Genomic DNA, 57,333 nt, shown 5'->3' on the forward strand with positions numbered 1-57,333 from the left:
CTCGGGGGAAATGGCGCTGGCGCAGGCGGAGGTCGTGGCCGCGGGGTGGCGAGGGGCGGGGCGGTACGCGCCCAGCCCCTCGGGAGACCTGCACCTGGGGAATCTTCGGACCGCTGTACTGGCGTGGTTGTTCGCCAAGCACGAAGGGCGCGAGTTCCGGATGCGGATCGACGATATTGATGCTCAGCGCTCGTCGGAAGAAAGTGCAGAACAGCAACTACTGGATCTTGCCACTATGGGGATTGGGTACGAGGGGAGGCTGTGGCGTCAACAAGAGTGCTGGTCAGAGTATGAAAAAGCGCTACAGGCTCTGCGAGAGAAGGGGCTCGTGTACGAGTGCTACTGCTCGCGGAAGGACATCGCCGAGGCGGTCCGCGCGCCGCACGCCGCGCCGGGCGCGTACCCGGGAACGTGCCGTGAACTGGGAGAATCGGAGCGGGCGGCCAAGCGCGCGGAGTTGGCTGCACGGGGGCGAGTGCCGGCGTTGCGGCTGCGCGCAGGCGTGGACGAGTGGGAAGTGCGCGAGCGGTTCGCCGTGGGAGCGGACGGCGGAAGCGCGAGCGATGGAAGCGCCGGCGGGGTGTACCGCGGGGCGGTGGACGACATGGTGCTGCGGCGCGGCGGGAACGTACCGAAGGCGTCGGCGGGTGGCGGCGATGCTGGAGCGTCGGCTGGCGGAAATGCGGTCGCAGACGCGATGGACGGAGAGGCCAGCGCGAGGGCGCAGGGCGAGCCGGTGAACCGGAACTACGCCTACAACCTGGCCGTCGTCGTCGACGATGCGCTGGCCGGGGTGGGGCAGGTTGTGCGCGGGGATGACCTGCTGAGTTCCGCTCCGAGGCAGGCGTACCTGGCACACCTGCTGGGGGTTCCGCCGGTGGAGTACGTCCACGTTCCTCTGGTGTTGGGGCCCGACGGGAAGCGCTTGGCGAAGCGGGACGGGGCCGTCACGCTGCGGGACTTCCCCGACGGGGCGGAAGGGATGATGCGGTGGATCGCGGAATCGCTCGGCGAAGCAGTGGACATCTCGGCGGCTGAAGCCGCGGGAGCAGCCGGGGCGGCGGCGGAATCGGGTGCGGCGGAGGCCGTCGGGGCGACCGGCACGGCGGCGGAAACGGGTGCGGTAGAAACGGCAGGCGCTGAGACAGCTGAGACAGGGGTGGCGAAGGCGGCCGGCGCGACAGGCATAGATGCGACAGCCGGGGGCATCACGCCCACCGCGCTGCTGCGAACCTTCCGGCCCGAGCTGCTGCCCCGCGAGCCCGTCACCTGGCAGCCCACGGAAACTTCAGCGAACTAGCAGCGCGCGTTAGCGCACCGCGCGCCGGTGGAACTTCGGCGGGATCTTCTTCTGCGCGGCCTTCCGCGCGATCTCGGCGTTCTTGCTCACCAGCAGGCGCGCCTGGCGCAGACGCTCGCGGGCGAAAGTCCGCCGCTCGCCGGACTCCCACGTCTCGTCCACCAGCTTCTTCGCCAACGCCACCGAATCCGGTGAGCGTTCAATGATCTGCCGCGCCAGCTCCTCCGCCGCAACCAGTGGATCCTCCACGGCTCGAGCCAGGCCTAGCTCTGCGGCGCGCTCCCCGGAGAAGATCTCCCCGGTCATGGCCAGCCTTTTCACCTCGTCAATCGGCAGCAACTGCTTCAGGGACATGATCCCCGACATGTCCGGCACTAGGCCCCATTTGGCCTCCAACACTGACCAGTGGGCGTCATTGCTCGTAAACCTAAAGTCCGCACCCAGAGCGATCTGCACGCCACCGCCAAAGCAATAGCCTTCCACCGCGGCAATCACCGGGAAAGGTAGGCGACGCCACGTCCACGGCGCCTCTTGGAATGTGTTCGTGCCGCGCAGGGGGTGCGGGATGAAATGCGAAAGCATGCGCGGCGGGCTTTTCAGCGTATCTGCGAAGTCGAGGCCGGCGGAGAAGTTGCCCTCCGTGCCGGAGAGGATGACCACGCGGACGGAGCGGTCGCGGCGGAGCGTGTGTGCCGTGGAGATCAGCTGCTGGAGCAGGTCGATCGTGAGCGAGTTCAGCTTGCGGGGGCGGTTCAAACGGACGTGGACGAGGCCGGGGATGGACTCGGAATATTCCGTGGTGACGAGCTGGTCGGTGCCGGGGGTGCTGGTATCAGTCATGCCTTTCAACCTAAGGCACGGCGGGCAGCGCGGGGGTGAGATTGGGGAAAAGCAAAACCGGCGCCGAGATCGTTTCCAGATCACCGAGCGCCGGTTTCTCATTATGTGAGATTTGGCGGAGGATGTGGGATTTGAACCCACGAGGGATGTGACTCCCGCACGCGTTCCAGGCGTGTGACATAGGCCGCTAGTCGAATCCTCCATGTCGAACGGCAAAACACACGGAAAAGCCGTGGCTTCGACGTACTCATGAAAGGGTACACAACGCTGCCTTTAGATTCCAAATCCGGTGCTAGGGGTTGGAAAGTGGGCGTCGATAAATAAGAAGGAACGAGCCTTTGGAACAACGAGCGCGCGTGGGCTAGTATGGGCAACGGATTCCGCGCGGCGTGTATCTTGTGAACTCCCCCAGGGCAGGAATGCAGCAAGGGTCAACGAGCTCTGACGGGTGCGCGGGGTCCCCTTTTTTATGCCCAAACGTGGGGGCCGGGGCGGGGCTGCGCGGGGCTATAGCCAGTTCTTGCGCTTAAACCACCACCACATCAGCAGGATCACCGCAAGATTCAACAGTAGGCAGTAGTAATAGCCGTACTCCCAGTGCAGCTCTGGCATGTTGTCGAAGTTCATGCCGTACACGCCCGCGATCATCGTCGGCGGCGCGGCCATACCTATGATTGACGAGATCGTGCGCATGTCTTGGTTCTGACGCAGCGAAATGATCGCCGAGCTGGCCTGAATAAGGGAACTCAGGCGCTCGTCGAAAGAGTCGATCTTGTCCTTGGCCAGCATCGCGTGATCCAAGACATCGCGGAAAAACGCCCTGACGTGCTTGGTCGTTAGGTCCTTGTGATTATCGATCAGCGCGCGCAGCGCCGGGATTAGCGGGCCGATGGCGTGGCGCATCTCCAGGATCTCGCGCTTCAGGGTGTAGATATTCTCGATGTTCGTCTCGGCGCGGAGGGTGAAAACCTCCTCTTCCAGACTGTCCACACGGTCTTCCAGCGCTTCGGAAATACGGGTGTACTCGTCGACCAGGTAGTCCGTGATGGCCCACGCGATGGCCATCGGACCTGCGCTGCGCAGCTCGGGTGCCTGGTGCAGGCGGGCTTCCGGGTCGGGCAGCTCCGTATCGTGGGCAATCACGATGATGAACTTCTGGCTGATGACCATCTGTACCTCACCGGTTTGGATGAGGTCGCGCCGGTCTATGAGGTCCTTGTTGCCCGCGTACTGCACGGAGCGGACAACCTTGAACAGCTGATTTTCGTAGCGCTCCAGCTTGGCACGCTGGTGGGCGGTCACGGCATCCTCGACGATGAGCTCGTCGACGTCGTAGCACTTCGCCACCTTCAGCATCTGATCTTCCGAAGGCTCTTCCAAGGTGACCAGTACGAAGTTGCTCTTGCTTGGGGCGGCTAGCTCCTTGATCTCCTTCAGCGCGGTGGCGTAGTTCGCTTGGCCGGGGGATTGCTTGCCCTCGATATAAAGGCGGCACTCCCGGATGGCGCGTTCGACGGGAACCCGGACTCGGTTGGGTTCGGTTTTTGCCATAGTGGATCCTTTCCAACTATTTCAACTACATCCGGCGAGATCTGACGCACGGTGACTCAATGCAAACTCTATGCACCATAGCCCGCCAGTGTGCGACAAGCTGCGTGGGTGCGCTCTGGCGGGGGCGGTGTCCGGCGTGTCCGTTAGACTGGCAAAGGTAAGCCACACCGAGGGTGAACCCCAGCACGCCACAAGCGGGAGAGAATTTACATGAAGATCGAAAACGTAAACGCAGAGCTCCTCCTCAGCATGAAGGAGGACGTCCGCCAGGCCTACGAAGAGCTGCACTCCAAGGGCCTCAACCTGGACCTTACGCGCGGTAAGCCTTCGGCCGAGCAGCTGGATTTCTCGGTGGATCTGCTGAGCCTTCCGGGCGAGAACTTCACCTCGCCCTCCGGAGTGGATGTGCGCAACTACGGCGGTGGTGTCGGCCTGACGGAGATCCGCCAGCTGTGGGCGGACGTTCTGGGCCTGCCGGTGGATAACGTCATCGCCGGCGATGCCTCCAGCCTGAACATCATGTTCGACCTGATCAACTGGGCCTACACGTTTGGCACCAACGATTCCGAGCGTCCCTGGTCGGCGGAGGAGAAGCTGAAGTGGATCTGCCCCGTGCCGGGCTACGACCGCCACCACTCCATCACCGAGTTGTTCGGTTTCGAGATGCTGACCGTCGACATGACCGACGAAGGTCCGGATATGGATCAGGTGCGCGAGCTGGCGAAGGACCCGGCCGTGAAGGGCATGTGGGCTGTGCCGATGTTCGCTAACCCGACGGGCGTGACCTTCTCTCAGCAGACCGCCGAGGCCCTGGCTGCTATGGAAACCGGTGCGCCGGACTTCCGCATCGTGTGGGATAACGCCTACGCGGTCCACACCCTGACCGACGAGTTCCCGGAGATCATCAACATCCTGGACGTCGCCGAGAAGGCGGGCAACCCGAACCGTTTCTGGGCCATGTCCTCCACCTCCAAGATCACTTTCGCGGGCGCTGGCCTGGCCTTCTTCGCCTCCTCCACGGAGAACCTGGAGTGGTACAAGAAGATCGCCAACGTGCGTGGTATTGGACCGAACAAGGTCAACCAGCTTGCTCACCTGCAGTACCTGAAGGATGCCGAGGGCGTGCGCAACCTCATGCGTAAGCACGCGGGTTCCCTGGGGCCGAAGTTCACCCGCGTGGTGGAGATCCTGCAGCGCCGCCTGGGCGACCTCAACGTTGCCGAGTGGACCGTCCCGGAGGGCGGCTACTTCATCTCCGTGAACCTGCTGGACGGCACCGCTGGCCGCGTGGTGGAGCTGGCGAAGAAGGCCGGCGTGGCTCTGACCGCTGCGGGCTCGACCTACCCGCTGAAGCAGGATCCGAACGACCGCAACCTGCGCCTGGCTCCTTCCATGCCGACGATCGAGCAGCTGGAGGTCGCCATGGACGGCTTCGCCACCTGCGTTCTCTACGCCGCGATCGAGATGGTCGAGCACGACGCGGGCCAGCGCTAACCCAGCGCTAACCAGCACCTTCAAACAGCAAGCAGGAGGCCACCATCAACACCGACGAAACACTGGTCTGGGTTCAGGGGCTACTCCCTGGCGAGCCGACCGTCGCACGCCGCAAGGTCGCCGATTCCTTCCCCGAGTTCGCTGTCGCCGAGGTGTTTCTTGGTGACGCCCCCTCGTCCCAGAACGGCACACCCCAGGAGGGCGACGACGCTTCCCAGGAGGGCGACGGCGAGCCCGTGCTGGCCGAGACGGTTGCCATGACCATCGACGCCGGGCGCATGGAATCCGGCCTGCAGACGGAAGACGGCTCCGACCTGCGCGTGGAGCTGCTAACCGTCGTCAGCGGACACGACGATACCGCCGCCGACCTGTTGGCCCACGCCGCGACGATGATCTCCCAGGACCCTGGCCACTGGCCGCCGCAGCCCGGCACAATGCTGCCGGATGTTGTGCAGCAGATGGATGCCGATGCCGAGCGGAAGATCACCGCCCGCAACGGCCTGCTGGTGGTTCCCTACGTGTGGGACGAGGGCGTGCCGCACGTCCACGAGGTCACTTCCGAGGGCGCGGGCCGCCACTCGAAGGAAGGCGAGACCGACGTGGAGTTCACCCACCCGGGTCGGCTGACCATCGTCGCGCAGCTGGTGATGCTGACGGACGAGGAGCTTGCGCTCGCGCAGACGGCCGGTGTGGCCGCGGTGCAGGAGCGGCTGGTGCGTGAGGGCGTCAATATCAACGACATATGGCGCTAGGCGACCGCAACGGGTCGTCTTAGGCGGAATGTAGGGTAGGTTCGTGGCACTTTATAGGAAATATCGTCCGGCGACGTTTGCCGAGGTCGTGGGGCAATCCCACGTGACCGAGCCGTTGTCGGTGGCGCTGGATAGCGGGCGGATCAACCACGCATACCTGTTTTCCGGGCCGCGCGGCTGCGGTAAGACGTCGTCGGCGCGCATCCTGGCCCGCTCACTGAACTGTGTGGAAGGGCCGACGTCCACGCCCTGCGGAAAGTGCGAATCCTGCGTGTCGCTAGCGCCCGGCGGGCCGGGGAACCTGGATGTGACGGAGCTGGACGCAGCCACGCACAACGGCGTGGACGACATGCGCGAGCTGCGCGAACGCGCCTTCTACGCGCCTGCGGAATCGCGCTACCGGGTGTTCATTATCGACGAGGCGCACATGATCTCCACGGCGGGCTTCAACGCCCTGCTGAAGATCGTGGAGGAGCCGCCGGAGCACCTGATCTTCATCTTCGCCACGACGGAGCCGGAGAAGCTGCTGCAGACGATCCGTTCCCGAACCCACAACTACCCATTCCGCTTGCTGGCGCCGCCGGATATGCGTGGGCTGCTGGAATCGGTGGTGTCCGGCGAAGGCGTGCCGGTGGAGGGAGCGGTGTATCCGCTGGTGATTCGCGCGGGCGGCGGTTCGCCGCGTGATTCGCTGTCGATCATGGATCAGCTGCTGGCCGGTGCTGGCCCGGAGGGCGTGACGTACAACCGCGCACTGGCTCTGCTGGGTGTGACGGATTCCACCCTAATCGACCGTGCCGTGGATGCGCTGGCAGAGCACGATTCCGCCGCACTGTTCGCAGTGGTCGACGAGGTGATTGATGCGGGGTACGACCCGCGCCGCTTCAGTGAGGATCTGCTGGACCGCTTCCGCGACCTGCTAGTGGTGCAGGCCGTGCCGGATGCGTTTGAACGCGGGCTGGTGAACGCCCCTGCGGACTCGCGCGATGTGCTGCGCGAGCAGGCGGAGAAGATGGGGCAGGCGACGCTGACCCGCTGCGCATCCCTGGTGAACGAGGGGCTGGCGCAGATGCGTGGCGCCACGGCACCGCGACTTTTGCTGGAGATCCTGTGCGCACGCATGGCGCTGCCCGCCGCCGGCATGACGGTGGAGGCGCTGGCGCAGCGTGTGGAGGCCCTGGAGAAGGGGCATGGCGGGATTGGCGGTAGCGGTGCCGGCTCGAGTGCGGGCGCGGGTGCAGGTGCTGGCACGGGAGCTGGCACGGGCGTGCGCGGCAGCCGGGCGGAGATGTTCGCCCGGCGCAGGAAGGCTGCGCAGGACGCAACGCAGCAGCCTGCATCGGCGCAGTCGGAACCTGCACGGCCTGAACCGGCGCGCCCTGAACCGGCGCAGTCTGCAGAGAAGGCGCGGGAGCAAACACCGCCAGCAGGCCAGATGCCAGCTGCGGAGCAGCCCCCGGCTCAGCCCGCCGAGTCCTCCGAACCGGTAGCGGCGGAAGCCTCCCCGGCGCCGAAGGCACCGCAGGAGACCACAAAGGAGGCAGTACCGGAGACACCGGCTGAGGTGGAGCATGAGTCGGCACAGCAAACCGCGCAGGAGTCTCCGGCCATTGCCGAAGCGCGCCGGGCGCGCGACATCATGCAGCGCCACCGTCAGGCCAGCGCTGCGGCGGAAGCTTCGGCGGATGAGCCCGCCGCGATTGATTCGGATTCCTGGGCACGCATCATGGATGCCGTCCACGAATTGGATCTCAGCGCTTGGATCGCCCTCCGAGGCGCCGCACCGCGCGCATCCCAGCCCACTCCGGGCGAGATCCACGTTGACCACCACACCGGCTCACTAGCACGGCTGGTCAACGGGGCGAAGAACGCGGAAGCCTATTCGCAGGCTATCCAGAACGTCACGGGAAGTCCCGCCCGCATCGTCGTCTATGTCGGCGACGAAGTTGTCGGCGCCGGAGCCGCCGGAAGCGGCGGAGCTACCGGAGCTGCCGAGCCTGCAGGAGGCGATGAGCCGGGAAAAGCTGAACCGGCGGCGGCACAGCCCTCCGCCGGTGAGGGACAAACACCAGCCTCCACACCGGTGAACCCTGTGCCAGCGGAAACCCCAATGGACGCAGCGGCCTCCCGCAGCGCAGCTAGCAGCGCCCTGGAGCGCGCCCGCGCGATGGAAGAAGCGATGCGCAAGGCCTCGCACTCCCACCGCAACGCAGGTGCAGCGGCGGGCACCGCTGGAGCGGCCGGTGCAGCGGGTGCCGCTGCTGGCAGCCAGGGCGCGGCAGGCACTGGTGCCGGGACTGCATCCAATTCGAGTGAAACTGCTCCGCAGGAAGACCCGAACTCCGGCTGGCGCGCCCGCGCCGAACGAGCTAAGGCCCGCAAGAAATACAACATGGAAAACGGCTTCAACGGCGTTCCCCTGCCTGACGAGCCGCCAGTTGATGCCTACGGAGACGCACCCGTCGATACCTGGGACGACAGCGCGGCCGCTAACGCCGCCGTCGACCCAACTGCAGCCGACCCAGCCGCCGACGCGCCTCTGCCGCCTGAGCCCTCCGACCCGTCGGCTTCCGATCAGCCTGGACCTTCTGTGCAGCCTGGACAGCCAGCACAGTTTGGACAGCCTGGGCCCACCGTGCTGCCTGCGGCATCTGGACCGTCCGCGCGGGCGGAAGGACTCCAATCCCGAGCCGCGAACCGCCAGCCCCACGCGGGGGCGGGTGCTGCTGAGGACGAGGGGGCGTCACAAAGAACAGAACAAAGAGAACGCGACGAGCTACTCGCCGACTTAGAGAGCGCACCCGGCCAGCGCGACCACCGCACGCCACTGGAAATCGCAGGTGAACTGATCGAAAAGAGTCTCGGCGCGGAGAGAGTTCGCTAAGCGTGAACACAACCATCCGCACACGCGAAGGTGCCTAACACGCCTGTCCGGGCCGACCGGTACAGTTGTGGAAGAACTAAAACCCAAGCACGAAAAAACCGACGAAAGGTAAACAGAATGAGCCAGCCAGACATGAACCAGCTGATGCAGCAGGCCCAGCAGATGCAGGCGCAGCTGCAGGAAGCACAGCGCGAAATCGCCGCCTCCACCGTCAAGGGCGAGGCAGGCAACGGCCTGGTCACCATTTCCGTCGCAGGCTCCGGCGAGGTCACCGACATGGAGATCGACCCGAAGATCGTCGACCCCGAAGACATCGACACCCTGAAGGACCTGCTGCTCGGCGCGTTCAAGGACGCCAACCAGAAGCTGCAGACTCTCGCCGAGGAGAAGATGGGGCCGCTATCCCAGGGCATGAGCGGCCTGGGCTTCTAAGCCTTCTAAGAACTCCAAAGAGAGATCTAGTTGTTCGAAGGACCACTACAGGACGTCATCGACGAATTTTCCCGGCTGCCCGGCATCGGGCCGAAAAGCGCGCAACGCATCGCGCTGCACCTGCTGAACGAAGAGCCGGAGGACATCGAACGCTTCCAAAACGCGCTCGGCCGCCTGCAGCGCGGCGTGACGTTCTGCCGCATCTGCCACAACATCTCCCAAGAAGATGTGTGCCGGATCTGCGCGGACTCCAACCGCGACAAAAGCATCATCTGCGTAGTTGAAGAGTCCAAAGACATTCAGGTGATCGAACGCACCGCGGAATACCGCGGGCGTTACCACGTGCTCGGCGGGGCACTCGACCCGCTGAACGGCATCGGGCCGAAGGAACTGAACGTCACGCCCCTGGTGCAGCGCATCGGCGGGGCGCTGCCGGACGTCGCGCTCGGTGCGAAAGGTGGCGGTGCTTCTCTTGGCGACGCCGACACACCCGCCGGTGGCGACCCCGGCAGCGCGGGAACGGGCGACGTTGAGAGCGCGGACGTTGAGTACGACGAAGCCCCCGAGATCACCGAAGTCATCATCGCCACTGACCCGAACACGGAAGGCGAGGCGACGGCCTCCTACCTCGGCCGCCTGCTGCGCGACTTCCCCGGGCTGACGGTCACGCGCCTGGCCTCGGGCATTCCGATGGGCGGGGACCTGGAGTTCGTCGACGAGCTCACCCTGTCCCGCGCGTTTGCCGGCCGCACCGCGCTGTAGTTTCTGTAGCCCCTGTAGCACGACGGGACTATAACGGCGGGACTACAGTGGCGCCCATGAGTAAAAACCCTTTGCGCAACGCCCTCCGTCCGCACCGCCTTTCCCGCGCGGCCGGCATTCGCTCCGCCGTATGGGGAACCGTCTTCGGTACCGCAGGCGTGCTGCACTTTGTTAAGCCGGAGGGCTTCGACAGAATCGTTCCGGAGGAACTCCCCGGCACCCCGCGCGCCTGGACGTTCAGCTCAGGAACTATGGAAATCGCCCTGGGCACTAGCATCGCGGCGTGCAGCCTGAAGCCCGAATGGCGCGGCGCGCTGCGCAGTACAATCGCCCCTGCCGCCGCGCTCTTCCTAGTCGGCGTGCTCCCTGGCAACATCAAGATGGCCTGGGACTGGCGTGCCAAACCTCAGCCCGCGCGCGCCATCGCCTTTGCGCGCGTCCCACTTCAGCTGCCGATGATCCTTAGCGTGGCCAAGCTCGGCGCTTAGAGGCGCTCCTTTCTTAGCTGCGCCACCTCGCGCTCCAACTGCTCCGCCAGCTCACCCTGGAACTCGGGCAGCTCGGTGAGTGCAACCCCCATCGCGCGGGCCAACAACCAGTCCGCTAACTGCGGATTCCTGGCCAACACGGGGCCGTGCATGTACGTTGCCACCACGGAGCCCTGCACGGCGCCTTCGGCGCGCGCCTGCCGGTGGGCATCCTCGCCGGAAAGCCCAGCGGCCTCCGCGCCGTGGTTATCGGTGTTGCCCGTGCCCCGGGTAAGACGTCCCAGCGGCTCGGCATCCGCGCCCAAGATGGTGGCACCCAAGTGGTTAGCGAATCCCGTCAGCGGTTCGGTCAGGCCTGCCCCGCCGGTGCTCGCTGCGCTTGCCCTGCCGCCAGCGCCAGCCTGTGCTGCCGCCGCCCCGCCGGTCACGGCAGAGGCTGCCGGGGTAGAGGCGATCTCGCCGATCATGCGTTCGGCGAGTTGGGACGTGGTGGCGTCTATAAGCCCCAAACCCTCAACCGTGCGACCGTGGCTGGTGAAGGATCGGCCGAACACCTGCAGGCCAGCGCATATAGCCAGAACCGGGCGGCCAGCGGCGACCGCGCGGGCAATGCCGCCGTCGCTGACCAGGTGCTCCGCCGCCAGTACCTGCGCGGTATCCTCGCCGCCGCCGACGGTGTAAACGTCCAAGGACTCCGGGACAGGCTCGCCCAGGTGGATCGGGTGAATCTCTGCGGAAATGCCGCGCATGCGGGCGCGCTGGCGCAGCACCAGGGCGTTGCCATCGTCGCCATACGTGCCCAGAACGTCCGGCAGGATCAGGCCGATGTTCAGCTCAGTGCTCATTTACGCTTCCCCTTCCTTGTCCAGCACCCGCTTCAGATCGCGGAAAGCCGTGTAATTCGCCAGAACCTCCACGCGGCCCGGCGGGCAGGAACGGATCGCCTCGACCGTGTCCTTAATCAGATTGTGCTCGACCGCTGCGTATCCGAGGCGGACCGCCAGATCTGTGCCGCGCTCGCCTGCGGACACCACGTGCACGCCCTCGAAGTTTTCGAAGCGCACGTCCCACAGCCACGAGAGGTCCTGGCCGTCGGCGACCTGCCCATTGACGCTGATCACGAGGCTATCGGCGGTGCGATCCACCATCGACAGGGCCTCCTGCCAGCCGGCTGGATTCTTCGCCAACATCAGGCGGACCTCGTGGTTACCGAAGTGCACCACGGAGTAGCGGCCCGCGACGTTATCCACCTTCTCCGCGGCGGTGATCGCCTGCTCGGTGGAGATGCGCTGAGGGAGAAGCTCGCTCAAAGCCACGGCGGCGGCGACGGCCTGGGAGGCATTGCCACGGTTCGCGTTGCCCGGGAGGGTCAGGTTCATCGGGTGCAGGTTGCCCTCGCGGTCGATCAGGCCCTCCTCGGTGATGCGCCAATCGGGCTGTGGCCTGCGGAATTCGCGGCCGTCCGGCAGCTTCTTCGCCGCGAACCAGTCCACCACGCCGTCCTCGCCAGTGCGGTGGATGATCGCGCCTTCCGTGCGCGGGCAGCTAGTGGAATCGCCGGCCCAGCCGAAACCAGCGCTGACCCACTGGACGTTCGGGGAGTCCCAGGCGGCGGAGGTTACGGAGACATCGTCGCAGTTCGCAATGATCTGCATGTCGGGGTGAGCCTCTATGCACGCGCGGAGGGTGCGCTCGATCTTGTTGATCTCACCCACGCGGTCCAGCTGGTCGCGCGAGAGGTTCAGCAGTACCAGCACGTCCGCGTCGAGTTTCTCGGCGATTTTGGGGACGTGCAATTCGTCGACCTCGAGAACCACGGCCTCTGCGTCGCGCCCGGCCAGCAGCGCGCTGATCACGCCCGCGTCCATGTTGTCGCCACCCTCGTTGGTGCAGACGGTAGCCGCCGTGCGGACCGCGCCCGCTAGCATGCGGGTGGTAGTGGACTTGCCGTTTGTGCCTGTGACCAGCACCGTTGGGCGCTTTGTGCCGTCCTTTCCGGCGCCGAGGCTAGCCATCAGTTGCGGGTCGATGGCCCCGCCGACCAGGCCGCCGATCATGCCGCCGGCCCCTCGCCCTGCCTTTCTGGACGCCCACGTGGCCAGCTGCGCCATGCGAATGGCAACGGAACTGCGGAGCCGCTGCAGCCCGGAACGACGTGCGCCGGCGGGGTGTGCGGGAGTTCGCTTCGAATTACCCATGGGGACTAAGTGTACTCGCAGGGGCGTGCTGGAATTTGGAGGCTGGCGCGTCGGAGATGGCGAGCGTTAGTCCATTTGGAGAACAGCGCGAAGTTCAGCGAAGAGTTCGGGCTTTACTAGGTGTGTGACAGTGCGACCTGTTCGGGCTTTGCGGAGCAGACCTGCATCGGTAAGCCGCTTTAGGTGATGTGAGACCGTGGGCTGGCTTAGTCCCGTGATGTCTGTTAGCTGGTTTACGCTGATTGGTTCGCAGCCTTTGGCTGCCAGGTGGGAGAGTATTTGCAAGCGGGCAGGGTCGGATAGGACCTTGAACAAGGTGGCATAACGGGTGGCCTCAGGATCCGATAGCGGTCCTTTGCTCAAGGAGCAGCATGTGGAGATGTCTGTGAGCGGAAAAATTTGGGGAGTGGCCATACGGAGCACCTTATATTGACAGATATCAATATGTCATTCATATTGACGGGCATCGATATGTCATTTAGTTTTATATCGACATGTGTCAATGTCTAAGGAAGGTTGCATGACAGCTTCGCAGCGCCCGCAGATGTCTTTCCTCGATAGGTTCCTGCCCGTGTGGATTATCCTTGCGATGGTAGCTGGGCTGCTCGTTAATCGGGTAGTGCCAGAAATCGGAGCGAAGCTCGGGGAGCTGGAGGTGGGAGGGATCTCGCTTCCGATCGCGCTCGGCCTGCTGGTCATGATGTATCCGCCGCTGGCGAAGGTTCGCTACGACAAAACCCGGCAGATTGCGGCGGATAAGCGCCTGATGGCGGTTTCCCTTGCCCTCAACTGGGTCGTTGGGCCAGCGTTGATGTTCATCCTGGCCTGGGTATGTTTGCCCGACGAGCCTGAGCTGCGCACCGGGCTGATCATCGTCGGCCTGGCCCGGTGTATCGCGATGGTTTTGGTGTGGTCGGATCTGTCCTGCGGGGATAGGGAGTTGACCGCCGTCCTGGTGGCGGTCAACTCTGTTTTCCAAGTGCTCATGTTTGGAGTGCTGGGCTGGTTTTATCTGCAGATTCTCCCCGGCTGGCTGGGGCTTCCTACAACCTCGGCAGACTTTTCCTTCTGGTCGATCGTGGTATCTGTCCTGGTTTTCCTGGGTATCCCGTTGGCGGCTGGCTTGACTTCCCGCGTGCTCGGGGAGAGGTTGAAGGGGCAGCAATGGTACGAGGCAAAGTTCTTGCCCGCGATTTCTCCCCTCGCGCTGATTGGTCTGCTTTATACGATCGTGCTTCTGTTTGCGCTGCAGGGAGAGCAGATTACGGACAACCCGTGGGCGGTGGCTCGGACGGCGGTTCCGCTGGTGGCCTACTTCGCTGGAATGTTTGCCCTGGCGCTGGCCGTGTCCAAGGCTGCGGGGTTGAACTACGCCCAGTCGGCTTCCGTGTCTTTTACCGCTGCGGGCAACAATTTCGAGCTTGCCATCGCCGTGTCTATCGGTACTTTTGGTGCGACCTCTGCGCAGGCACTGGCTGGAACGGTCGGCCCGCTGATCGAGATTCCGGTGCTAGTCGGTCTGGTCTACGTCATGCTGTGGGTGGGGCCGAAGCTCTTCGCCGGCGACCCGACGCTGCCCGTGCGGCACAGCAGTCCAGCACGTTCCGTCTCGATGGGGGAGGATTAAACCATGACCAATAAACCCAAGGTACTTTTCGTCTGCGTAGGCAACGGCGGCAAGTCACAAATGGCGGCCGCCTTGGCGGACAAGCATGCTGGCGAGGCCATCGAGATTCATTCCGCTGGCACCAAACCGGCGACCAAGCTCAACACGGAGTCGGTGGAATCCATCAGCGAGGTCGGTGCGGACATGTCCGACGGCCGCCCCAAGGCTGTAGATCCGCAGTTGTTGCGAGAGGCTGACCGGGTGGTCATTCTCGGCAAGGACGCCCAGCTGGAGCTACCCGCCGACGCGCAGGGAACCCTCGAGCGGTGGGTTACCGACGAGCCCTCCGAGCGCGGTATTGAGGGCATGGAGCGCATGCGCCTGGTGCGTGATGACATTGACGCTCGAGTGCGCGCACTTATCACCGAGCTGAAGGGCGACTAACCGGCACCGACCTGCCTGCTGGCTAGTCACCACTGGGCCGCCTGCTGGCTAGCAAACGCCGGCCAGTCTGCTGGCTATTAGGGGTGATGTCCAAAATTCCACGTCTTAAAATATAATTAATCTATTCGTGCAGGTCAGAGAGTTGCATTTTTTGGCTGCAAATGAGCTACTTTTAATAACTCGTAGATTTTGGACATTGACGCTCTAGCCGCCCCCAGCTCCGGCGCCTTCAAAGGGGGGCGAAGTACGCCGGGCTAGTTTCCGCCGTTGGTGGAACCCCTGGAGCCCCCGGAACCCCCTGGGCCTCCGGAACCTCTAGAACTCCGTGAACTCCCTGAGCCCCCTGGACCCCCGGAACTCTTGCGGCGCCGACGCCTCCGACGATTTCGCTTGCCACTGGGCCCCGGGATTTTCCCCTCGTGGCCGCCGGAGTTTGCATTGCCCTTGTGGCCGGAAGGGTTGGAGCGACCGTTCTTGTTCGACTTCTTAGACTTGCCGGATTTGCCCGAGCCAGAGCCGCGCCCGCTGGAGCCAGACCCGCCAGTGCCGCGCCCATCTGACCTGCCAGAGCCGCCAGAGCCTGACTCGCCACGCGGCCCGGCCAGCCCGCTGATCCGCGGGCGGGCGTCCGCACCAGGCTTCGCCGGAACGTCTTCCCTCTCGCCGGGCTGCACGTTATCCAGCAGAGCCAGGAAGTCCTCGTCCCGGATCAGGGGAATGTTCTTCCGGTCGGCGTGCATCGCCTTGCCCCGCAGCTCGTAGTTTTCGTTGCACACCACCAGCGAGCTGCGACGATTCAGCTTCTCGCTATACGCCAGCCCCGCGGCGACACCCTGGCCGATCAGCACGTCCGGGTCGATCGCCACATCCGGGCTGACCACAAACTCCATACCCTCGACCAGCGGTTCCCCGCGCTTCCACGCCCCGGGGTTTACGTATGGGCGGGGAGAGTTAGCGGCGTCAATACGAAGGCCACTACGGCGCAGCTCAAATTGATCGGCCGCGAGGTCCTCAGGGTCCAGCACGGTCAGCTCGCCGTTGCGCTGCTGCGCGAGCGCGAGGGCGGCGGTGAGGCGCGCGTTCGCCTCGAGCAGCTCGTCGGGGTCGATGTCTTTTTTACTTAGTGACGCCACCGCACCCACCTCCGGCAGTGCCGTCGCAGGGGCCAGCACGGCGGACCGGCCGGCGTTTGCGGGAGCGTTTGCGCTGGTAGCCGGCTCGGTGGTGGAGTCGGCGGCGGTGGAGCTTGGATTGGTGCTGGAGCTTGGAGTGGGAGCCGTAGCGGTGGAGTCGGTAGCAGTGGTGGCAGCTTCGGCGGCGCGGTTGTAGCTGGCGACGATGGCGCGCAGGCGGGGGTCGGTGGAGTCGATGGCCTGGCGTCGGGCGGTGGCGAGTGTGTCGATGATGGAGACCGGCGCGGGGGTTGGCTGGCGCCGACCACCGCGACCGCGGCCGCGGCCGCGGCTGCGACGGCCGCGGTTCGCTGAGCGCTGCGACAATTTGAACTCGTGGGTGATGAAGCCCCACACGTAGTCGGACTCATGCATGATCAGCGTGCGCCCGTCCAAGGCCTGGTGGATCAGCTGCGCGCTGGAGTTGAAGCCCAGCGCCTGGGAGAGCTCGTTGACCTGGTAGCCGTGGAGGTGCCAGGGGCCGGCGTCTTCGCCGGGGTTGAGGTGGCGCGTCAGCGCGCCGATTTCCTGGCCGATGTTAATGGTCGGCAGTTCGTCGGGGTGTGCAGCGTCGCCGGGGGCTTCCGCGCCGGGGCCGAAGAAGACCACGGAAAGTGCCACCAGCCGGGAGGTTTTCGGGTGAATGCCGGAGGTGGAGATGCTCACGGCCGCAAAGGGGGCCTCCTCCTTGGAGGGGAGGTCGTGCAGAGCGGACTCGAGCTCCGCGCGGGGGCTCGACTGGTCGTTGTCCTCGCGGGCACTCCCGCTGGAATCCGCGGCAGCTCGGGCCTCGGGGTTTTCAACCGGAGCGGAGTACACCTCTGCCCCCGGCTCAGAGCGCCCCTCGGCACCTGCGGGGGAATGGTTGTGGGCGGGGGAGGGGGCGTCCGAAGAACTACCGTCAGAAAAAGAAACAGCGAGAGAACCTGCAGGGCGAGTTACCCTGCGGCGCGGGCGCCTTGGGCGGCGCGCGCCGGTGTGCTCGGGGCCGGGGGCGGCCGAGTGATCGTTCTCGTTCATGGACTACATACTACCCAGCGGGGAACCGTGCTCCGCTGGCAGGCTGCGTGGTTTCGGGACCCTAGACCCCCTGGGAAACCCCAGCGGCGGCATCCTGCGAACGGTTCACCGCGGAGGTGATCGCCTTCAGCGAAGCGTAGGTAATGGAGTTGGCGATGCCCACTCCCCAGAACTTGGCGCCGTTGATCTCGGCCAGGACGTAGGCGGCGGCCTCAGCGTCGTCGCCCGAGGTGCGGGCGTGCTGGCTGTACTCCTGCACCTCCACGTCGTAGCCCAGCTCTTCCAGCGCGTTGCAGTATGCGTTGATCGGGCCATTGCCGCGGCCCTGCACAGTCTTACCCTCGCCGTTGAACTCGATCTGGCCGGTGACCTTGGCCTCTTCGCCCTCGTTCTGGCCGCCGTCGACGGTCAGGGAGATGGTCTCGATCGGCGCGACACGGTCCAGGTACTCGCCGGAGAAGATGTCCCACATGGCCTTCGGGTTCACCTCGCCACCCTCGGCATCGGTGACGGCCTGCACCACTGAGGAGAACTCCACCTGCATCGGGCGCGGCAGCTGCAGGTTGTGGTCGGTCTTCATGATGTAGGCCACGCCGCCCTTGCCGGACTGGGAGTTCACGCGGATCACGGCCTCGTAGGAACGGCCGACGTCCTTCGGGTCGATCGGCAGGTAGGGGACCTCCCAGGTCTTCTCGACCATGGCCTCCTGGGTGACTTCCTCGGCGGTGGCGTCCGGGTCGATCTTCTCCGCGATGGCGTCCAGGCCCTTGTTGATCGCATCCTGGTGGGAGCCGGAGAATGCGGTGAACACCAGGTCGCCGCCGTAAGGGTGGCGTTCCGGCACGCGCAGCTGGTTGCAGTACTCGACGGTGCGGCGGACCTGGTCAATGTCGGAGAAGTCGATCTGCGGGTCCACGCCTTGGGTCAGCATGTTCAGACCCAGGGTGACCAGGCAGACGTTGCCGGTGCGCTCGCCGTTGCCGAACAGGCAGCCTTCGATGCGGTCGGCGCCGGCCATGTAGCCCAGCTCGGCAGCTGCCACGCCGGTGCCGCGGTCGTTGTGCGGGTGCAGCGACAGGATGATGGAGTCGCGGCGGTTCAGGTTGCGGTGCATCCACTCGATGGAGTCCGCGTAAACGTTTGGGGTGATCATCTCGACGGTCGAGGGCAGGTTCAGGATGATCGGATTCTCCGGCGTCGGGTCCATAATCTCGACGACTGCGTCACAGACTTCCTTGGCGTAGGCGACCTCGGTGCCGGTGTAGGACTCGGGGGAGTACTCCCAGCGCCAGTTCGTGTCCGGGTAGTCCTTGGCGATGGTCTTGATCAGCTCGGCTGCGTCGGTGGCCAGCTTCTTGATGGCCTCCTTGTCCTTGCGGAACACGACCTTGCGCTGCAGCTTTGAGGTGGAGTTGTAGAAGTGGACGATGACGTTCTTCGCACCCTCGCAGGCTTCGAAGGTGCGGCGGATCAGGTGCTCGCGCGCCTGGACCAGCACCTGGATGGTGACGTCGTCGGGGATCATGTTCTTCTCGATGATCTCGCGGACGAAGTTGAAGTCGGTCTGGGAGGCGGACGGGAAGCCGACCTCGATCTCCTTGTAGCCCATGTCCACCAGCAGTTCGAACATGCGGCGCTTGCGCTCCGGGCTCATCGGGTCGATCAGCGCCTGGTTGCCGTCGCGCAGATCCACGGCGCACCACTGCGGCGCGCGGTCGATGACCTTGTCCGGCCAGGTGCGGTCCGGCAGGGTGATTTCCTCTACCTCTTCGAAGAACGGCTGGTAGCGCGCGTGCGGCATGGTGGAGTTGCGCTGCTTGTTCCAGGCGGGTTGCCCTTCGGGGATCTCACCGTTCGGGGTGCTGATGCGGGCGGGTGCGGAGATGAAAGTGTCGTTGTTGGCCATACTGTCTTCCCTCTTAGTGTGTGCTTTCCTGTGGAAATGAAAAAACCGACCGGCATGCAAAAACCCCGCGACGGGGAGCCGATCGGTGTTGTGTTTCCTACCTACTAGGCCCCGCCGCGGCAGATTAGGAGGAGGCCGCTTGCGTGCGGGTGGGTGAAAGTCATATTTGACAGTCTAGCGTGAAGCAGGCCACATGTCAGTTCCATTACCTGGGTGGGGGTGCCCATCTATTGGGATTTGTGCTTACGGAAGTTCTTCCACCACCAGCGGATAAGCAATAGGACGATGATCACAGCGGCTGCCAGGATGGCCCACATCCACCACTGCCAGTTGGTACCTTGCCCATCGAAGACGGATTCCTCGTCCGGGTCCATCGGTACTCGCTCTGCTGTGATGATGAGGCGGTGGGTATTGACGCCGTAAGGGGTGCAGGTAATAAGCGTGATTAAATCCTTATTGGGGATACGGCGTAGCAGGCTGGTCTTATCTGGGGTGACGACCTTGATGTCGCGCACCTCGTACTTTAGCTTTTCGCCCGCGACGGCGATGTACACCGGGTCGCCTTTTTGGACTTCATCGAGGTTGTCCCACAAGGTGGCATTCTGCAGGCCTGTGTGTGCGGACAGTGCTGCGAGTCGGCCTTCAGGTGGGGCAGGTGGTACGGAGCCATCTTCGCCGGGTTTGCCGGGTGCGCCCACGGGCAGGTCAGTCCCGTAGAGGTGTCCCACTCCACGGGAAAGAACGCGGTCGGAGGTGCCATGGAAGACGGGAAGGTCCGACTTGATCGAGGGTAATACGATGCGCCCCATAGCTTCGGTTTCGCTAAGTACCGACAGGTATTTGAGGTAGCGCTGATAAGCCGGTGAGTTCTCATCGTCCGAGCTAGTCCATGCGTCCGTGGGGTCGATATCTCCGCGATCGGCATTGTAGCGCTGGGCTTCCTCCCAGGCTTTGTTAAGGATCTCGGGAGGTACATCTTTTTCGAGTTTTGAATAGGCTTCGGCTGCGCGCGATTGTTGGTAGTTGTTCCATTGTGTGGCGAGCACGGGATACAGCAGCACGCTCAGGCCGCCGAGGATCAGGATGACTGCGATGATTGCGTTGATATTGAGCTTTTTGCTGCGCTCCGGTGGCGATGCTGCAACTTCACTCGGGGGAGGAGTGTGGTCTGTCATGAGCCTTAATTCTTGTTTTACGAATGTTAGTAGCTGGCTTGGAGGGATTGGTAAAGGTGGGGTTCGATTCTCGCGATGGAGTCTAAAAGGCTGAACGTGAGCTGTGGGAATTCGGTCTCCCGCTACCCTACAGTGGGGGCAGGCTCACGCGGGGGTGAAGCTTTTGTGCAAATTGTTGAACAACGCCGGTGGGAGCATTTTTTTGGAGTGGCTTCCTGGTCTCGTATTGTTTTAAAAACAAGAGCGTGATTTGAATGGCTTCACGTGCAGCTATGTCCATCTGAGTCGTTTCACTATATACTCTATATTGTGCGATTCACTGGATGGAAGCAGTAAGCCTGAAAGACATTCGTTGATCGAGTCACGGATATAGTGATCTGTCAACTTTATGATTTTTTAAGCTGTGCAAACCGTTTAGCTCTGAGGAGAGCTAAAGAATTGTTGGCTCTTCATAAGGTTAAGCTGTGCGGGTGGATCGCTGGATGTCATGAGGCGAAAACGCTTCGGTCACTTCTGATGTAAAGGAACTCACTCCCGTGAACAAGAACTCTATGACCCTTCGTTCAGTCACTTTCGCGGCCATTGCTGGCCTGTCCATGTCTCTTGCTGCTCCCGGTGCGATCGCCGCGCCGGAGGTCACCACTCTCGCGCAGGGTGAGCAGGCACAGGACCCGTCCAAGGCCAACATCGATTTCTCCAAGAAGGGCTCCCTGACCCTATATAAGAAGAAAGGTGCTGAGTCCAACACTCCTGCGACTGGTGAGGAAATGGAGGGCGTACCGGGTGAGTCGCTGGAGGGTGTGACCTTCAAGATCACCAAGCTGAACTTTGACCTGCAAAACGGGGACTGGAGCACCTTCCCGAAGACCGCAGCTGAGGCTGCAGGCCACGAGACTAGCACGACGTTTGAGCAGACCACCGATGCTGACGGCAAGGTTTCCTTCGAGAACCTGGACTTGGGTATCTACCTGGTCGAGGAGATTGGCGCTCCGGCTGGGGTTGTCTCCGGTGCACCGTTCATCGTTTCCATCCCGATGGTCAACGAGGCATCCGACGCGTGGAACTACGACGTCACCGCTTACCCGAAGAACACTGAGACCAAGACCGAGAAGACCGTCAAGGATGCCGACCAGAACATTCAGGACGCGTACACCTACACCATTAACGCGGACGCTCCGACCTGGGGCGAGGGTAAGGAGCTGACTGCTTTCCGCTTCGAGGATCAGCTGGACCAGCGCCTGGACTTCCAGGAGGTCACCGAGGTCAAGGCTGGTGACACCGTCCTGCAGGCCGGCGACTACACGGTCAACAACCCGGCCGAAAACGGCAACAAGCTCATCGTCACGCTCACCGAGCAGGGGCTGGCCAAGGTTAAGTCCGGCGATAAGCTCTCCCTGACCTTCGACGTGAAGCGCAAGGAAGTTGGCGACACCACCGAGCTGAAGAACCAGGCTGACGTCATCTTCAACAACCCGAACACCGGCAACGAGGTCAAGAACAAGACCAACGAGGTCGTCACTTACCACGGCAAGCTGAAGGTCGTGAAGAAGGACGGCGAGGAAACTGGCAAGGTTCTTGAGGGAGCTACGTTCAAACTGAACCAGTGCACCTCTGCTGACAAGCTGGGTGATGAAATCACGATCGATGGGGTCAACGAGTGGACCACCGGTGCTGACGGCACCTTCATCATCGATGGCCTGCACGTCACCGACTTCGAGGACAATAAGGAAGCTCCGGCGACTAAGAAGTTCTGCCTAGTCGAGACGAAGGCTCCGGCTGGTTACGCCAAGCTGGAAAAGCCGGTTGAGGTCGACTTCACTCGCGAAGACATCGCGCGAACCGGAGAGGGCGACGATGCGGTGACTCTGGTCGCCAACGTCGACAACGTGAAGCAGGACTCTCCGAACCTGCCGATGACCGGTGGTATGGGTGTGGGCATCCTGGCTGCTATCGGCGCGGCCATCGTTGCAGCCGGTGCTTGGTTCGCACGCCGCGGCGCTAAGAACTAACAGTCCGCTGGAATGATTAAACCTGACCGTTGGGGCAACCCACGGGTGGGTTTAATCAGCGAAGCCATCTAAACGTAAGCCTCAGGAGTATTCCGTGGATCATGCCTCAAGTACCGCCGTGGAGTTAAAAGACAAGCCACGCCGCACCGGCAACGCCAAAGCCAACCCCGTGTTGGCCATGGTGCTCGTGATCCTCGGGATTCTCGTGATGCTGTACCCTGTGGCGTCAACACTGTGGAACAACCACCTAGCCACAAAGGCCGCGCAAGACTACGCGAAGCTCGAAAAAAACATCCCGCAAGAAGTCAAGAACACGCAGTGGGAAAAAGCCCACGATTATAACACCAATCGAACGACCGGGCCGATTCTCGATCCCTGGCTCGCCCGATTCGACAAAAACAACCCCGATTACCAGGAATACCTGGATCAGCTCGATGCGAACGATGCAATGGCGCGCCTAATCTTCCCGGAAGTAAAGGCGGACCTACCGGTCTACCACGGGACAGACCATGACACATTACAACGGGGCCTGGGGCACCTTTTTGGATCTGACCTACCAGTGGGCGGCAAGGGCACACACTCGGTGATTACCGGGCACACGGGGCTGTCTAATTCCACCATGTTTGACCACCTTAACGATGCTGAGGAAGGCGACGCCTTTTTCATCCAGGTTTCCGGCGAGAAACTGAAGTACGAGGTGGATCAGATCAAGGTCGTATTACCTACAGAAACTGAGGATCTGCGCCCAGTTGCAGATAAGGACTACATCACCCTGATCACCTGTACCCCGTACGGGATTAACACACACCGCTTGCTTGTGCGTGGGCACCGGGTTCCGCTGGATCCTGCCGACAACGAGGTGTTCGACAAGAACAACGGTGCCGGTTGGCAATGGTGGATGTACCTACTGGTCGCTGCCGCGGCGGGTGTGTTGGCGGTGCTGCTGTGGTGGCTCAAGAAGCTTAAACGGGAACGTGAAACCGAGGAACTCATGAAGACGGAGAATGACGGAGGGGCAGGCGAGAATGACTAGCCATGTATCTGCGATGCGGAGCCGCCGTTGCCTCGTGACAGCAATCGCCATTAGCGCCGGCCTGCTCGGCGGTGCACACGTTGGGGTCGGGGTTGCCGACGCGGCGAAGGTGGCCGGGTTGAACGACCAGCCAGGCGTATCCCGTGATTACGGGGCGGAGACACTCAGCATCACCCTTTCAACAGGTAATTCCGATGTATTAGAACCACCCACAGGCAAGATCGCGGGTGTGACGATTAAGCTTGAGCGGCTGAAGGGCATCAACCCGGAGAACGCGGCGGATAGGGCGAAGGTCCGGAACACCAGTGCGGACGAGATCGCGGGCTGGCCTACCGACCGTAGGCTCACGGCCGTGACCAATGACGCCGGCCAGGTCCGATTCCAGGGGCTCGAGAAGGGCATCTACCTGGTCTCCTCCCAGGCGCCGGCTGGAGCCGCTGCAGGGGAATACCGGGAGATTAGCCCCTTCCTGGTCGCTGTGCCTTTCCATACGGTTGACTCCAACCCCAGGCCGGTAGAAGGGGTGATCGTTGCGAAGACGACTGTGCCGCCGTCAACCCCACCGACTGATCCTCCTTCGACGCCACCGTCTACGCCTCCAGAGAACCCACCGACGACGCCCACCCCACCCCCAGGGGAGACTCCACCAGCGGACACCCCGGAACAGGGGTCAACTCCGGAGTCAGTTCCCGGCGATGAGAACGGACGAGGACCGGGCAACTTGCCCATGACGGGTGTACAGATCCTCGGAATTGTGCTTGCCGCAGTAGCGCTGATGGGCGCCGGGCTGTTGATGCTATTGATCTCTAAGAAACGAAAGCAAGAAGGGTAGCGACAATGAAGACAAAATTCATGAGCGCAGCGGTTGCGCTCGCTGCAGCGCTTACGTTAGTCCTCGGCGTCGCTTTCCCAGGCGCGCTGCCCACCCTGCAGTTGCCAACGGCGCAGGCACAGACCACGACAATTCCTGTCACGCCGGAGAAGCGGGACTTTAAGGACCTTAATACCCGGCAGTATTTTCCGCCGTTCGAGTTCACAGTCGAAGCCGATGGCACGGTGACCGACTTAGATCTGTCATTCTCCGGTAGCAACTGGATTCGCGGCTACGAGCTCAAGGTCAACGGTCAAGTGCTACCATCGAAGGTCAATGATTCGAAAAAACCTCCCTTTACGGTGACCCATAGCGGTCTGAACATGGCTGTGAAGAAGGGGGACAAGATTCAAGTAACGCCAGTCTTTAACGAACCAAAGGTATCGGGTTCAGTGTCTGTAGCGCTGCGCGGCACAACATCAACGACCCCCGACCCAAATCCAGGAGATCCGAATCCGCCGGTCACGACCGTGACTCCCGCGGCTCCGACCGCGGTTGACCCTGCTAAGGCAACCCAATGTGTGGAGAAGGGATACATCAATATTCCGAATACAACGGGTGTTGAATACTACATCGATGGGCAATTGAAGCCTTCCGGTCAGCAGTTCTATGAGGGGAAAACGGCTGCCTCCGTTAAAGTGACCGCCAAGGCGAAGGCTGGGTACCAGATCGCTTCCGGCGCGCAGACCGAGTGGACGTTCAATTTTTCCGGGCAGGTCAAGGATTGCTCCGGAAACCAGCCCACACCTCCGGGTGACTCCTCCCGCGAGTTTAAGGCTACCGGGCACGATTTCTCTCTCCAAGGTAACCCGGTTGATCCGCGGAAGCCTGATACTTTCACGGCGAAGGTCGGTGAAGATTCACGAATGAAATACGCTACCGTGCGTATCAAGACCGACGCATCGTTCCTCGATTGGCAGCACTATCAACTGACTGTTGACAAGATTGAAGACGGCGTGACTTTGCAGAAGCGCAACCTCCATATTGGCAATGGATACATGACCATGGAAGTGGTGCCAGTCAAGAACGGTAAACAGGTTGATTCCGCCTTCCTGCCAAAGGATGCTGTTTTCACGTTCACGAACAACCTGTCTGAAAACAAGCAGCTGTCGGTTGAGCTGGATGTATACGGAACCAAGGCGACGGAGCCAGACGAACCCCCCATCATTTCACCGCCGGACGGTGCGAAGTGGGTTCACGGACGCGTTGCGAACCCACAACCACCTCTGCGCTGTGGCCTGCGGATTGCGCTGGTTGTAGACCTTTCGACCTCCTTGAACTACGCAGATACCAATGGCTTTGAAGCGTCCAAAACGGCTGCAAATGGTTTTATTGACGCACTAGCCGGAACTCCAGCTGAGCTTGCTCTCTACAATTTTGCGTCCACTGCTCCAGCCCAAACCGCTGGCACGACAAGCTTTAAGAACCCGCCCTACATCTCTATGCAGTCCCAGAGCGGTGTCAATGAGGCCAAGAGCGTAGTGTCCAACTGGGACTACAAAGCGTACAATGGTGCGACCAACTGGCAAGAAGGGCTGAAGCAGGTCCAGGGTCAGAACTACGACGTGGTGTATTTCATCACCGACGGCATGCCTACGACCTCTTCGAATATTAAGAGTAAGGGGATTGGCGGCGAGTTCGTTCAGGAGAGCGCACTCAACGACGCAATCGACGCTGCGAATGAACTGAAAAAGGCCGGAACTCGCGTTGTTCCGCTCATGGTTGACCTAACCCTGGGCGGAAGGAGTACCGAACGTCCCGTTGTTACGAACGATCTGGTTCTAAAAGATGCCAAGCGCGTCGGCTGGCAGAGTGACCCGGGAATAGCCCCTGGCCTCTACTACAAGATTCGTAGTGACCTGGTGCCGCGAGCGAACTATATCGGCACCGACACCATGGCGAACCTGAAGATGGCTTTCGATGCCGCCGGTAATCGGACACTCCAGGTATTTGAACGGTTACCCGACGGGCGAGTGGAGACAATTACTTCAAACCAATCGAGGTGGACCCATGGAACGCGAGACGTTAAGACCATGGCCGAAGATATCTCGGGTTCAGGGGACACAGTGCGTGTCAGGGGCTATGGAGAGCTTGCCAACCAGATGAAGAGTATCGCCCAGAGTATTAATGAGCGCTGCAATGGTGCGGTCACCGTTAAAAAGCGCATTGTTGATGAAGGCGGCAATGTGTTGTCCGATGGTGAACCCGGCTGGGAGTTCACTTTGTCCGCGGGTGGGCAGGACGTCATCGACCCGGGCAATGGCGGGCGGGTGCGCAATTCTCTCAAGGTGACTTCGTCGGCTGAGCGCGATCGCGGTACAGCGACATGGAACATCATGAGCGAGCAAGAACAGCAGCTTGAACTAGTCGAAACCCAGAAAGAGGGCTACTCCTTGTTCAAGCGAGACGGCAAGAATGCCGTCTGTACTGAAAAACGCGATGGGAAGACCACGCCATTGGAAGTCGACAATAACGGTGAGTTCGGCTTCAAGGTGAGAATGAACGAGCAGAACAAGGTGCTGTCCTCCGTGTCCTGCGTGGTTGATAACTATAAGGCACCGGAAACAACACCGGGCAAGCTGACCTTCAAGAAGGCCCAGTACGTGGACGGCAAAATTCAAGAATTGGCGGACCTAGGTGGCGCTACTTTCGAGATTTATCCCTCCAAGGAAGGTAAGCCAGACTACAGCGCCGGCAAGCCCGTTTACACCATCAAGCCTGGCCAAGAGTCTATTGAGGTGAAGACTACCGGCACGTTCTTCCTAGTTGAAACGAAGGCGCCGCAAGGGCTAAACCTCCTGCCTCAGCCGGTTCCTTTCGAAATCTCCATCGATCAAACGACGAAGAAATACAAGATTTCAACCGTCGGTTCCAACAACGGGCAGATTGAAGTGTCCGGATCTGGTCAGGCGATGATTCTCACGGTCGCAGATACGAAGTCCGGTGAACTGCCGAAGACCGGCGGTTACGGCGTGGGGCTCGTGGGACTCATCGGTGCCGCACTCGCCGGGGCGGGCTTGATTCTCGGCCGCCGGAGGTTCGCGTAGAACCGTATCTCCCGTAAACCCGGCCGAGTAAGAAAGGGCGCTTAAGGGGGCGGGTCCAGTGAATTTACGCTGGATCCGCCCCCTCTTCCTCGTCGATCGACTTGCGGCTGAGGATTACCGTAGAGATCGTCATCACCGCAATTGCGGCCGCCATGTAGGCATACTCCCAGCCCTCGATCTGGAACTTCTCGCCCAGCACGATGTAGCCCAGCACGAACGCCACCAGCGGCTCCACCACCGTCATCGCGGGCAGCGAATTCTTCAGCGGCCCGGCGTTAAACGAGGCCTGCTGCACCGCCGTGCCGATGGCTGCGAAGGCGATCAGGGTCCACAGCTCCCAGGAAGTCAGCAGTGTAACTGTGCCGGAGTCGCGGAAAATGTCCACCACGGCTTTCGAAAGTACGGCGACATAACCCATGATCGCGCCGGTGATCGATCCCAGCACCAGCGCGCGCAGCGCGGCCGCCTGCTCCAGCGCATATACAAAGAACGCCAGCAAGATCACCGTGCCGATACTGAGGCAGACCAGCCACACGGCCAGGTCTGGCTCGCGGTGGCCGGCGGCGGGTTTACCGCGCACAACGAGGATGGTCACTGCGACCGTCAGAAGCCCTGCCCATGCTGTTTCGGACGCCGATATTCGTCGCCCGTCGTATTTCGCCGACAGTGGCAGTGTGAACATGAGGGATAGTACGAGGATCGGCTGCACCACCAGCAGCGTTCCGAATGCCAGCGCCACGATCTGCAGGAGGTATCCGAACAGGGCGCTGGCCACGCCGACCCACCACATGGGCTGCTTGATGGCATCCCAGATGGCGCCGCTGCGATTCTCGCCGGAGGCGACGGCGATGCGGTGGCGCACCACCGTCCCCCAGGCGATGGTGAGTGCGGAGCCAAGTGCGAAAACAACTGCGAGCGCGTTGTTTTCGAGCATTGTGGCCCCTCACCTCTTTGTCGACTGTGTACCCTGGGTACCTTATCGGACGCCGGAGGCTGGGCTGGACATTAGTCCGCGACGCGCGTGTTACGTGTGTGACGCATGTGGCGCGCGGGCAGGTTGGCGTCAAAAAGAAAAAGAGTTACTCGAACCCTAGCCCCAGGGAAACAGACAAAGTAGTCTAAAGTTTGATTAAGACTAGACCCAGGAAGGTGGTAACAACCAGTGGCGCTCATCGTTCAGAAATACGGCGGCTCCTCGCTGGAAAGCGCGGAGAGGATCCGGCGCGTAGCCGAGCGAATCGTGGAAACCAAAAAGCAGGGTAACGACGTGGTCGTCGTCTGCTCCGCAATGGGAGACACCACCGATGACCTGCTGGAACTCGCCGAGCAGGTCAATCCCGTGCCGCCCGCACGCGAGATGGACATGCTGCTAACCGCCGGTGAGCGTATTTCCAACGCGCTGGTGGCCATGGCCATCGCCTCCTTCGGTGCCGAGGCACAATCCTTCACTGGCTCGCAGGCGGGCGTGCTGACCACCGAGCGACACGGCAACGCACGCATCGTGGACGTCACCCCCGGCCGCGTGCGGGAAGCCCTGGACGATGGAAAGATTTGCCTCGTCGCAGGCTTCCAAGGCGTGAACCGCGAAACGCGCGATGTGACCACCCTCGGACGTGGCGGCTCGGACGCCACCGCAGTCGCCCTGGCGGCGGCGCTCGAGGCCGACGTGTGCGAGATCTACTCCGACGTCGACGGCGTGTACACCGCGGACCCGCGCATCGTGCCGGACGCCCAGAAGCTCGACACGATCTCTTTCGAAGAAATGCTGGAGATGGCAGCCGTCGGCGCGAAGGTGCTGATGCTGCGCAGCGTGGAATACGCCCGCGCATTCGACGTGCCCCTGCGCGTCCGCTCCTCGTATAGCACCGACACCGGCACCCTCGTCTCTGGATCAATGGAGGATATTCCCATGGAAGAAGCAGTACTCACCGGCGTGGCACACGACCGCTCCGAAGCCAAGATCGCCGTCCTCGGCATTCCGGACTCTCCCGGGGAGGCAGCGAAGGTCTTCCGCGCCGTTGCCGACGCCGAGATCAACATCGACATGGTCGTGCAGAACATCAGCAAGATCGACAACAACCGCACCGACATCACCTTCACCTGCCCGCGGACGGACGCCACCCGCGCGATGCAGCTGCTGAAGGGCATCAAGGAACAGAACGACTGGCAGGACCTTATCTTCGACGACCACGTGGGCAAGGTCTCCCTGGTCGGCGCTGGTATGAAGTCCCACCCCGGCGTGACCGCCGACTTCTGCGAGGCGCTGCGCGACGCGGGCGTCAACATCGAGCTAATCAGTACCTCCGAGATCCGCATCTCCGTGCTGATCCGCGACACCGACGTGGACAAGGCCGTGCGCGCCATCCACGACCGCTTCCAGCTGGGCGGCGACAAAGAAGCCACCGTGTACGCTGGGACGGGACGCTAAAACCGCAGCTTAAGCGCGCTGCCGAGGCGCTCAAGAGTGCACACTAGAACAGATAGAAGAGGTAGATCCCCGAATGACCACCATCGCTGTCGTCGGAGCAACCGGCCAAGTCGGTCGCGTCATGCGCGACATCCTCGTCGAGCGGAATTTTCCGGCGGACAAGGTACGATTCTTCGCTTCCTCCCGCTCCGCAGGTAAGAAGCTGGAATTCCGCGGCGAGCAGATCGTCATCGAGGACGTCGCCGCCACCGCCACCGAGGACCTACGCGGCATCGACATCGCTCTGTTCTCCGCAGGCGGCGGAACTTCCCGCGAGCACTCCCCGCGCTTCGCCGAAGCCGGCGCGATCGTCGTGGACAACTCCTCGGCTTTCCGCAAGGATCCGGAAGTCCCACTGGTCGTCTCCGAAGTGAACCCGCAGGACGTCAAGAATCCACCCAAGGGCATCATCGCCAACCCAAACTGCACAACCATGGCCGCCATGCCGGTCGTGGGCGCGCTGCACAAGGCAGCGGGCCTGAAGCAGATGCACGTCAGCTCCTACCAGGCAGTTTCCGGCTCCGGGCTGGCCGGCGTGGACGCACTGGTGCGCCAGGTGCTGGACAACCTGGGCAGCGTGGAGAACACCATCGACGAAGAGGGCCTGCGCAAGCTGGTGCACGACGGCTCCGCCCTCAAGGCTGAAGACCTGGGCCCCTACGTGGAGCCCATCGCCTTCAACGCCCTGCCGCTGGCCGGCAACCTGGTGGACGACGGCTCCAAGGAGACCGATGAAGAGCAGAAGCTCCGCAACGAATCCCGCAAGATCCTGGGCATCCCCGAGCTGCGCGTGGCCGGCACCTGCGTGCGCGTACCTGTCTTCACGGGCCACACCATGACCATCCACGCGGAATTCGACCGCGAAATCACCCCGGACACCGCCCGCAAGCTGCTGGCCGAGACCCCGGGCGTGAAGGTCGTGGACGTGCCCACCCCACTGGCCGCCACGGGCATCGACGAAAGCCTGGTCGGCCGCATCCGCCAGGATCAGACCGTCGATGGAAACCGCGGCCTGGTGCTGGTCGTCGCCGGCGATAACCTGCGCAAGGGCGCCGCTCTGAACACCATCCAGATCGCGGAACTGCTGGTCTAGTCCCCGTGCCCCCAGTCGGGTCGCCGGGCCTTCACGCCCCGGCCGCTAGGCCTCGCTACCGCAGCACCCCGGCGCACACGGCGAGCCGTTGAACGTGCGGCCGAAGTCCGGAACCGTTGCCAGCTCGCCGACTACCTTCGCCGCCAGATCGCGCGCCGCCTGCTGATCCTCCGAGGGATTGGCGCTGGGGGCGTCACTACCAACAACAAGATCAACCACCATTCCTGCGAAACCGGTGGTCAAACCCGGAGTGGCTGCGCGCACGAAGGGGATGCCCGCCTCCGCGGCGGCATCGCGGGCCTCAGTATCCAGATCCCACTTGACCTCCATGTGGTCGGTGATGAAGCCAACCGGGCACAGCACAATCGCGCGTTTGTTGCCAGCCTCTGCGCGCGCCTCAATGTGGTCGCACACGTCCGGCTCCAGCCACGGCACATGCGGCGAACCAGAGCGCGACTGCCATACCAGCTCGACGTCCAGGTCGGTGCCGGCACCCACGTCCACCCCCACAGTTTCACCCGTGTGCGCGGGGCCATCCCCGCGGCCGCCGACGTTCTCGTGGCGGGCCAACTGGCCAGTCCAGCCGTAATCCGCGCCACTACCAGGGGTATTAGCGAAGCTGCTGGCCTGCTGGATCAATCGCGAGGCATCCAGCACCTGCTGGGAGTACAGATTCCCGCCGAACTTGTGCGGACCCGCCGCCTTATCCGCCACCGTCGGCACCGAATGCGCGGTGAAAACCAGCTCTGCCTGCGTGGCCACCTCCTCGCCGTGCTCTGCACGCAGCTGCTCGCGTGCCGTATCCACGGCTCGGGCGAACTCCGCGATGAACGTCGGGTGGCGGTGGAACTGCGGCAGGCGCTCCACCTTCGGGGCCTCCAGGCCGGCCTCCTCGCAGGCAGCGATGGCGCGGCGCAGATCCTCCTGATACTGCGAGCAACCCGAGTAACCGCCCCACGCGCTGGTGGCGAAGACGTACACATGGCGGATACCGTCGCGGGACATCTGCTGCAGCGCATCCTCGACGTAGGGCTCCCAGTTGCGGTTGCCGAAGTATACGGGCAGGTCGATGTCGCGCCGGGCGAGCTCAGCCTCGATATTGCGGATCAGCTGCTTGTTTTGGTCGTTGATGGGGGAGCGACCTCCGAGCGCAAAGTAGTGCTCGCCGACCTTCTCCAAACGCTCGCGGGGGATGCCGCGGCCGCGCGTGACGTTTTCCAGGAAGGGGACCACGTCCTCGGACTTCTCCGGGCCGCCGAAAGATAGCAGTAGCAGGGCGGAGTCGGCGGCGATGGACGGGTTGCTGGGGCTCGTGCTCATATTCACCAGCCTAGCCTCTTAGGTGCTGTACACCTTAAAGCCCGTGCTTCTTTAAGCCCGGGCTGCCTACACCTGCTGCACGTCCTCGCGTCCAAGCTCGTGGCGCAGGGCAGCTTCCGCGGTGCGGTAGCGGAACGGGTGGCCGACAGCTTCCAGAACCTTCGGCACCACGTGCTGGTCGGCCATGGCCAACTCTTCCGCACCCTGCTTGCCCAGTAGGATCTCTGGCCCCTGCTTGGGCACCGGGAACAGTGGCAGCCCTCCGCCGACTTTCACCAGAATCTTTGTGAACTGGTCGTTCGTAAGAACCTCCGGCCCTACCGCGTTCACGGGGCCGTTGAGGTTCGGGTCGATCGCCGCACGGTGGTAGATGTCCACCACGTCGTCCAGCGCCACCCACGGGAAGTGTTGGCTGCCATCGCCCAGTCGCCCGCCACCGACGCGCACGCTGGCCAGCAACAGGTCCAGCATCTGTGAGCCGCCGCCCAGCACCAGCCCGCTGCGGACGTTCACCACCCGCTTGCCAGCAGCCCGCGCGGGTTCGGTGGCAGCTTCCCAACCAGCCACGATTTCCGCTACCTCGCCGGCGCCCTGGCCTGCGGTTTCATCGGCTTGTTCCGCACGGTCGTTGCCATAGAAACCGACAGCAGAGGCGCACACCATCGCCTCCACGCATAGGGTTTCCGCCACCAGCTTCGCCAGCTTCCGTGTTGGTTCCAGCCGCGAGTCCCGCACTTTCGCCACGTGCTCTTCTGTGAACCGACCCGCGATGGGGTGGCCGCCCAAGTGGATCAGCACCTGCACGCCGTCCAGCAGTCCCCGCGCCGGGTTGTCGGGATTCCACTTGCGTACCGTGTTGCTGCCGGTGCTACCCGCGCCAGTGCCGTGTCCGGTGCCGCCTCGCTTCAGCCGCACTACCTCGTGACCCGCGAGCTCCAGCAGCGCGCACAGCTGTGTTCCCACCAGGCCGCCAGAGCCAGTTACCGCGATCCGCAACGGCCTGTCATCATCCGCGCGCTCGCGCAGCCGCCGGGCGAATTTGAGGTGCTGTACGTCGGCCTGCAACTGGTTTTGGCGATATGCGAACACTCCACCAAAAGCCCTGGTCGCCACGAACTTCGGCAGGTTCGTGTGCAGCATGTCGGTGATCACCGTGGACTCCGCCGTTCCCGCAGGCCCCGCCGTGCCCTCGGCTCGGAACTCATGCGTATGCTCCCACCCCGTCAGCGCACCCAACACCGCTGTCGTGCACACATCTTGGAATCGCCGCCAATCCGGTGCGGTCCCCTCATACGCCCGCGCCTGGTGCTGTGCGACCCACGTGATTCCGCCCGGCAAGGCGAACGTCGTCACCCCATCGCGCAAGGAGTTCGCCTGGTGGATCAGGCGCATGCGGGTGAAACCTGGCGTCAAACGATGAACAATCCCCGGGCGCCCGTGCAGCGCCCACGTATCGGCCAAGCCCAAAGGAATGCGGTGGGAAAAGGTGATGGTGCTCATGCCCGCCACCCTATACAAAGCCCGGAATCGAGCTAGGCCACCCCGAAGCGTCGCTTGTTGTTCTTCTTTGTGACGCCACCTTGTCCCTCGCCTGCCATCGCAACCAGGTCGGCGCGGGCGCGGGCAACGCGAGAGCGGATCGTGCCCACGCGGACGTTAGCGATCTTCGCGGCCTCGGCGTAGGTGTAGCCCAGAACCTGCGTGAGGATCAGAGCCTCCCGGCGTTCCTCCTCCAGCTGGTCGATGAGGGCGCGAGTGTCCACCCATTCCGCCCAGCTTTGCCCGCCAGTGGTTTCGGCGGCGGGGGTGGCGCTGGTGGCGTCCTCAATTTCCGTGGCGGAACTGCGGGGGCGGGCCATATCGTGGCGTACGCTATCGACCCACACGCGGCGGGCGAGGGAGAGGATCCAGGTACGAGCCGTGGAGCGGGCGGCGAACCGCGGCAGGGCGCTCAGTACACGTAGGTAGGTCTCCTGCGTGAGGTCGTCCGCGCGGTCGGTATCGGCCAGGTGAGCCAGCAGGCGCCACACATCGTCGTGCGTGGCGGAAATGAACTCGGTCAACGCCTGGCGGTCGCCACTGGCGGCGCGCAGGGCGAGGTCGGTCACAGCGGCATCGTGCGCCTGACTGCTGGTTACCTGGCTGGTCATGGACAAAGCCTAACACGCGGGGGTGGAAGTTCTGGCAAGGTGGAATGCATAGCCAAAGCTATTAGGTATCTGGAGGTACCCATGACTGCTACGAATAATGACGGCACCAATAACGACCCAATCACCACGGCCAAGGACGTTGCCTCCCGCGGCATGTGCCCCTACTCCGGAGCCTCGACGAACGTGAATGGTTCCCCGGTCAGCACCGAGGAGCACTCCGCGACCGTGGGCCAGCAGGGTCCGCTGCTGCTTTCCGACGTACACCTGGTGGAAAAGCACGCGCACTTTAACCGCGAGCGCATCCCGGAGCGCAACGTGCACGCCAAGGGCTCCGGTGCCTTCGGTGAGCTGACCATCACCGAGGACGTTTCCAAGTACACCAAGGCGGATCTGTTCCAGCCGGGGCGCGTGACTCCGATGCTGGCCCGCTTCTCCACCGTCGCGGGCGAGCAGGGCTTCCCCGACGCGGTGCGCGACGTGCGCGGATTCTCGCTGAAGTTCTACACCCAACAGGGCAACTACGACATCGTGGGCAACAACACCCCGGTGTTCTTCCTGCGCGACGGCATTAAGTTCCCGGACTTCATTCGTTCCCAGAAGCGTCTGGCGGATTCCGGCCTGCGCTCCGCGGACATGCAGTGGGATTTCTGGACCCGCTCCCCGGAGACCGCGCACCAGGTGACCTACCTGATGGGCGACCGTGGCATTCCGACGGACTTCCGCCACATGGACGGCTTCGGCTCCCACACCTACCAGTGGATCAACGCCGCCGGCGAGCGTTTCTGGGTGAAGTACCACTTCAAGACCCGCCAGGGCTGGGACTTCTACACCGATGACGAGGCCGCTAAGGTCATTGCTTCGGGCAATTTCGATTCCTCCCGTCAGGATCTTTATGACGCCATCGAGCGCGGCGATTACCCGACGTGGGATGTGAAGGTGCAGATCATGCCGGTCGCCGAGGCGGAGGATTACCGCTGGAACCCGTTTGACCTGACGAAGACCTGGTCGCAGAAGGATTACCCGCTGATTCCGGTCGGCCACTTCACGCTGAACGAGAACCCGCAGAACTTCTTCGCTCAGATCGAACAGGCCGCCTTCGCACCGTCGAACCTGGTGCCGGGCATTGGCCTTTCCCCGGACAAGATGCTGTTGGCTCGTGCCTTCGCCTACGCCGATACGCAGCGTTACCGCCTGGGCGTGAACTTCCACCAGCTGCCTTCCAACCGTTCCGTCGTGGCGGAGAAAAACTACTACACCGCTAAGGACGGCGCGGGTAACCAGGAGTTCCCGCCGGCCGGCACCCCGGTGTACTCCCCGAATCGTTTCGAGCGCGGCGACGGTGGCATCGACGTCAACGACGGCTCCGGTGCCGTCGAGCAGGGCGTGGCCGCCGGTGAGTCCCAGTACGGCTTCGGCCGTGGCCAGGAATCCGCCGTGACCGCCGCGGAGGAGCTGGGCCTGTTCGACGACCTGCACGGCACCGACCTGACCCGCGGGGCTTACGTCCGCCACCCGGAGGACGACGACTTCATCCAGGCGGGCCAGCTGGTACGCGAGGTTTTGGATGACGCCGCCCGGGAGCGCCTGGCAAACAACATCGCAGGCGCGATGGATGGTGTGTCTGACCAGGTGGCTGAGCAGTGCTGGACCTACTGGGGCAAGGTCGACGAGAACCTGCGCGACCGGGTGAAGGAAATCTTCACCGGCAAGTAAGCCCCGCTGGCCGCAGCGCGGCGCTCGCCGGTTCACGTAGGCTGGGCGCCGCAACGAATCAAACAGACAGTATTGGCGAAAGGATTGGTTCACTCATGAGCGAGGCACTGTACACAGCAAAGGCACTTTCCACCGGTGGCGGCCGCGATGGCCACGTTGCTACCGACGACCGCCAGATCGATCTGGACGTTCGCCCGCCGAAGGCACTGGGTGGCTCCGGTGAGGGCACGAACCCGGAGCAGCTGGTCTCCGCAGGTTGGGCCGCCTGCTTTAACGGCGCCCTGCAGAAGACCATCAAGGAGGCTGGCGTGGACATGAGCCAGTCCCCGGAGGTCACCGTCGAGACCACCCTGAACAAGGTTCCGGAGGGCTTCCGCCTGTCCGCGAAGATCACCGCCACCGTCTTCGGCGTGGATCAGGCCAAGGCCGACGAGCTGGTTGCGGATGCTCACGCATTCTGCCCGTATTCCAAGGCAATGCGCGGCGAGATCGACGTTGAGGCCGTCGCCGTTGTCGGCTAGTTCCGCTGCAGCGGTCAGTAGCTGACGGTCTGCGCTCGCGCCTAGTAACTGGCTCCGGGTGCCTAGCAGCCAGCCGCCGCAGGAGCGAAAACGAGTCCGCCCCCACCAAGGAAGTGGGGGCGGACTCGTTTTCTATTGGCGCTACTGGGGTTCCTTCGCCTTCTGACCACCGGACAGCGGCACGGTGTGATCCCAGTGCGTCGCATGCAGTGCGCGGCCCATCACGTATGAACCGACGGCGCCGATCACCAGCAGCGCAGTGATGGCGACGATCGCGCGGATCAACACGCCCAGCACAAACCCTTCCGTCGACCAGGAGTAAACCAGGTTGGCGCTGATCAGCAGGGGAAGCCCCACGCCGACAGCTGGACCGACCATGTTGACCTGACTGAGGGCGTCCGGAGCAAGGTACATCGCGCGGGCAGAAACAAAGATAAAGATCGCCCCGAGAATGGCGAGCACACCCGCGGTAATCGCGCCGAGCCAACCCGGCTCGCTGAACTCGACCATTTCGCCGGCGGCGGCGAGAATTGTTGTGGACATTTAGCGCCTCCCTCGAGAAATGATGCGGGCATAAGCGATCGTCGACAGCGCGCCGAACAGGCCGGCGAACAGTGCGACCTCATAGGTGATCGCCGTGCGGTGGAAGATCGAATAACACAAAAACAGGCCTGCCATCGCCATAAACACCATGTCGGAAAGGACGGCGCGGCGGGCGTCATTATGCGTAGAAACAGCGCGCCACAGCACCGTAAACAGCGCGACAACAACAATGGCGGCGGCGATGCCCACCAGGATATTTAGTAGGTCCCTGGGCTCCATCTACTTGCCTTCCTTCGGGTTGTTCTTCGGATACAACGGGTCGTACAAGGTCTCTCCCGGTTTGGTGCGGCCTTCCTGGTCGGGTTTGGACGCCCCCAGGTTGTCCCCGCGGAAAGTATCAATATCTGGGGTTGCATTGGAGATCCGGGCCTTGGCGCGCTCGGCGTTTCGGTGGGCGATCTCGTAGCGCTCCTTGCGATCCATGTCGGGTACATCGGAGGGGTTCTTCTCCTCCTCGTCGGACTGCAGGATCGCGGCGACGAACGCGGCGGCGTGCGGAGTGGAATCCACCTTCTCCACGTCGAAGACCGTCTCGTCGGATGCGCGGCCACCGCGCGAACCGCGGAAGCCACGTGGGCCTGGGCGGCCCTTCTCCACCAGGTACTGCACGTCGAAGTGCAGCGGCTTATCCTTCACCGACGGGGCGAGGTGCTCCTCCATGTCCGCCAGGCTGGCCAGCAATTCTTCCGGATCCGCGCCGTACATGGCGTGTACCGCGAGGAAGCGCTGGACGTGGTCCAGGCCGTGGGTGTTGAACTCCGAGCGGGCCACAGCGAAGGCATCCTTAGAGCTGCGCTCGCCGGCGGCTGCGTCGTAGTCGACCTCCTTCGGGCCGGTTACGCCCAGGGAGAGCGTGCCGGGGGTCATGGTGATCGAGGCGATGAGGGCTGCGATGTTCCGCTCACTGGTCACGCGCAGCGGGTAATAGATCACCACCGGCGCGATGTTGCGGCCGGTGCCGAGGGTATCGGCCGCCATGACGACCGATTCCTTGATGATTTGCCCGGTCAGCCAGGCGGCGTACTTCAGCGCGTGGCCGGTGGACTTCACTGCTTGGACAATACTGAACTTTGCCATGGCTTAGTGACCTTTCCCGTCCTGAGCCTGCTGCTCCTTGTCGGTCTTTACGTTGACTTTGGCGCTGGCGGCGGCGTTGGCTTCGGTGTCGACGTTATCCAATCCGCTCGGCCCGGGCGGCAGGACCGCACCGACGGCCTCATCCGGATCGCCGAGGACTGCCTCGACATAAGCGGTCGTGTCGGTCAGATTATCGGCGGCCTTGTTGACCTGCTGGAAGATCGGCCCAGCGCCGATGAACATGCCCACGGAAATCAGCATCATGACTGCGGACGGCCACACGTAACGGCGCGGTACGCGCAGCTCCGGGTCGGCCTCGTTGGCGTTCATCTGGCGCCCCCAGAACACCTCGCGCCACACGTAGATCATGGAAACCAAGGCGCCGATGGAGGAGACGATGATTGCGCCGATGGCCAGCCAGGTCTTCCACGTGCCGTCCTGGGCCACGCCGAAGACTAGAGCCAGCTTGCCCCACAGGCCGGAGAACGGCGGCAGGCCGACGATTGCTAGCGCACCAGCCGCGAAGACGACCGCGACGAAGCGGTCGCGGCGCATGAGACCGGAGAGCTTGCGCACGCGGCCGGAACCGTAGGTCTCCTCGATCGCACCGGAGGCCATAATGAGGGCCCCGGCGACGATCATGTGGTGCAGCATGTAGAACAGCCCGGCGCTGATCATCAGGCGCGCATCGTGGCTGAGGAATGCGAGGCTGATCAGGATGAACGGGATGCCGTTGACCATCTGGTAGGCGATCACGCTGCGCATCGTGGTTTCGCCCAGGCCGGCGAAACCACCGATCAGCATGCCCAGCACCACGATCACCAGGATGGCCCAGGACCAGGTGGGGTCGCCCTCGAAGATGGTCAGGTACACGCGGAAAATCGCGTAGATGCCGACCTTGGTGTGCAGGCCGGAGAACAGCGCCATCACGGCTGGGGAGGTGGAAGGGTAGGCGCGGGGCAGCCAGGTGTGGACCGGCGCCACGCCCGCCTTCACGGCCAGCGCCAGCAGAACCACGCCCAGCGGGATCACCAGCTGCCACTGGTTGCCGAAGACTCCCTCGGCAAACTCAGTGCCGCGGGGACCGGCCGCGCCCGCCAAAGCTGCGAGGTTGGTGGTGCCCACCACGGCGTAGACCAGTGCCACGCCACTTAGCAGCACTAGGGAGGTCACCAGGTTCACGATGATGAACATCCTGCCCGCCGCCAGGCGAGCCCACGTGCCGGTCATCGCCAGCAGGCCGAAGGAGGGCATCAGCATGACCTCGATGAACACGAACATGTTGAACAAGTCGGCGGTCAGCAGTGCACCCCACACGCCGCCGATCAGCATGAGCGTGAGGGCGGGGTAGAAGCGGGTGCGCGTCTCGCCGACGACGTCGGCGAACCAGTTGGCGATCAGGGCGACGACGGAGGTCGTCAGGATCATAATGCCCGCCAGATTGTCGGCGGCCAGCGGGATGGAGATACCGCCGACGAACCCGCCGACGTTATCGACCAGCACCGTGTTCGGCTCTTTGACCTTCACCAGCACCCAGACGCCGCCGACGATGCCGAATGCCGGCACCAGCAGGCCCAGCGCGCGGCGGAGGCTCATCCACGGGGCCATCGCGGCGATGGCCGCGGAAAGCAGCGGAACGGCAATAAATAGGCTGAGTAGGGAACCTTCGGTCATTACTTCTGTGCTCCCTTCTGTTCGTCCTTACGTTCCTTGCCGGTGGTGCTGGCCGCGGCTTCGTCTGGGTCGTCCTCATCGGCGGTGGAATGGACCTCCGTGTAGTCGTTCGCACCGAGCTTCTTATCCTCGTGCTCCTTGACCACTCCGCCGTGGGCCTTGGCTTCCTCGTAGTTCTTCCAGCCCATCGTCTGCAGGGTGCGCAGGCGGCGGGAGGCGGTCTCTACGTCGTCGCTGCCGAACGTGTCGTCGTCGCGGCCGAGCGCGGCCATGGCCAGCATCACGGCGGTAGAGGCCATGGAAATCACGATTGCCGTCAGCACGAATGCCTGGGGCAGCGGGTCGGCTGCTTGCTCGGGCGTCGCGCGATCCATTAGCGGATCCATGCGCCACGCGCCGATGCCCGCAGCGAGGATCAGGAGGTTAACCGCGTGGCTCATCAGCGTGATGCCCATGATGATGCGCAGCATTCCGCGCTGCATCACCAGGTACACGCCACCGCCCATCAGGATGGCGATGATAGCTGCGATGATCACTGGTTCTCTCCCTTCTTCTCGTTCTGTTCTTTCTTTGTGACGCCATCAGGCTCCGCAGCCTTGGCCTCAGACCCATCCTTGAGGTTCTTCACCGGCGCGCGGGCCGCCTCGCGCTCGGCCCGATGGGCCTCCTCCGCAGCCTTCGCAGCAGCGGAGACCTGGGAGGGGTTGAGCGGGATGTTGCTGCCGCCGACAGTCACAGCCACAGGCGATGGCTTCTTGGCGGGATCCGCCTTGCCCTCGATGGGAGTGGGGCGCTTGCCCTTGGAGTTCAAGCCCATCTTCTGAGTGGCAGTCTGGGCGCGGAACTTGGACTTCAGCGTTGCCGGGTCGGTACCCGGGCGCTCACGGCCGCCCATCTGGTTGATGACAATGACCACCAGGCCGAGCACTGCCAGGTACACGCCGCCGTCGAAGATCAGCGAGGTGGATACGTGCTGGCCCAAAATATCGGCGTGGATCGGGGATAGGAAGCCATCCTTGAAGTAGCCGATCAGGCCGGTGATCAGCGCCATCGCTATGCCCGCGCCGACGAAGGTGTAGGCCACCTGGTCGGTGAACATCTTCTTGGCCCGGGCCTGCGCCAGGTAGTACATGAAGATGCCGCAGGCCGCGATCAGGGCGGCGACGAAGCCGCCGCCGGGGGACTGGTGGCCGCGCCAGAACGTGGCGGCGGACAGCAGCGCCAGAATCGGGATCAGCGGGTACATCGTCATCCGCGAGTTAATGGAGTTCAGGTGCGTGGAGCGCAGGTACTTGGAGTAGAACGGCGCCAGCTCCGGAACCTTGTGCACATCCGGGAAGCGGGTGGAACCCGGGGCGCGGAACAGCTCCGCGGTGGAACCCGGACCGTAGCCCGGAACCGGGGAGCGGGGGATGGACTTGATCAGCGCGGCGATGACGATGCCCGCCATGCCCAGCACCGTCAGCTCGCCCAAGGTATCGAAGGCACGGAACTCCACCAGGATGACCGCGACCACGTTGTTGCCGCCGGAGATCTCCGGGGTGTTCTCCAAATACCACTGTGCGATCGCGGGTTTCTCGTGACGACCGATAAGCAGCCATACGCCCAGGAAGGTAACCACGCCGACCAGCACCGCCAGAACCGTGGCGAAGCGGGTACGGTTTGCGCCCTCACGCAGGTACAGGCGCGGCTGGTGGCGAATCACCAGCATCATGATGACGACCACGCAGAACTCGACCAGCAGCTGGGTGGTAGCCACATCCGGCGCGCCCAGGGTCAGCATGACCCAGGAAACGCCCACGCCGACCACACCGACCAGCACCACGGAAGCCAGGCGAGAGCGAGTACCAATCATCACGAGCACACTCAAGCCGATAATCACCAGGCCAACTAGGTCCACGATGCTGTCGATCCCCTCGACACGCGGCGGCAGATCCGCCAGACGCTCCAGGCGACCCGGCCCCAGCAGGGAGAAGCCCGCCAGCACTATCAGCATGACGAAGATCCACACCACGTGCCGGTTGGGGTTCACAGAGTTCGCCAGGCGGCCAAACGCGCGGCCTGCCTTGGTCGAGCGCTCGATGAATGCGGAGATCATCTCCGCGCCCGTTGCCACCCCGAGACGCTTGCCCTCGAGCGGCTGGAGCAGAGGGCGTCGATAAATAACAACAATGACGCCCGCGACCAGAACCGCGAGAGAGATCCAGAGCGCCACAGTCAGACCGTGCCACAGAGCCAAATGCGTGTGGGCGTGGCCCAGACCCGTGGCATCGACCACCTGGTCGAGAGTCTCGTCGAAGAGACCCAGGAACGCGACACCCGGCAGGGAAAGCACACCCGGCAGCACCGCGGGAATCCACAGATTGGCCGGAGCCTCCTTCACGTGTGACATATCCTTCGGACCGTCGATGAATGCGCCCAAGACGTAGCGCGCGGAGTACACGAAGGTGGCCAGCGCGCCGAGCCCCGCCGCGATCAGCAGGGCGACCACGCCGGCATTGTTAAACGGCGCCTCCTCGAACGCAGTAAGCATGCCCTCCTTCGACACAAAGCCGAAGGTCGGGGGAATAGCAGCCATTGATGCCGCCGCGATCACAGCGGACACAAAAGTAAAGGGCATCTGGCGCCACAGTGGGCCCAGGCGACGAATGTCACGCGACCCGGCCTGGTGATCCACCACGCCGGCGATCATGAATAGCGAAGACTTAAACAGCGCGTGGGCGGCCGTGTGAACCAGCGCGGCACTGATGGCAAAAGGAGTGCCCACACCAATGGTGGCGACGATCCAGCCCAGCTGGGAGACCGTGGAGTAGGCCGTAAGCTTCTTCAGATCCGTCTTCTGGATGGCGAACACGGCGCCCATGATGGCGGTGGTCATGCCGATGACGATCAGCAGGACGTGCCAGGCCATCACGCCCTCGAACAGGCCGGAGAAGCGCAGCAACAGGTACACGCCAGCCTTGACCACGGCGGCGGCGTGCAGGAAGGCGGAAACCGGGGTGTCCGCGGCCATAGCCTCCGGCAGCCAGAAGTGGAAGGGGATCTGCGCGGCCTTCGAGAACGCGGCCAGGGCGATAAGAATCGCGACGATAGCCAGGCGGATGTCCTGGCCCTCCCAGGCGGGGGAGTGCAGCATGGCCGAAAGGTTGGTGGTGCCCGTGGTGATCACGCCAATGCCCAGGCCGGCCAGCAGGAACAGGCCGCCGATGAAAGTCAGCAGGAGGGTGCGGATGGAACCGGCCTCGCCGCCGGAGCCCGAGCGGGCGATGAGGAAGAACGACGCCAGGGAGACCAGCTCCCAGCCGATGAACAGCAGAGCCACGTCGTCGGCCAGAACCAGCAGAAGGACTGCCAGCATGAAGGAGGTCATGAGCACGTAGAAGCTCATGATCTTGTCGCCCTTGTGCAGGTAAGCGGCGGAGTAGATGAACACGACGGCGCCGATGAGCAGCGCCAGGAGGGTGAAGAACAGCCCCAGGGAATCCATCTTCAGGGCCAGATCTAGGTTGCCTTCGCCTGCTGCACCTCCTGCACTGGCTGCACCCGCTCCACCGCCGACGCCGGTGAGGAAGCCTTTGATCCAGGTGACGGACCAGGTGGCTGTCTCGCCGTTAAGTATCGGGTCGGCGTGCTTGATCACATATCCTGCGAGTCCCAGGAAGGTCAGACCTAACGGCCAGCCGGCGTTTCGATCAAGTGTTTTGACCAGCAAGGGAACGAGGATGAGCGCCACCGCGACGGTGACGGGGATGGCAAGGAGAGCCACGTTGGTTCAACACCCCAATGTTTCTATAGTTGTTCGATCACCTTGAATATTCACTGAATAACCACGTACGACATCACGGTGCCGTCGCAAAGCGACGGCCTCGCGGAGTCGTGCTGAGCTCCGACATCAGAAGGTCGTGCTGAGCCGAACTAGATCGCGGGCCCAATGAGGCCTGAAGGTGTCAAAGTTATTCAAGTGATCCACTGGGGTGCCGGCAAAATAATTCCGGTCCATCACGACGCGACGTGATCGGAATAGTTATACGACGGTCACAGTTTATCAGGCGCTCCTTAGGGCTGTTCGGGGTGCTCGGCCTGGTGTCCGCGTGTGCAGGGGATTTGCTGGGGAGGTGCTGTGCGAGATTTCCCGCAAAGACGAAACCCGCCAGCACCTTTCGGTACCAGCGGGTTCCAATGGTCGGGATAACAGGATTTGAACCTGCGACCCCCTCGTCCCGAACGAGGTGCGCTACCAAGCTGCGCCATATCCCGGTCTGGAGCGGCACGTTAGTTTTGCGAACTGTGCAAAGCCAACGGCTGCAACTCGAATTACTATAGCCCGCACAGGGGGAATTTTTCAAAATGGCAGCGTACCGGGCCTTTTAATGCCCCAGCAACCCCGCCCTCGCGGGAACCAGCCAGGACTACCCAGCTACTCCGCCGGCTTCTCCACAATGTGGATCAACGTCGCCGACGGTCGGCAGAAAATGCGGAAAGGCACGTACTTAGAGCTGCCCAGCCCGTTGGTCACATGCAGCCACATGCGCTCGGTCCAGCGGGAAAGCCCGCGTACTCGACTCCTGTCGATGCCGCAGTTCGTCACAATGGCGCGCCCACCCGGCAGGCATAGCTGCCCACCGTGCGTGTGGCCGCTCAGCACCAGCTGGTATCCATCGGCTGCGAAGCGGTCCAGAATGCGCGGTTCGGGGGAGTGGCTCAGCCCGATGGCCAGGTCGGCGTCACTATTAGGGCGCCCCGCGATCCGCGAGTAATCGTCCAGATCGTGGTGAGGGTCGTCCACGCCCGCGATAGCCAATTTGATTTTCGACGGGCTGGTCAGGGAGCCCGTCGCAGCGGGGTCGATGGCGAACTCGACGGTGGCGTTCGAGGCGTCGTGCCAGCCGCGTTCGATGAAGGCCGCGCGCATCCCCTTCCATGGCAGCTGCACCTGGGAGGGCTTGCGCTTCTTGCCCAGCAGGTAGATGAAGGGGTTCACGGGGCGCGGTGCGAAGTAATCGTTGCTGCCGAACACGAACACTCCGGGGCGTTCCAGTAGTGGCCCGAGCGCGCGGAGTACTCCCGGCACGCCGTCCTCCTCGCCGAGGTTGTCGCCCGTGTTGACCACCAGGTCCGGGTCCAGGCGGTCCAGCGCGGCGACCCATTCCTGCTTTTGCTGCTGCTTGTCCAGCATGTGCAGGTCGCTGACGTGCAGCAGCCGGAAGCTATCCCAATCGCTGGGTAGCGTGCCGGGCTCAAGCAGCGGCACTGTTACCTCGTGAAGCTGGAATTTTAGGGTTTCTTTATATGACGCCGCAGCGACCGCCGCGCCGGCCGCCCCAATTCCGAGCGCGCTTTTCAGCACGTTGGTGGGGCTGAGCAGACGTTTGCGGGGCTGGGCTGGCGAGTTCGCTGGGGAGTCCCGACGATTGTTCTTCACGCTTCCCAGGGTATCGTTTCGCCCGTGGGTGGGACATACCCGCCGTGCGCCACGCGTGGCGGAGCTAATGGGCTAGCGGAGCTGGCTCAGGAAGTCATCGAGGTCGGCGAGGCCGCGGCGGATCTCCGGCGGGAGGTCCAGCTCCTCTTGAGCCTGTGGTCCCTGCGGGGCGGGTGCGGAGTTGCCGCCACTCGAGGCGCCACCACCCGATCCGCCGGTGGATGCGGGCGCGCCCCACTTGCCGGGGTTCGTGCCTGCGTCGTACTTCTTGTCGTAGGAAGGCAGCTTGCCTCCGCCGTACTTCTTAACCATTGGTTTTGAAGCCTCAAAGAAGATCTGCGCGGGCTCGTTACCGCCATAGAGGTTGCCCTTGCCACACTGGCGCACGGGCGCGGTGCACAGGTTCTTAGCGGTGCCACCGTCGTTAAAGATGTAGGAAGATCCGGCCCAGCCAGAGGTGAAGCCCAGGAACGCGGCGGAGAAGCTGGTTTCCGTTGTACCAGTCTTGGCGGACAGCGGTCCGCTCCAGCCCGCCGCACGGGCGGAAGCAGAGGCAGTGCCCTGCTGCACGTCGCTGCCCAGGCCGTTTGCCAGCGCATCGGCGATCTTCTTGTCGATGGCCTGCTCGCAGTCCGCCTTCTCCATTTTTACCTTCTTGCCATTGCGGTCCTTTACGGACAGCACGGGCGTGGGTTCGCACCAGCGGCCGTGGTCGGCCAGGCTGGCGGCCACGTTGGAAAGCTCCAGCGGGTCGACGGCCGTGGGGCCCAACACGAAGGAGCCGAGGTTGTTGTCCTTGACGTACTCCTCCACGGAGTTCTCGCCGTCGAAGCTGCCCTCGTTCTTGTAGGAACGCAGACCCAGCTTGATGGCAATGTCCGTAATGCGCTCCATGCCCAGCTTCTCCGCCATCTCGATGAAGGGGGTGTTCGGACTGGTCGCCAGCGCTTCCTTCAAAGTCATGTTGGGCTTGTAGGAGCCTGCATTTTCCACGCAGTACTTGTTCGGTGGACAGCCGGGCGCGCCACCTGCACCCATACCTTCAACCTCGGCGCGGGTGGGCACGGCAAGGTTGGTGTTGAGGCCCATGCCGTCTTCCAGCGCTGCAGCGGCCGCAAAGATCTTGAACACGGAACCGGCGCCGTGTCCCTGCAGCGAGTGGGGTAGAGGTAGCACGGATTCCCGCTCGTCTTGGCTAAGGCCATACTTGCGCGAGGTGGCCATGGCCACCACCTGGTGCTTGCCATCCTTGGGGGTGATGTAGTTCGTCGCGGCGGATACTCCCTCCTGGTCTGGGGAAACCTTGCTGCGGGCAGCCTGTTCTGCTTGTTTCTGCGCCTGCGCATCCAGTGTGGTGCGGATCGTGTAGCCGCCCTTGGCTACCTCGTCCTTGGAGATTCCCTTCTTGTCCAGGTACTCCATCACGTAATCACAGAAGAACCCGGAGCCGCCGGCGCCGATGCAGCCGTTGGCGGGAACCTTGGGCTCCTTCAGCACGCCCAGCGGCTTGCTTGCAAGCTCGTCTGCCTTAGCCTGCGACAGACTGCCCGCGTTCACGCGTGCCTGCAGCACGGCATCGCGCCGCTGCTTCGCACCCTCCGGGTTGGTGTACGGGTTCAGAGCACTGGTGGATTGCACGATTCCGGCCAGGAAAGCCGACTGATTGTCATCTAGGTCCGCCGCGTTTACCCCGAAGTAGGTCTGCGCCGCGGTTTGCACGCCAAAGGCGCTGTTGCCGAAGGAGACCAGGTTTAGGTAGCGCGTCAGGATCTCGTTCTTAGTCAGCTTTTCGTCCAGGTCACCGGCCATCTTCATTTCGCGCAGCTTGCGGGGCAGCGAAGTTTCAATGGCCTGGGCGGCCTCGTCTTCGTTCTCCGCTTCGATCAACCACAGGTAGTTCTTCACGTACTGCTGATTGATCGTCGACGCGCCTTCCGAGACCCCACCGCTGGAGACGTTTGCCGCCGCCGCGCGCATGGTGCCGCGGATATCCACGCCCTTGTGCTGGTAGAAGCGCCGATCCTCGATGGCAACGATGCTGTCCTTCATCGCTTGGGAGATCTTGTCCGAGGGCACTTCGGTGCGATTCTGGTTGTATACCCAGGCGATCGTCTTGCCATCCCGGTCGGTGATCCGCGAGCGCAGTGGCACCGTGTTGTTCTCGGAGATGTCCTGCGCATTGGAGTTCATCGCGTCCGTGCTGGCGTTGACCACCCAGCCGCCCGCGCCCGCAAAGGGCAGAATGGCGGCGGCCAGCAGCACGCCACCGGCCAGGATGGCGAGGAAAAGTTTGAGAAATGCCTTCGGTGCTTCCACGGCTATCACCATAGCCCACGCCCCGGACAACCCTTTAGCCTTTTTGCCCTTTCTTTGTGACGCCTTCACGTCAGCCACCGGGGGTGATCACCCCCTTTGCAGTTTTATGCACCTTAGTGGAGAAAATTCGCCTTGTTGCAGTTTTGGGAAAAGTTCCTAATGTGACGCGCAACACGATTTGGTGATGGGCTGACCAGCGAGATTGTGAGGGCGTCAAAAAGAAAAGATCGTGGGGCAGGTAGCAGATCTACAGTTTTCGCTGGTCGATTGAATCCATACTTAAGAAATGTCGCGTGGATATCAGTTACCCCCAAAGTGTGACCTATTCGACACTTCTAAAAACGTGTGAATAAAATTACTGCTACAGCAAGCCTCTACGGCAGTTGGCGGTACCAAACGACAACCGACGCACAAGGCGCGAGGGCCGCCCCTGCTGGAGGCACGTTTCGGAGGAAGACAATGACTGCATCGCTTGCCCGCACGAAGGTGAACAGCGGCTCCAAGCCGACCTGCCAGCCTGCTGAACAAGTCACGACCCGCGAGTCCTTTAACAACCGCGGCGAGTGGATCACTCAGGCGCACTGCCGCAACGTGGATCCGGATGAGCTCTTTGTAAAGGGTGCCGCCCAGCGCAAGGCCGTGGCCATCTGCCGTCACTGCCCCGTCGTGCTGCAGTGCCGTGCCGACGCTCTGGATAACAAGGTGGAGTTCGGTGTGTGGGGTGGCATGACCGAGCGCCAGCGCCGTGCGCTGCTGCGCAAGCACCCCGAGATCACCAGCTGGGCGGACTTCTTCGCAGGCCAGCTCGAGGCTGCCAGCGCGGCCAAGAAGTAACCACTAAGGTAGTTCCCATGACTAACTGGGAATATGTAACCGTACCGCTGCTCACTCACGCCACTAAGCAAATCCTGGATAACTGGGGACAGGATGGCTGGGAGCTCGTTTCCGTACTTCCTGGGCCGACCGGTGAGCAGCATGTTGCCTACATGAAGCGCCCGCTGGAGCAGTAGGGCAACAAAATGGCACAGCAGAACTTTCGCCAGAAACTAGAAGAACTCGGCCTGCAGCTACCGCCGGTAGCAGCACCCGTCGCCGCCTATGTGCCGGCCGTACGCAGTGGAAATATCGTCTACACCTCTGGTCAGCTGCCTTTTGTGGACGGCAAGCTGCCCGTCACGGGGCTGGTCGGCGCTGAGGTGACCGAGGAGCAGGCCTATGACGCCGCCCGTACCGCCGCGCTGAACGCCATTGCCGCGATCGACGACCTGGTGGGGATCGATAATATCGAGCGGATCGTGAAGGTCAATGGATTCGTAGCCTCCACCGCAGACTTTGGTGGGCAACCAGGCGTGATCAACGGCGCCTCCGAACTATTGGGCGAAATCTTTGGTGAAGCCGGAGTGCATGCCCGCGCCGCAGTCGGTGTGGCCGCACTGCCGTTGAATGCCCCCGTAGAGGTAGAGATCGTCGCGCAGATCAGCGCATAATTTCGCGGTTCGATCTACACTGGGAGGCATGAAGCACCCCGCTTATAGTCAACTACGTCCAGTAACCCCTAACGTCGGCGTCGTTCTCGCGCCGAACCCTAGCTACGCCGCTCTGGAGGGCACGAACTCCTGGGTGATTAGGGGAGAAAACGACACAGTATCCGTTGTGGTGGATCCGGGTCCGCAGGACGAGGGTCACCTGAATGTGCTGAATACCAAGGCCACCGAGGGCGGTGCGGAGATTGGCGTTGTGCTGCTGACCCACCGCCACGCCGACCACGCCAACGGCGCGCAGCGCTTCCGCCAGATTTCCGGTGTGCCGGTTCGCGCTTTCGATAAGCAGTACTGCATCGCAGCCGACGAGCTGAAGGATGGGGAGATCATCTCCTTCGAGGGACTTACCCCCACCATCGAGGTAGTCCACTGCCCGGGCCACACTTCCGACTGCGTTGCCTTCTTTATTCACTCCAATGGCGGCACTGACGATTCCGACGTGGAGGGCATTCTCACCGGCGATACCCTCGCCGGTCGCCACACCACCATGATCTCGGAGACCGACGGTGACTTGGGTGCTTACCTGGAGACCCTAGCCAAGCTGCGCGAGCGTGGCCAGGATAAGCCGTTGCTGCCTGGCCACGGCCCGGATCTACCGAACCTGGCGGAGGTTGCACAGAAGTACATCGACCGTCGCGAGCAGCGCCTGGAGCAAGTCAAGGATGCCCTGAAGAAGCTGGGTGATGACGCTTCGGTGAACGAGATTGTCGATGAGATCTACACGGATGTGGATCCGGTGTTGCGTGATGCTGCGGCGCAGTCCACGCGCGTGACGCTGCGCTTCCTGCGCGGCGACGAGGACTAGTGCAGACTAGCGGAGCCTAGCGACCGGCTTTCTGTCTAGCGGGCGCGCTTGGCCAGGCGCTCAGTATCGGAGATAAGCACGGACTTGCCCTCCAGGCGGATCCAGCCGCGATGGGCAAACTCTGCTAGCGCCTTGTTCACGGTTTCGCGGGAGGCGCCGACCAGCTGGGCGATCTCCTCCTGAGTAAGGTCGTGGTGCACACGCAGAGCGGTACCCTCCTGGGTGCCGAAACGGTTCGCCAGTTGCAGCAGGGCCTTGGCTACGCGGCCGGGAACATCCGTGAAAATAAGGTCTGCCAGGGAATTATTGGTGCGGCGCAGGCGGCGGGCCAGCACGCGCAGCAGCTGTTCGGCGATCTCCGGGTGCTCGCTGATCCAGTTGTGCAGCATCGTGGAGTCCATCGTCGCCGCGTGCAGCTCCGTCACGCAGATGGCGGACGAGGTGCGCGGACCTGGGTCGAAGATGGACAGCTCGCCGAACATGTCGGAGGGGCCCATGACGGTCAGCAGGTTCTCGCGCCCATCCACCGAGTGGCGGGCGAGCTTCACTTTGCCGCTGATGATGATGTACAGCCGGTCGCCCGGTTCGCCCTCGTCGAAGATGGTGGTGCCACGAGGAAAATTGACGGTATCCAGTTGCTCGATGAGGGTGCGTACTGCGGTGGGTTCAACACCCTGGAAGATGCCTGCCCTCGATAGTATGTCGGATACTTCTGCCATCCTTAGTTTCACTTCCGTTTCTGGCATCGCGGTGGCGCGGGTGGCCACCTCACCTGTGTAGCGTACATCACGCCAAATATGTATCGTTCGTCTCTTTGCTTAGATCATACCCAACTATGTCACAGCACGATTCGGGGTGAAGGTACATTTGAAAATATTATAAGCTGCCGCTTTTGCTCGCAGAGCTTCTTTTTCGTCGAAGTGGAAGGTTCTATGACTCGCCACATTGCCCAGTCCAGCCATCCTAGCCAGCCAACCCTGCCGCGCATCGGCGCGCACATTGCTGCAAAGGGTAAGGAAACCCCGTTGGGTCGTAAGCGCCGCGCTCGGAAGATTAACCGCATGCTCGCCGATGCCTACCCAGGCGCACACTGCGAGCTGGATTTTAACAATCCCCTTGAGTTGCTGGTGGCCACCGTCCTGTCCGCACAGTGCACCGATAAGCGCGTCAATGCCGTCACCCCTGCACTGTTCCGCCGCTACCCCACAGCCGCCGACTACGCGGAGGCGAACCTCGAGGATGTCGAGCAGCTCATCAAATCCACCGGATTCTACCGTTCGAAGGCGAAGAGCATCGTGGGCCTCGGCCAGGCCATCGTGGAAAAGCACGGTGGTGAAGTCCCCGGCACCCTCGAGCAATTGGTGATGCTCCCCGGTGTGGGGCGCAAAACCGCAAACGTGGTACTGGGAAACGCCTTTGGGGTGCCGGGCATTACCGTGGATACGCACCTGGGGCGCCTGGCTCGCCGCTGGAAGCTCACGGAACACGACGACCCAGTGCAGGTCGAGCGCGACCTCATGGAGCTAATCGAGCGCAAGGAATGGACCCTCTATTCCCACCGGGCGATCTTCCACGGTCGCCGGATCTGCCACTCGCGCAGGGCGGCCTGCGGCGCCTGCTTTTTGGCGGGGCAGTGCCCTAGCTTCGGGATGGCGGGACCGGCTGACCCTGAGGTGGCGTCAACAATGATTAAGTCCGACGACCGCGACCACCTGCTAGAAATGGCGGGGTTTGGGGTAGGCGGCCAGGTAGACTGATTCTTCGTTATGTCTGCACCTGTCGAACACTCCGCCCGCACGCGCGCGATCATCATCGCGGTCACGCTGGTTATTGGCATCGCGATTCTTTGCGTGCCGCTGATTGCCGCGTTGCGCGATGATTCTACGGACGACGCAAGTGCGCCTACTTCTTCTGTGGAGGATGGCACCCCCTCGGCCCCAGCAGACAACGGGCCTGTCGAGGTAGCGAACGAGGTCCGCTGCCCAGAGGGTGAAGGTGAGGTGACCGTGAGCCCCAAGGCGGAGCTGAAGGACGTGTACCTTCCGTGCCTGACAGAGGGCAGTGTAGGCGAGTCGCAGACCTCCCTGGCTGAACGCCTGGCGGGCAAGCCCGCGGTCGTGAACGTCTGGGCCTGGTGGTGCGCCCCATGCCGCGAGGAACTGCCGGTGCTGCAAGAACTCGCCGAACAGCACCCCGAGTGGAATGTCGTGGGAGTCCACCTGGATGCCAAGGGGCAGGCCGGTGCGGACATGCTGCGCGACCTGGAGGTGGATAAGCTGCCCAGCTTCCAGGATTCCAACCACACCTTCGACTCCGCGGCGAACCTGCCAAAGGTGGTGCCGTTGACTGTGGTCTATAACCCGGACGGCACTCGCGCGCACCTGTACGCGCAGACCTTCCGCAGTTCCGAAGAAATGGAAAAGGCGGTGCAGGAGGTTCTATGACCAGATCGCGTTCGCAGCCGAACAACCACCTAGATCGGTGGCTCGCACGCATGCAGAAACAGCCGGAGATGCCCGCCGACCTACCCGAATGGCTGCGCGACTTCGCCCGCAACTGCCGCGAGGTGGACATCCACCAGTACCTCAACGATTCCGCCCGGATCGTGCCGGAGGTCGACGAGCACGGCCGCCCGCCACGCTATTCGGCGGTGCTGGTTCTTCTTTCTGGAGACGCCACCTTCTCCCGCCCCGCCGGAACAATAGGCAGGCAGGCCATCCCCGCCGACGCAACCATGCTTTTGACCCACCGCGCGCCGACCATGCGCAACCACAGTGGGCAGGTGGCCTTCCCCGGCGGGCGTTTGGAGGAATCCGACGCCGGGCCGGTGGAGACCGCCCTGCGGGAGGCCCAGGAGGAAACGGGGCTGAACCCGGATACCGTGGAGCCGTTTGCAGTGCTACAGCCGATCTATATTGATCGTTCAAATTTCGCAGTGGTGCCGGTGGTGGCGTGGTGGCGTCAACCCCATGCGGTAAGCTGCCCTACAACCGAAAACGATTGGGTCGAGCCCTACCCCCTGGGCGAGCTAGTGAACCCGGAGCGGCGCTTCGAGGTGGGCTTTGCCGGCTGGCGCGGGCCGGCCTGGAACCTGCACATCGGCGAGAAAAACCCGCTGGTTCTGTGGGGCTTCACCGGTGGGGTGATCAGCGCCCTGCTGCGCCGTGCGGGCTGGGAGGAACCCTGGTCCAGTGGCGGCGATAGCGGTGCCGAGGGGCCGTGGAACCTCTTCGAGACGCTGGCCGGTTCCGCCAATGGCGAGGCACTCAGCGAGATGCGGGAAGGGTTCGACAGGGCCAACGAGATGGGCAGAAACGGAGGCGCACCTTGAGCGGAGCGACGGGGTCGATGATCCTTGACATTGTGCTGGTGTTCGTTTGCCTCGGCGCGGCGATCTCCGGGTACCGGCAAGGCGGTTTTAGCGCCACGCTGAGCTTCGTCGGGGTGGCCCTGGGCGGCTACTTGGGTCTGAAACTGATTCCGGTCGCCGTGCACTTTGCCGAGGATAAAGTGCCTGATAGCGCCAGCGCACGCTTCTTCGCAGCACTGCTCACCGTGACTGTCGTGGTGGTGATCTGCTACGCCATCGGCTCCGGCATAGGCGCGAAACTGCGGGATAATATCCGCACACGGGAGGCCCTAAGGGCGGATTCCGTCGTCGGTTCCATCGTGCAGGTTTTTACAACGCTGCTGATCGTGTGGTTGATCCTCGTGCTGATCGCCACCGGGAACGTCGGCGGCTTTGGAAAGACGATCAAGGGAAGCAAGATCCTCAGCGCGGTGGGCAACGCCGCCCCGGTGTGGTTCAAGCAGCTGCCCGCGCAGACCTCGCAGCTGATCAACGACTCGGGTTTCCCGATGATCGCCGACCCGATGGAGAATCTGCCTACCGCGGAGGTCGACCCGCCGGACAACGCGCTGATGCGATCCCCGGCGGTGCAGAACACCCGTGACAGTGTGCTGCGCGTGGTTGGTCAGGCGGAACAGTGCAGCCGGATGCTGCAGGGCACCGGCTGGGTGGTTGCCGAGGATACGGTGATGACTAACGCGCACGTGGTAGCCGGAACTAACGAGGTCACGCTGATGACGAAGGACGGCCCGCGTGAAGCACGGGTGGTGTACTACAACCCGCAGGTGGACATCGCCCTGCTCCGTAGCGAGAACCTGCCCTTTGTGCCGATGAAGTGGGCCGAAGGTGAGGGGCAGCAGGGCCAGGACGCGATCGTCATGGGCTACCCCAACGGCGGGCCGTTTAAGGCCACCCCTGCCCGCATCCGCGAGAAGTTCGTGGTCAGCGGTCCAAACATCTATGCGGATGAGCGGGTGGAGCGCGAGGCGTATTCGCTGCGCGGTGCCGTGGTGCAGGGCAATTCCGGCGGCCCGCTGATCGACAAGGACGGCCACGTGCTGGGAGTCGTGTTTGGTGCCGACATCAACGAGGAGGACACCGGCTACGCCCTAACCAGGGAAGAAGTCATGAAGCACGTCGGGGACGTAACTTCGCACCAAGGCAGCCCGGCGACGGGCGCCTGCGTGGCGGAATAGCGACTTTAAATGCGCAGGTGCTCGCGGAGCAGCTCCGCGACGCACGGCGGATCCTCCACGTGCGGGTAGTGCCCCACGCCGAAAAGCACCTTGTGCTCGGCGGTATCGGCCTTCTGGGCGGACTTTTGTGCCAGGGATTCGTCGTAGATGGGATCCATGCTGCCGTCCACCGCCAGCAGCGGCACCGGCGTGGTCGCAGGGAAGGTCCGCTCGAAGCGTATTGCCTCGGGTCGGAAGCGGCTGCGGAAAGGCCAGCGCAGGTACTCGCAGGAAAGGTGCGCCACTTTATCCACCTGCATCGCTTCGCGGCGGAGTGCGGCGCTGCGGAAGTAGGCGTCCGTATCCCTAAAACCCGGGGCTACACCCGCCCTAAAGATCTTTTCGGCCGCCGCGGCGTTATCGGCCAACAGCTTGCGCTCCGGAAGGCGCGGTAGCTGAGCGGACAGCAGACGGTGAGCGAAGTGCGGCTGCGAGAACGGTTGGATCAGGATCCGGCGGAAACGCAGCAGCGGATTGATGGCGGAAAGGGTTACGAAGCTACGGACGCGCTCCGGGTTGTGAGCCACCAAAGTCCAGGCGACCATGCCGCCGTAGCCGTGGCCAACGACGGTGGCGGTGGTGTGCCCCAGGCCGCGGATCACCCCAGCCATGTCGCTGGCGGCGGTGGTGAGGTCGTAACCGCGCGGGGTCTTATCCGAGCGGCCATAGCCGCGCAGATCCACGGCGGCCAGGCGCAGATGCTCACCCGCGAGTTGCTGCATCAGCGGGCGCCAGTCGAAAGCGCCACCGCCGAAACCGTGGATCAGCAGCACCAATGGTGCGTTGCGGGAGCCTTGTACGTCTACGCGAAGACGCACACCCCGCGAATGCACGAAGGTGGCATGCGGGGTGTGCGGATCTGCAGCGTGAGAATCTTCGGAAGTCATCTCAGGCGCGCGGGGGATTTAGGTGTACATTCCCGGCTGGCGCGCGGAGGAAGAGCTGTTGCCCTTCTGCGGGATAACGGTCTTCAGCTCGCCGACGGACTCGATGGTCTTCTCCGGCTTCTTCACGCCCTTGACCTGCTTCAGTCCAACCAGAGCCAGGATGGCAACCAGAACCAGCATGAACAGGAAGACGACCAGGAAGGCCGCCCAACGCCACATGAAGGTATCCAGTGCCTCGGCGATGGTGAAGAAGAGGAAGAAGGAGCTGTAGGCCAGGATGATGGCGGCAGCGCCGAACAGGCCCACGCCGATGCCGGCCTTCTTGGCGGAAGTAGCGATCTCGGTCTTTGCCAGCTCGACCTCGGAACGAACCAGGGAGGAAACCTGCGCGGAGGCATCCTTCACCAGGTCACTGATGCTGGCCTGACCCTTGGCATGGCTATCCACGTCCGACAGCGGAATAGCATTAACCTTCGGGTTAAAGCTATCGCGGTCGGTGAACATGCCATCGTGATCGTTGTTGCTCACTGTTAAAACTCCTGGGGGTTACACCTAATTGACTCCCCCTAGTTTGCCAGACCACGGGGAAGATTGCGCGCGCGGGTGCATTATTGTCTTAAATATGTCTGACAATTCTGCGCAAGACCCTCTCGCTGGACTGGCCGAACTGCCCGGAGTGCCGGAGGCAGTGGCCCAAGCCAACGACCACCTGGCGCGCCTGCACCGCCACCCCGCCAACCTGCGTGGCTGGGATGTCACGGGTGCGGAATCGGTGTTGCGCGGCGCGCGTGCCTCGGCGCAGCTGGACGGTGGTTCCCCGCGCCTGCCAGAGGACGGCCAGGTGGAGGACCCGATCTTGGCCGGCGCCCTGCGTGCCGCGGAGCTGCTGGCGCCGGACGGTGTGACGGAGACGGTGACCACCTGGCGGCGCGCCCCGCTGCAGATCATCGCGCGTATCAACGCGGTTGCTAGCCCGCAGATGTCCGACCCGGCGTTTCGTCAGAAGGCCGCGGGGGATGCGGAGTTCCTGGTGCCGGGTCGCCCCCGCCGCTCCACGGATGCGCGCCTGCAGCTGCTGGGCAAGTTCATCACCGGTGGCACCAAGGTGAACGCGACGGTGCTGTCCGCCGTGATCCACGGTGAGCTGCTGGCGTTGCAGCCTTTCGCGGATGCCACCGGCGTGACCGCCCGCGCCTGCTCCCGCCTGGCTACCGTCGCCACTGGCCTGGATCCCCGCGGCCTGGGCGTGCCGGAGGTCTGGTGGAACCGTCGGCGCGACGAGTACCAGGCAAAGGCCGAGGGATTCGCCAGCGGCACCCCGGAGGGCGTGGCTGAATGGATTGTTTTCCACGCCATGGGCCTGTCCGAAGGGTCGCTGGAGGGCAAGTCGATCGCGGACGCGAAGTAAAGGTTGCCGCTAGGCCTCGTCTGAACCTTCCTCGTGGCCTTCCTCGCGCCCGCGCCACCACATCGCCAGACCGGTCGCGGCAATGCCAAGCAGAGCCAGGGTGGCACCCGCGCCGGCGATCACCGCTGCCTGCGGGAACAGTGGTTCCGGGCGGATGAACTGGCGGATCGGCCACTCGGCCTCCGTCGCCTGTTTCTTCAGGGGACGGTCCGGGTTCACAGCAACCGGGTTGCCCACCAGCTTTAGCATGGGGATGTCTGTGGCGGCGTCAGAATAAGCGTAGCTTTGCCCCAGGTCGTAGCCGTGTTTACGGGCGAGCTCTAGGATGCGCTCGACTTTCGCATGCCCCTTGTTGAAGTGCGTGACGGCGCCGGTGAAGCGCCCATCTTTTTCCTCTAGCTCGGTGGCGAAGAGGTGGTCCACGCCGAGTTCCTTGGCGATGGGCTGCACCATGACGGAGGCCGAGGCGGTCACGATGGCGATGCGGTGGCCCATCTTCCGGTGCCATTCGATCAGTTCGCGCGCTTCGGCGTAGATGAATGGGGTGATGACTTCCTGCAGGGCGTCTTGGGCGACCTGACGCAGGGGTTCGGATTCGCGATCCTTGATGATCCTGGTTAGGGCTTCTTTTGTGGATTCCAAACTCTCTTCGGAGTGGGTGGAGAGCATGTAGTTGCCCAGCATCGCCATCATCTTCAGCACCTCGCCGGTGTTGAGCAGACCGCGTTCGGCCATCGGACGGCGGTAGGCCAGGGATGCCGACGTGTC

The 57,333-nt window shown here is 63.0% G+C and carries 50 protein-coding genes, 2 tRNA genes and 1 other RNA gene (1 of these 53 only partly in view); 27 read left to right on the forward strand and 26 right to left on the reverse strand.

The window, feature by feature from the left end; all coding sequences use genetic code 11:
• The first annotated feature begins 10 nt into the window (after positions 1-10).
• Positions 11-1,300, forward strand: coding sequence for a glutamate--tRNA ligase family protein (locus tag MHX63_RS02795; RefSeq protein ID WP_239387357.1), 1,290 nt, complete (start codon positions 11-13; stop codon positions 1,298-1,300).
• A 9-nt stretch (positions 1,301-1,309) separates the two neighbouring features.
• Here MHX63_RS02795 and MHX63_RS02800 read toward each other — a convergent pair whose 3' ends face one another.
• Positions 1,310-2,140, reverse strand: a complete 831-nt coding sequence (locus MHX63_RS02800) for a crotonase/enoyl-CoA hydratase family protein (RefSeq protein ID WP_239387159.1) — start codon at positions 2,138-2,140, stop codon at positions 1,310-1,312.
• Positions 2,141-2,253: 113 nt separating this feature from the next.
• Positions 2,254-2,342, reverse strand: a tRNA-Ser gene (locus tag MHX63_RS02805).
• Between the two features lie 170 nt (positions 2,343-2,512).
• On the opposite strand from MHX63_RS02805, the gene ffs reads away from it, so the two are divergent.
• Positions 2,513-2,607, forward strand: an RNA gene (gene ffs, locus MHX63_RS02810) — signal recognition particle sRNA small type.
• Between the two features lie 40 nt (positions 2,608-2,647).
• Here the strand turns inward: ffs and MHX63_RS02815 are convergent.
• Entirely contained in the window at positions 2,648-3,691 is a 1,044-nt protein-coding gene (locus MHX63_RS02815; protein WP_239387160.1) for a magnesium and cobalt transport protein CorA, read from the reverse strand.
• Between the two features lie 210 nt (positions 3,692-3,901).
• Here MHX63_RS02815 and MHX63_RS02820 point away from each other — a divergent pair, with 210 nt between their 5' ends.
• The 6 genes from MHX63_RS02820 to MHX63_RS02845 all read left to right on the forward strand — a co-directional run bounded on the left by MHX63_RS02820 (position 3,902) and on the right by MHX63_RS02845 (position 10,503).
• A complete protein-coding gene (locus tag MHX63_RS02820; protein ID WP_239387161.1) occupies positions 3,902-5,185 on the forward strand; it encodes an aminotransferase class I/II-fold pyridoxal phosphate-dependent enzyme in 1,284 nt (427 codons plus the stop codon).
• A gap of 152 nt (positions 5,186-5,337) precedes the next feature.
• A complete protein-coding gene (locus MHX63_RS02825; protein WP_239387162.1) occupies positions 5,338-5,937 on the forward strand; it encodes a suppressor of fused domain protein in 600 nt (199 codons plus the stop codon).
• A gap of 43 nt (positions 5,938-5,980) precedes the next feature.
• Entirely contained in the window at positions 5,981-8,821 is a 2,841-nt protein-coding gene (locus MHX63_RS02830; RefSeq protein ID WP_239387163.1) for a DNA polymerase III subunit gamma and tau, read from the forward strand.
• Positions 8,822-8,938: 117 nt separating this feature from the next.
• Entirely contained in the window at positions 8,939-9,253 is a 315-nt protein-coding gene (locus MHX63_RS02835; RefSeq protein WP_005292353.1) for a YbaB/EbfC family nucleoid-associated protein, read from the forward strand.
• Positions 9,254-9,283: 30 nt separating this feature from the next.
• Positions 9,284-10,015, forward strand: coding sequence for a recombination mediator RecR (gene recR / locus MHX63_RS02840; protein WP_239387164.1), 732 nt, complete (start codon positions 9,284-9,286; stop codon positions 10,013-10,015).
• Positions 10,016-10,071: 56 nt separating this feature from the next.
• The gene (locus MHX63_RS02845) at positions 10,072-10,503 is read left to right on the forward strand and encodes a hypothetical protein (RefSeq protein ID WP_239387165.1); all 432 of its coding nucleotides are present in this window, start codon (positions 10,072-10,074) and stop codon (positions 10,501-10,503) included.
• Here MHX63_RS02845 and MHX63_RS02850 read toward each other — a convergent pair.
• From MHX63_RS02850 to MHX63_RS02860, 3 genes are all read right to left on the reverse strand, one after another.
• Positions 10,500-11,348: a type 1 glutamine amidotransferase gene (locus tag MHX63_RS02850; protein ID WP_239387166.1), complete on the reverse strand. Its 849-nt coding sequence runs from the start codon at positions 11,346-11,348 to the stop codon at positions 10,500-10,502. The genes MHX63_RS02845 and MHX63_RS02850 overlap by 4 nt on opposite strands.
• Positions 11,349-12,614 (reverse strand): MurT ligase domain-containing protein, encoded by a 1,266-nt coding sequence (locus MHX63_RS02855; protein ID WP_239387358.1) that lies wholly within the window; start codon positions 12,612-12,614, stop codon positions 11,349-11,351.
• A gap of 153 nt (positions 12,615-12,767) precedes the next feature.
• Complete coding sequence (locus MHX63_RS02860) at positions 12,768-13,115, reverse strand: helix-turn-helix transcriptional regulator (protein WP_239387167.1); 348 nt, start codon at positions 13,113-13,115, stop codon at positions 12,768-12,770.
• A gap of 106 nt (positions 13,116-13,221) precedes the next feature.
• Between MHX63_RS02860 and arsB the strand changes: the two genes are divergently transcribed.
• Together arsB and MHX63_RS02870 are read left to right on the forward strand one after the other, a co-directional pair.
• Positions 13,222-14,328, forward strand: coding sequence for an ACR3 family arsenite efflux transporter (arsB, locus tag MHX63_RS02865; protein ID WP_239387168.1), 1,107 nt, complete (start codon positions 13,222-13,224; stop codon positions 14,326-14,328).
• A gap of 3 nt (positions 14,329-14,331) precedes the next feature.
• The gene (locus MHX63_RS02870) at positions 14,332-14,751 is read left to right on the forward strand and encodes a low molecular weight phosphatase family protein (protein ID WP_239387169.1); all 420 of its coding nucleotides are present in this window, start codon (positions 14,332-14,334) and stop codon (positions 14,749-14,751) included.
• A 254-nt stretch (positions 14,752-15,005) separates the two neighbouring features.
• On the opposite strand, the gene MHX63_RS02875 is transcribed toward MHX63_RS02870, so the two are convergent.
• From MHX63_RS02875 to MHX63_RS02885, 3 genes are all read right to left on the reverse strand, one after another.
• Positions 15,006-16,943, reverse strand: a complete 1,938-nt coding sequence (locus tag MHX63_RS02875; RefSeq protein WP_239387170.1) for a DNA polymerase III subunit epsilon — start codon at positions 16,941-16,943, stop codon at positions 15,006-15,008.
• 61 nt (positions 16,944-17,004) lie between these two features.
• The gene (leuA, locus tag MHX63_RS02880) at positions 17,005-18,849 is read right to left on the reverse strand and encodes a 2-isopropylmalate synthase (RefSeq protein WP_239387171.1); all 1,845 of its coding nucleotides are present in this window, start codon (positions 18,847-18,849) and stop codon (positions 17,005-17,007) included.
• Between the two features lie 227 nt (positions 18,850-19,076).
• Entirely contained in the window at positions 19,077-20,024 is a 948-nt protein-coding gene (locus MHX63_RS02885; RefSeq protein ID WP_239387172.1) for a class C sortase, read from the reverse strand.
• Between the two features lie 536 nt (positions 20,025-20,560).
• Between MHX63_RS02885 and MHX63_RS02890 the strand changes: the two genes are divergently transcribed.
• The 4 genes from MHX63_RS02890 (at position 20,561) to MHX63_RS02905 (ending at position 26,984) form a co-directional block, all read left to right on the forward strand.
• A complete protein-coding gene (locus MHX63_RS02890; RefSeq protein WP_239387173.1) occupies positions 20,561-22,033 on the forward strand; it encodes a SpaH/EbpB family LPXTG-anchored major pilin in 1,473 nt (490 codons plus the stop codon).
• 94 nt (positions 22,034-22,127) lie between these two features.
• Entirely contained in the window at positions 22,128-23,066 is a 939-nt protein-coding gene (locus MHX63_RS02895; RefSeq protein WP_239387174.1) for a class C sortase, read from the forward strand.
• The gene (locus tag MHX63_RS02900) at positions 23,059-23,898 is read left to right on the forward strand and encodes an LPXTG cell wall anchor domain-containing protein (RefSeq protein ID WP_239387175.1); all 840 of its coding nucleotides are present in this window, start codon (positions 23,059-23,061) and stop codon (positions 23,896-23,898) included. The genes MHX63_RS02895 and MHX63_RS02900 overlap by 8 nt, the downstream gene beginning before the upstream one ends.
• 5 nt (positions 23,899-23,903) lie before the next feature.
• Positions 23,904-26,984, forward strand: a complete 3,081-nt coding sequence (locus MHX63_RS02905) for a SpaA isopeptide-forming pilin-related protein (RefSeq protein WP_239387176.1) — start codon at positions 23,904-23,906, stop codon at positions 26,982-26,984.
• Between the two features lie 64 nt (positions 26,985-27,048).
• On the opposite strand, the gene MHX63_RS02910 is transcribed toward MHX63_RS02905, so the two are convergent.
• Complete coding sequence (locus tag MHX63_RS02910) at positions 27,049-27,918, reverse strand: DMT family transporter (RefSeq protein ID WP_239387177.1); 870 nt, start codon at positions 27,916-27,918, stop codon at positions 27,049-27,051.
• A gap of 228 nt (positions 27,919-28,146) precedes the next feature.
• Between MHX63_RS02910 and MHX63_RS02915 the strand changes: the two genes are divergently transcribed.
• Complete coding sequence (locus MHX63_RS02915; RefSeq protein ID WP_239387178.1) at positions 28,147-29,412, forward strand: aspartate kinase; 1,266 nt, start codon at positions 28,147-28,149, stop codon at positions 29,410-29,412.
• Positions 29,413-29,485: 73 nt separating this feature from the next.
• Positions 29,486-30,544 (forward strand): aspartate-semialdehyde dehydrogenase, encoded by a 1,059-nt coding sequence (locus MHX63_RS02920; protein WP_239387179.1) that lies wholly within the window; start codon positions 29,486-29,488, stop codon positions 30,542-30,544.
• Positions 30,545-30,589: 45 nt separating this feature from the next.
• Here MHX63_RS02920 and MHX63_RS02925 read toward each other — a convergent pair whose 3' ends face one another.
• From MHX63_RS02925 to MHX63_RS02935, 3 genes are all read right to left on the reverse strand, one after another.
• On the reverse strand, positions 30,590-31,864 hold the full coding sequence (locus tag MHX63_RS02925; protein WP_239387180.1) for a ferrochelatase: 1,275 nt from the start codon (positions 31,862-31,864) through the stop codon (positions 30,590-30,592).
• 66 nt (positions 31,865-31,930) lie between these two features.
• Complete coding sequence (locus tag MHX63_RS02930; RefSeq protein ID WP_239387181.1) at positions 31,931-33,364, reverse strand: TIGR01777 family oxidoreductase; 1,434 nt, start codon at positions 33,362-33,364, stop codon at positions 31,931-31,933.
• Positions 33,365-33,396: 32 nt separating this feature from the next.
• Positions 33,397-34,014: an RNA polymerase sigma factor gene (locus MHX63_RS02935; protein WP_239387182.1), complete on the reverse strand. Its 618-nt coding sequence runs from the start codon at positions 34,012-34,014 to the stop codon at positions 33,397-33,399.
• Positions 34,015-34,095: 81 nt separating this feature from the next.
• On the opposite strand from MHX63_RS02935, the gene MHX63_RS02940 reads away from it, so the two are divergent.
• Positions 34,096-35,727 (forward strand): catalase, encoded by a 1,632-nt coding sequence (locus MHX63_RS02940; RefSeq protein WP_304504254.1) that lies wholly within the window; start codon positions 34,096-34,098, stop codon positions 35,725-35,727.
• A gap of 95 nt (positions 35,728-35,822) precedes the next feature.
• Positions 35,823-36,248, forward strand: a complete 426-nt coding sequence (locus tag MHX63_RS02945; RefSeq protein ID WP_049050280.1) for an organic hydroperoxide resistance protein — start codon at positions 35,823-35,825, stop codon at positions 36,246-36,248.
• Positions 36,249-36,389: 141 nt separating this feature from the next.
• Here MHX63_RS02945 and MHX63_RS02950 read toward each other — a convergent pair whose 3' ends face one another.
• The 9 genes from MHX63_RS02950 to MHX63_RS02990 all read right to left on the reverse strand — a co-directional run bounded on the left by MHX63_RS02950 (position 36,390) and on the right by MHX63_RS02990 (position 47,352).
• A complete protein-coding gene (locus tag MHX63_RS02950) occupies positions 36,390-36,791 on the reverse strand; it encodes a Na+/H+ antiporter subunit G (RefSeq protein WP_239387183.1) in 402 nt (133 codons plus the stop codon).
• Positions 36,792-37,070 (reverse strand): monovalent cation/H+ antiporter complex subunit F, encoded by a 279-nt coding sequence (locus MHX63_RS02955; RefSeq protein WP_011274270.1) that lies wholly within the window; start codon positions 37,068-37,070, stop codon positions 36,792-36,794.
• Positions 37,071-37,928 carry a Na+/H+ antiporter subunit E gene (locus MHX63_RS02960; protein WP_239387184.1) on the reverse strand — a complete coding sequence of 286 codons (858 nt, stop codon included), beginning with the start codon at positions 37,926-37,928 and terminating at the stop codon, positions 37,071-37,073.
• A 3-nt stretch (positions 37,929-37,931) separates the two neighbouring features.
• Positions 37,932-39,602 (reverse strand): monovalent cation/H+ antiporter subunit D family protein, encoded by a 1,671-nt coding sequence (locus MHX63_RS02965; RefSeq protein ID WP_239387185.1) that lies wholly within the window; start codon positions 39,600-39,602, stop codon positions 37,932-37,934.
• The gene (locus tag MHX63_RS02970) at positions 39,602-40,138 is read right to left on the reverse strand and encodes a cation:proton antiporter subunit C (RefSeq protein WP_239387186.1); all 537 of its coding nucleotides are present in this window, start codon (positions 40,136-40,138) and stop codon (positions 39,602-39,604) included. The genes MHX63_RS02965 and MHX63_RS02970 overlap by 1 nt, the downstream gene beginning before the upstream one ends.
• Positions 40,135-43,368 carry a DUF4040 family protein gene (locus tag MHX63_RS02975; protein WP_239387187.1) on the reverse strand — a complete coding sequence of 1,078 codons (3,234 nt, stop codon included), beginning with the start codon at positions 43,366-43,368 and terminating at the stop codon, positions 40,135-40,137. The genes MHX63_RS02970 and MHX63_RS02975 overlap by 4 nt, the downstream gene beginning before the upstream one ends.
• A gap of 414 nt (positions 43,369-43,782) precedes the next feature.
• Positions 43,783-43,859, reverse strand: a tRNA-Pro gene (locus MHX63_RS02980).
• Between the two features lie 160 nt (positions 43,860-44,019).
• Entirely contained in the window at positions 44,020-44,967 is a 948-nt protein-coding gene (locus MHX63_RS02985) for a metallophosphoesterase (RefSeq protein ID WP_255710306.1), read from the reverse strand.
• 129 nt (positions 44,968-45,096) lie between these two features.
• Positions 45,097-47,352 (reverse strand): transglycosylase domain-containing protein, encoded by a 2,256-nt coding sequence (locus MHX63_RS02990; RefSeq protein ID WP_255710308.1) that lies wholly within the window; start codon positions 47,350-47,352, stop codon positions 45,097-45,099.
• A 447-nt stretch (positions 47,353-47,799) separates the two neighbouring features.
• On the opposite strand from MHX63_RS02990, the gene MHX63_RS02995 reads away from it, so the two are divergent.
• The 4 genes from MHX63_RS02995 to MHX63_RS03010 are packed head-to-tail and all read left to right on the forward strand — an operon-like array spanning position 47,800 to position 49,686.
• Complete coding sequence (locus MHX63_RS02995; RefSeq protein ID WP_011274259.1) at positions 47,800-48,174, forward strand: WhiB family transcriptional regulator; 375 nt, start codon at positions 47,800-47,802, stop codon at positions 48,172-48,174.
• Positions 48,175-48,191: 17 nt separating this feature from the next.
• Positions 48,192-48,350: a DUF4177 domain-containing protein gene (locus tag MHX63_RS03000; RefSeq protein WP_011274258.1), complete on the forward strand. Its 159-nt coding sequence runs from the start codon at positions 48,192-48,194 to the stop codon at positions 48,348-48,350.
• 9 nt (positions 48,351-48,359) lie between these two features.
• A complete protein-coding gene (locus tag MHX63_RS03005) occupies positions 48,360-48,827 on the forward strand; it encodes a RidA family protein (protein WP_034984519.1) in 468 nt (155 codons plus the stop codon).
• Positions 48,828-48,855: 28 nt separating this feature from the next.
• Complete coding sequence (locus MHX63_RS03010; RefSeq protein WP_239387189.1) at positions 48,856-49,686, forward strand: MBL fold metallo-hydrolase; 831 nt, start codon at positions 48,856-48,858, stop codon at positions 49,684-49,686.
• A gap of 35 nt (positions 49,687-49,721) precedes the next feature.
• Here the strand turns inward: MHX63_RS03010 and glxR are convergent, their stop codons facing one another.
• Complete coding sequence (glxR, locus tag MHX63_RS03015) at positions 49,722-50,405, reverse strand: CRP-like cAMP-activated global transcriptional regulator GlxR (RefSeq protein ID WP_239387190.1); 684 nt, start codon at positions 50,403-50,405, stop codon at positions 49,722-49,724.
• Between the two features lie 213 nt (positions 50,406-50,618).
• On the opposite strand from glxR, the gene nth reads away from it, so the two are divergent.
• Genes nth through MHX63_RS03035 form a run of 4 tightly spaced genes read left to right on the forward strand, consistent with a single transcriptional unit; the run spans position 50,619 to position 54,231 of the window.
• The gene (gene nth / locus MHX63_RS03020; RefSeq protein WP_239387191.1) at positions 50,619-51,443 is read left to right on the forward strand and encodes an endonuclease III; all 825 of its coding nucleotides are present in this window, start codon (positions 50,619-50,621) and stop codon (positions 51,441-51,443) included.
• A gap of 9 nt (positions 51,444-51,452) precedes the next feature.
• Positions 51,453-52,130: a TlpA disulfide reductase family protein gene (locus MHX63_RS03025; protein ID WP_239387192.1), complete on the forward strand. Its 678-nt coding sequence runs from the start codon at positions 51,453-51,455 to the stop codon at positions 52,128-52,130.
• Positions 52,127-53,017: a CoA pyrophosphatase gene (locus MHX63_RS03030; protein WP_239387193.1), complete on the forward strand. Its 891-nt coding sequence runs from the start codon at positions 52,127-52,129 to the stop codon at positions 53,015-53,017. The genes MHX63_RS03025 and MHX63_RS03030 overlap by 4 nt, the downstream gene beginning before the upstream one ends.
• Entirely contained in the window at positions 53,014-54,231 is a 1,218-nt protein-coding gene (locus tag MHX63_RS03035) for a MarP family serine protease (protein WP_239387194.1), read from the forward strand. Before MHX63_RS03030 ends, MHX63_RS03035 begins: the two co-directional genes overlap by 4 nt.
• A gap of 5 nt (positions 54,232-54,236) precedes the next feature.
• Here MHX63_RS03035 and MHX63_RS03040 read toward each other — a convergent pair whose 3' ends face one another.
• Both MHX63_RS03040 and MHX63_RS03045 read right to left on the reverse strand, forming a co-directional pair.
• The gene (locus MHX63_RS03040) at positions 54,237-55,157 is read right to left on the reverse strand and encodes an alpha/beta fold hydrolase (RefSeq protein WP_239387195.1); all 921 of its coding nucleotides are present in this window, start codon (positions 55,155-55,157) and stop codon (positions 54,237-54,239) included.
• A gap of 18 nt (positions 55,158-55,175) precedes the next feature.
• Entirely contained in the window at positions 55,176-55,685 is a 510-nt protein-coding gene (locus tag MHX63_RS03045) for a phage holin family protein (RefSeq protein ID WP_239387196.1), read from the reverse strand.
• Between the two features lie 94 nt (positions 55,686-55,779).
• On the opposite strand from MHX63_RS03045, the gene MHX63_RS03050 reads away from it, so the two are divergent.
• Complete coding sequence (locus MHX63_RS03050; RefSeq protein ID WP_239387197.1) at positions 55,780-56,565, forward strand: oxidoreductase; 786 nt, start codon at positions 55,780-55,782, stop codon at positions 56,563-56,565.
• Positions 56,566-56,574: 9 nt separating this feature from the next.
• On the opposite strand, the gene MHX63_RS03055 is transcribed toward MHX63_RS03050, so the two are convergent.
• On the reverse strand, positions 56,575-57,333 hold the 3' portion of the coding sequence (locus MHX63_RS03055) for an HAD family phosphatase (RefSeq protein ID WP_239387361.1). Its footprint extends 87 nt past the window's final position; only the last 759 of its 846 coding nucleotides appear in the window; its start codon lies beyond the right edge, outside the window; the stop codon is at positions 56,575-56,577.

The sequence above is a fragment of the Corynebacterium sp. ACRQK genome, assembly GCF_022345965.1.
GTDB lineage: Bacteria > Actinomycetota > Actinomycetes > Mycobacteriales > Mycobacteriaceae > Corynebacterium.

Excerpts from the sequence above, each read along its gene's own strand:
- MHX63_RS02885 (WP_239387172.1), bottom strand. The coding sequence starts at position 20,024 with ATGACAGACCACACTCCTCCCCCGAGTGAAGTTGCAGCATCGCCACCG.
- nth (WP_239387191.1), top strand. The coding sequence starts at position 50,619 with ATGACTCGCCACATTGCCCAGTCCAGCCATCCTAGCCAGCCAACCCTG.
- MHX63_RS02925 (WP_239387180.1), bottom strand. The coding sequence starts at position 31,864 with ATGAGCACGAGCCCCAGCAACCCGTCCATCGCCGCCGACTCCGCCCTG.
- MHX63_RS02920 (WP_239387179.1), top strand. The coding sequence starts at position 29,486 with ATGACCACCATCGCTGTCGTCGGAGCAACCGGCCAAGTCGGTCGCGTC.
- MHX63_RS02795 (WP_239387357.1), top strand. The coding sequence starts at position 11 with ATGGCGCTGGCGCAGGCGGAGGTCGTGGCCGCGGGGTGGCGAGGGGCG.
- MHX63_RS03050 (WP_239387197.1), top strand. The coding sequence starts at position 55,780 with ATGTCTGACAATTCTGCGCAAGACCCTCTCGCTGGACTGGCCGAACTG.
- MHX63_RS02930 (WP_239387181.1), bottom strand. The coding sequence starts at position 33,364 with ATGAGCACCATCACCTTTTCCCACCGCATTCCTTTGGGCTTGGCCGAT.
- MHX63_RS03005 (WP_034984519.1), top strand. The coding sequence starts at position 48,360 with ATGGCACAGCAGAACTTTCGCCAGAAACTAGAAGAACTCGGCCTGCAG.
- MHX63_RS03040 (WP_239387195.1), bottom strand. The coding sequence starts at position 55,157 with ATGACTTCCGAAGATTCTCACGCTGCAGATCCGCACACCCCGCATGCC.
- MHX63_RS02850 (WP_239387166.1), bottom strand. The coding sequence starts at position 11,348 with ATGAGCACTGAGCTGAACATCGGCCTGATCCTGCCGGACGTTCTGGGC.
- MHX63_RS02855 (WP_239387358.1), bottom strand. The coding sequence starts at position 12,614 with ATGGCGCAGCTGGCCACGTGGGCGTCCAGAAAGGCAGGGCGAGGGGCC.
- MHX63_RS02950 (WP_239387183.1), bottom strand. The coding sequence starts at position 36,791 with ATGTCCACAACAATTCTCGCCGCCGCCGGCGAAATGGTCGAGTTCAGC.
- MHX63_RS02860 (WP_239387167.1), bottom strand. The coding sequence starts at position 13,115 with ATGGCCACTCCCCAAATTTTTCCGCTCACAGACATCTCCACATGCTGC.
- MHX63_RS02875 (WP_239387170.1), bottom strand. The coding sequence starts at position 16,943 with ATGAACGAGAACGATCACTCGGCCGCCCCCGGCCCCGAGCACACCGGC.
- MHX63_RS02900 (WP_239387175.1), top strand. The coding sequence starts at position 23,059 with ATGACTAGCCATGTATCTGCGATGCGGAGCCGCCGTTGCCTCGTGACA.
- arsB (WP_239387168.1), top strand. The coding sequence starts at position 13,222 with ATGACAGCTTCGCAGCGCCCGCAGATGTCTTTCCTCGATAGGTTCCTG.
- MHX63_RS02910 (WP_239387177.1), bottom strand. The coding sequence starts at position 27,918 with ATGCTCGAAAACAACGCGCTCGCAGTTGTTTTCGCACTTGGCTCCGCA.
- MHX63_RS03025 (WP_239387192.1), top strand. The coding sequence starts at position 51,453 with ATGTCTGCACCTGTCGAACACTCCGCCCGCACGCGCGCGATCATCATC.
- glxR (WP_239387190.1), bottom strand. The coding sequence starts at position 50,405 with ATGGCAGAAGTATCCGACATACTATCGAGGGCAGGCATCTTCCAGGGT.
- MHX63_RS02945 (WP_049050280.1), top strand. The coding sequence starts at position 35,823 with ATGAGCGAGGCACTGTACACAGCAAAGGCACTTTCCACCGGTGGCGGC.
- MHX63_RS02935 (WP_239387182.1), bottom strand. The coding sequence starts at position 34,014 with ATGACCAGCCAGGTAACCAGCAGTCAGGCGCACGATGCCGCTGTGACC.
- MHX63_RS02820 (WP_239387161.1), top strand. The coding sequence starts at position 3,902 with ATGAAGATCGAAAACGTAAACGCAGAGCTCCTCCTCAGCATGAAGGAG.
- MHX63_RS02870 (WP_239387169.1), top strand. The coding sequence starts at position 14,332 with ATGACCAATAAACCCAAGGTACTTTTCGTCTGCGTAGGCAACGGCGGC.
- MHX63_RS02960 (WP_239387184.1), bottom strand. The coding sequence starts at position 37,928 with ATGGCAAAGTTCAGTATTGTCCAAGCAGTGAAGTCCACCGGCCACGCG.
- MHX63_RS02905 (WP_239387176.1), top strand. The coding sequence starts at position 23,904 with ATGAAGACAAAATTCATGAGCGCAGCGGTTGCGCTCGCTGCAGCGCTT.
- MHX63_RS02965 (WP_239387185.1), bottom strand. The coding sequence starts at position 39,602 with ATGACCGAAGGTTCCCTACTCAGCCTATTTATTGCCGTTCCGCTGCTT.
- MHX63_RS02955 (WP_011274270.1), bottom strand. The coding sequence starts at position 37,070 with ATGGAGCCCAGGGACCTACTAAATATCCTGGTGGGCATCGCCGCCGCC.
- MHX63_RS03010 (WP_239387189.1), top strand. The coding sequence starts at position 48,856 with ATGAAGCACCCCGCTTATAGTCAACTACGTCCAGTAACCCCTAACGTC.
- MHX63_RS02815 (WP_239387160.1), bottom strand. The coding sequence starts at position 3,691 with ATGGCAAAAACCGAACCCAACCGAGTCCGGGTTCCCGTCGAACGCGCC.
- MHX63_RS02845 (WP_239387165.1), top strand. The coding sequence starts at position 10,072 with ATGAGTAAAAACCCTTTGCGCAACGCCCTCCGTCCGCACCGCCTTTCC.
- leuA (WP_239387171.1), bottom strand. The coding sequence starts at position 18,849 with ATGGCCAACAACGACACTTTCATCTCCGCACCCGCCCGCATCAGCACC.
- MHX63_RS03000 (WP_011274258.1), top strand. The coding sequence starts at position 48,192 with ATGACTAACTGGGAATATGTAACCGTACCGCTGCTCACTCACGCCACT.
- MHX63_RS02800 (WP_239387159.1), bottom strand. The coding sequence starts at position 2,140 with ATGACTGATACCAGCACCCCCGGCACCGACCAGCTCGTCACCACGGAA.
- MHX63_RS02990 (WP_255710308.1), bottom strand. The coding sequence starts at position 47,352 with ATGGTGATAGCCGTGGAAGCACCGAAGGCATTTCTCAAACTTTTCCTC.
- MHX63_RS02940 (WP_304504254.1), top strand. The coding sequence starts at position 34,096 with ATGACTGCTACGAATAATGACGGCACCAATAACGACCCAATCACCACG.
- MHX63_RS02835 (WP_005292353.1), top strand. The coding sequence starts at position 8,939 with ATGAGCCAGCCAGACATGAACCAGCTGATGCAGCAGGCCCAGCAGATG.
- MHX63_RS02995 (WP_011274259.1), top strand. The coding sequence starts at position 47,800 with ATGACTGCATCGCTTGCCCGCACGAAGGTGAACAGCGGCTCCAAGCCG.
- MHX63_RS03030 (WP_239387193.1), top strand. The coding sequence starts at position 52,127 with ATGACCAGATCGCGTTCGCAGCCGAACAACCACCTAGATCGGTGGCTC.